Here is a 51219-nt window from a genome sequence, read left to right as displayed (position 1 = left end):
TGACTTAAATGATAGGGCATTGTGCCCTTTTTTTCAAAAAAATTCGGTTGGTAAGATAACTTTCAAATTATCTTATCAACCGAATTTATTATAGAGCCAAAGTTATCTGTATGTTATTATGGCGTTCGTCTACGTTTCATTGGTTCTCTATTTTTAGGACTGATAAATAAAAATTAATTATGTATCAGTTCGGTTTGTGAGAGAACCGTTTAATTGGTGGCAATAGATTTTGTCCCAAGAATCATATCATTACAAATGTTTAAATAATATAAATACAATTGATATAATATGACTATCTACTTTAGAGTGTTAGATAATATGATTGTTAAGTTGATTATATTCCTCAGTTACGATAGTGACTTTATAATCATGTACTTTTAAAAGTAGAATATGATTACTGAAGCCTTAGTATGTTGGAATGTTTAACCTTAAAACGTAGTTTAATAGTATGAAAATGACTTAATTTATAAATTTTGACTATAATATTAATATAATGAAGACAAAAGGAGATAAAATATGTTTCAATTATTAGCCGTATGTCCAATGGGCTTAGAAGCGGTCGTTGCTAAAGAAATACAAGAGTTAGGTTATGAGACTCAAGTAGAAAATGGACGTATCTTTTTCGAAGGTGATGAGTCAGCAATTGTTAAAGCCAATCTATGGTTACGTACAGCTGATCGTATCAAAATCGTCGTAGGACGTTTTAACGCTAAGACCTTTGATGAATTATTTGAACAAACCAAAGCATTGCCATGGGAAACGATTATCGATAAAGAAGGTAACTTTCCCGTACAAGGTAGAAGTGTGAAATCAACTTTACATAGTGTACCTGATTGTCAGGCTATTACAAAAAAAGCCATCGTTGAACGGTTGAAACATGCTTATCAAGAAAAAGGTTGGTTAAATGAAAGTGGGGCGAAATATCCAGTTGAAGTGGCAATTCTAAAAGATAATGTGTTACTGACTATCGATACATCAGGTTCTGGGTTAAATCGACGTGGCTATAGATTAGCACAAGGTGAAGCGCCAATTAAAGAGACACTGGCTGCAAGTTTAATCCGTCTTGCCAATTGGGATGGAAATACACCATTAATTGATCCATTCTGTGGCTCAGGAACAATTGCTATAGAAGCTTGTTTAATAGCTCAAAACATTGCACCTGGCTTTAATCGTGACTTTGTATCTGAACAATGGAATATCATGCCAGCAAATATATATGATGAATTTCGTGATGAAGCTGATAAAATGGCGGATTATGACAAAGAAATACAAGTGTATGCCTCAGATATCGATCCACAAATGATTGACATTGCTAAACGTAATGCTGAAGAAGTTGGTCTAGCAGATATTATTCAATTTACTGTTAAAGATGTTAATACACTAACAATTGATAGCGAAGAGCCTATCGCTTTAATCGGAAACCCACCATACGGTGAACGTATTGGTGATCGTGATGAAGTTGAAGAAATGTATCGTTATATTGGTAAATTAATGAAACAACATCCATATTTATCAACATATATATTAACAAGTAATAAAGAATTTGAATATTTAGTAGATCGTAAAGCAACTAAGCGTCGAAAATTATTTAATGGTTATATTGAGTGTACCTATTATCAATATTGGGGTAAAAAATTAAACAAAACTCAGCAACAAAGTAATTAACATTTTGTGATATTATATTAAATGAAGAAAAATAAAGACGAACATGTCTAATTAAGAGGAGCAAACTTATATGAGTAAAAAAATGGGAATTGGCTTATCAGCAATACTATTAATTATCGGTATTATTATTATTTGCATGATGGTATTTTCAAGTCAGAAGACGACTTATTACGGTTATATGAGTAATTCAACAACTGCTGAAAAAGTAGTGAGTGAAAAAGATGGACTAGTAAAACATAATGTTAAAATTGACACAGATAGTGACTTCAAGCCTAAAAAAGGTGACTTCGTGAAGTTGATTTCTAAAGATGATGGCAAGACATTCTATAAAAAAGATATTGTTAAACATGATGACATACCACATGGTTTAATGATGAAAATCCATGAAATGCACATGAATATGAATATGCAATAATTAATTAAAATGTCTATATTTGTTATTTGATGTGCAAGTTGGGGTGCGAACAAATTAAACTAGTTGTCCAACTTGATATCGAACCTAATTAAATAGTTATAACAAAAACGAGGTTGTTAGCACCGATTAAAGTGCTAATAACCTCGTTTTTACTTTAGCTTTGTTTTCGTTTGCGATCTTTGACATAGAGTAATGCTTCAATAATAAAGATAACAATAAGTGACATTCCAAATAAAGGCATTAAGACACCTAAAATAATTAAGAATACAATAACAGAAATGGACATTGGTTTTTTAACACGTCGAGGCACTTTTACTGAAGAACCTTTGACACGTTTGATCCAAGATGTAAATCCAAAAGCAATGGCACTTAATAATAATAAGCATACGAGTGTATTAATAATTTTATTGGCAATACCAAATAAGTGCCCTTCATGTAATGGAATACCCCAAGTAAACCACTTTGCAATAATGCCATATTGTTGATATTTAATTTCTCCTAAATTTTTACCACTATATTGATCAAAATACAGTGTCTTTTCATCGTAAGGAGAAACATCTAAACCTGTAACGCCAGTATTACTAGAGTTAGAGACTACAAATGCACCCTTAATATCAGATGGATAGACAATTGAAAATGGCTTTTTGATACCTGCATGTTCAGCATTGGTTACCACTTTATCAATGGATATTTGATGGTCCAAATTGGTTAGAGGCAAAGCCATATTGCCGTGATGTGCGTGTGCACGGCCACTTTCGGATGCTGGTTGTTTATTTTTCCTTGTAGCCCAAGGTAATTCATTGATGTCTGATTTAGGTGGATTGATGGCAAGTTGTCCTTGACCTAAATTACCATGATTATCCATTAAACTAGCAATTTTACTACCCATAAATCCTGACCAAGGAAGACCAGTTAATACAAGAATAAAAACTGGAACCGCTATAATAACACCGATGACAGCATGCCATTTTTGAAAGCGTAATGCTTTGCTTTTGTTAGTTAACAGTTTCTTTTTAACTAGTAAATAAGTTCCTGACAAAATCATAAAAATTGTCCAACAGGCTGTGAGTTCAACTAAATAATTAATAATCGTATTTTCAGTAAATAGTGAACTATGTATGTTTCTCATTACATTTGAATACGTGTGTTTCGCATTTTGGTCACTAACTATCTGATTATTGTGATCTAAAAAGACATATCTTTGATTACCCGCCATATCATCTAATGTAATACGCGTATTATAAGGTTGTGCCATGACACTTACTTTACTGACATAAAAACCATCAAATTGATGTTCGACTTGATGTACTGCTTTGTTTAATGATTGATGTTCTGTTATGTTACTATCACCGAAAAATTCAGTTTTGTAGATATTATTTTCCACTTCTGGATAAAATAGGTATCCGATGCCCGAAATGGTAAGAGTGATAAGTAACGGTGAAATAAATAAAGCTGCATAAAAATGTAATCTTTGTAATGGATTAAATGTATTTTTCATATTTCCCTCCGCTCAAATATTATACGGTTTATATTTTTAGTGTGTGTGAACACTTTGTGACAAATACATAAAGACTACTCTATGTTATTTAAAGTTGTAATATTTCAATAAATTCATAGTCTTAATAGTGAATTAATAGCTTTTTACATAGGTTTTAACATGCCCCTATGATAAAATTTAGAAGTATAAAATAAACAATGTAATAGTGAAGTCTTATTTTAAAAATTTGACTGAGCGATAGCTATTACAAGGATGGATATAGCTAGTATTGGATTAAAGGGGTAAGTATGATGACAAATTCAGAACAATTAGACCGTTTATATAAATTAAAAAAAGAAGTTGAAAAGTCTAATAACACAGCGTTAGTAGATACGATTAACCAAGTGATTAAAAAAGTTTACTTACAGCAGTACACTTTATCGTTTGTAGGGCATTTTTCAGCGGGGAAATCAACGTTAATTAATTTGCTCTTAGAACAGCAAATATTACCAAGTTCACCAGTACCAACAACGAGTAATACGGCTATCGTTTCTGTTGCAGATAATAACGAAATTATTGCAAATTTGCCGAATCAACAATACACGACATTGAATTCTTATGATGAAGTGAAAGCGATGAATAGACAAAATGTTGATGTAGAGTCAGTGGAAATTAACTTCCAATCTTCTAAATTTAAGCAAGGCTTTACGTTACAAGATACACCAGGCGTAGATTCTAATGTGTCTTCACACCAAACGATGACGGAACAATTTATGTATACCAGTAACATGGTTTTCTATACTGTTGATTATAATCATGTACAATCAGCCTTAAATTTTAAATTTATGAAACATATGAACGACGTGGGTATACCGGTTGTCTTTGTAATTAACCAAGTTGATAAACATAACGAAGATGAACTCACTTTTGACACTTTTAAATCACGTGTTGAACAATCAATTACTGATTGGGATATTAACTTAGAACGCTTATTTTACGTGTCTAAATACGATGGTCCTAATAATGAATTAGCTGCGTTATCAGACTATATGCTGCATTTAGATGAACATCGAGAGAGCCTTGATAGTTTTACGCATCGTACCATCGATTATATTACTGAGGCACAGTTATCCTATTTGCAAAATGAAATTCAAGATATCCTTGATGATTTAGGTATTGCAGAAGAAGATTTCGAACAAGCATTTATTAATACGCAACAAAATCAGGCCGTTAGTGAAGAGGCTCAATTATTAAATAATCCACAAGAACTTATGTCATTTTTAAAAGAACAACGTAAAAATATTCTTGAAAATGCCTATCTCATGACGCATGATATGCGAGAATTATTGCGTAGTTATTTGGAAAGTATGTCTAAAGATTTTAACGTGGGTGGTCTGTTTAATAAGAAGAAGAAAAAATACGATATGCAACAACAGCGTTTAGAACAAGCAGTTGAAGCATTACAACAACGTGTGAATCAACAAATACGTCAGCCCATGCGTGAGGATATGTCTTTTGTTACTCGATTTGTTACGACCAAAGGTACTGCTGACCGTGTGCTCAATCAACATTATGAAATCACAGCCACATTAATTGAAGATTTATATCAACCTCAAACGTCTATCAGTAATACTTATGTTTTAACGTTTTCAGATGACGTAGTAAAAGCAATTAGAAAATTAGTTGAACAGGAATCGACACCTATCTTTGAAGATGTTGTAGCCAATGTTCAAGCTGATGAATTAGCGACGAATGAAAATAGTGATTTAGAAGACTTCCAACGTTATACAGAATTAAGTGAGTTAAGACACTCTTTAGAAACTAAAAATTATCGCCATTACTATATTCATTTAGATGAATCATTAGATAAGTTAATCGATCGTACAAAAACGACATATCAATATCAACAACATGAAAGTCAAAATACAAATAGTCAGCGTGATACAACACCAGCTCAGGTTACAACTTCTAATCAACAGACGATATCAGCAGCGCTAAATGTCATTCAAGATGTACCATTATTTGAACAAACGAAACAAGATATTGCTGACACACTGCAACGCCTAGATGATAAAGTAGTTAAAATTGGTGTCTTTGGTACATTTAGTGCAGGTAAAAGTAGTTTGATTAATGCTTTATTAGGTGACACCATACTCGTTAGTTCGCCAAATCCAACTACAGCAGCTACGACAGAAATTTCATATGGCAATACGAGTAGCATTACGTTGAAATCAAAGGCACAATTATTAGATGAAATTAATCAAGTTGTCACATATCACCACATGTCTTTTTCAACGTTGGAAGAATTTATTGCCAGTGATATATCAACATTGAAAGCACAGTTAGAAAAAAATCAACTTGCATTTATAAATGCTGTAGAAAAACACTATGCAATGTATGACGATATGATTGCACACGGTGAACAACACACGATTCAGCAAGATGACTTGAAAAAATGGAGTGCTGAAGATGAATATGCAACTTTTGTCAAAAAAGTGCATATTGCCTTATCTCATGAATGGTTAAAAGATAAAATAATCGTTGATTCATTAGGATTACATTCTAATAACCAACGACACTCAAATGAAACTGAACAAATTTTAACATCATCAGATTTAATTCTATATGTTAGTTATTTCAACCATTCATTTACAGATAATGATAAAGCGTTTATTGAGCATATGAAAAATATGAACCAACTACATGATCATCAAGCCTTTAAGATGATTATCAATGCGGTAGATTTAGCTGAATCTGATGAAGACCGTCAAGCCGTTGAAACATATGTTGAAGATGCCTTAAATCAAGTGAATCTACAATCTGATATTTATAGTGTATCAAGTCGTCAAGCACTGCAAGGAAATGATAACGGTATCAACCAGCTACGTGATAGTATTGATCAATTTGCCACTGTTGAGTCGAAAGTTATTTTAGAGCAACAAATGACGTATCAATTACAACAAATTAATGCATCTTATCAACAAATGATTAATGATTATCACACGAATAAAGCTGAATTAGCGTCTAGACAACAACGTTTGCAACAATACCAACATCAACAATTATTAAGTCCAAACTTAATATCAACAACAGAGCAATATACAATTAATGAAATTGAAGATCAAATTTATCATTTAAATGGACGCTTACAACTACAAATTTTAGATGATGCTAAAGCGATATTTAATACACAAATGACACAATACCATGATTTTAATGAAGAAAAGAAAATGGCGACGAAACGTTATTTGGATCAAATTCATCAACGTTTATACCTAGAACAATCTGTATTAGTTGAACGTATTAAACGCTACTATAATGAACAATTAATAGAACAATTAGCACCAACAGTTAAAAAATTAGCTGATGTACATGTGTTTGTTACGCCTAACTTTGATATTGAGCTTGACTCAGTTGACCAATCACTGTTAACGATTCAATTTGAAGAGATGTTAAATCATTTACCGAAACAATTAACAAAAAGGAAAATTTTAAATCCAACATCACAAAGAGAGATTCAGCAACAAATCACTGATCAAACATTAGCTTTATTACAACATGGCTTAAATGAGTTAAGACAACAATTAGATAGTAAAGTGGCGCAAATGTCACAAGTCGCCGATGAACATTTTAATAACTTGGAACAAGATATAATGACACAAATTAATGAATTATTATCATTTAATATTGACGATGCATTGATTAACCAATTACAAAGTAAACATCAGCAATTAAATGATATTTTAAAGTAGGAAAGAGGACTAGCAATGACTAATAGAGTATTACTTGTTGACGGTATGGCATTATTATTTAGACATTTTTATGCGACGAGTCTACATCAACAATTTATGTACAATTCACAAGGTGTGCCAACCAATGGTATTCAAGGCTTTATCAGACATATTTATACAGCGATTCATGATGTTAAGCCAACGCATGTTGCTGTATGTTGGGATATGGGACAATCAACATTTCGTAATGACATGTTTGACGGCTATAAACAAAATAGACAAGCACCACCAGACGAACTTATTCCGCAATTTGATTATGTTAAAGAAATTTCACAACAATTAGGGTTCGTTAATATAGGTGTTAACAATTATGAAGCGGATGACGTTATCGGTAGTTTAGCCAAACAATATAGTGAACATAGTGACGTTTATATTATTACTGGAGATAAAGATATCTTACAATGTATTAATCCTAATGTTGAGGTATGGTTAATTAAGAAAGGTTTTTCTATTTATAATCGTTATACATTAGCACGTTTTAAAGAGGAATATGGACTAGAACCGCTTCAATTAATTGATATCAAAGCATTTATGGGAGACACTGCAGATGGCTATCCAGGTGTTAAAGGAATTGGCGAAAAGACGGCTATAAAATTAATTCAACAATATCAATCCGTTGAAAATGTGATTGAACATATCGATGACTTAACGCCAGGACAGCAAAAGAAGATTAATGACAACATTGATAACTTACATTTGTCGAAACGACTTGCAGAAATTTATACTGATGTGCCGTTAGATAGCGATGCATTATTTAACGATATGACGTATGCCCATTCATTAAATGATATCTTATCAATTTGTAACGAGCATGAATTATATGTTTCAGGAAAATATCTTGCAAGCAATTTTTAACTGAATAACTAAAATTAAACCAACCTGTTGATGTCAAAATCTCTACAGGTTGGTTTTTTACGTGTTGTCATAAGGACTTAATGAGCGTTTCATAATTATCTTATCAAAACAAGTTCATCATCATTTTTTACGACAATTTATTTTAAAAATATTTTTACACATGCAATCAGTTCATCATCATTTTATTTATTTAGCTATGAAAAAATGTGTCAATCTTCTCTTTGCATGAATTTTATTTATAATTATTTTAATTGTTCACAAATTCGATTTACTTATTTATAAAAGTTGTGATAATATTATATAGAACATGATTTAATTTGTTCAAGAATAAATTGTGATGTATGAGAGAGCATGATGTACTTAATAAATTTTGAGTGAACAACATGGACTCTTATTTTTTAGGTGGCTAAGACATCATTAGTTTAATAATGCGAAATATCAACATGATTTTTCGAAGATAGGTTTTATAGAACAATATCAATGATTGACCATTAGGCAACTAACAATATGTCGTTAAATAATGATTCGTTCAATTCATAACTACATGTGTCTTAACCACTATTTCATTTTGCAAGGACGAAACGACGAAGTAATAAGTTAATAGATAGAGACTCATACTTTCACAACAATAACAACAAGACATAACATCAAGAAGAGGAGTGGAACGCTGTGAATCATCGTGATAAATTGCAGAAATTTAGTATCCGCAAATACACTGTGGGTACTTTTTCAACAGTCATTGCGACGTTAGTATTTTTAGGATTTAATACATCACAAGCACATGCTGAAGAACAACAAACAGTGGACAAAGCAATTCATTCAGCGACGAACAAAGATGAAGAAGACAGTAAATTAAAAAATGTGCATAACGACGCACCACAAAATGACACGCAGTCATTGCAAGAACAAGATCATGCCGATATTAGCAATACTAGCAATTCAACAAATCATAAAGATGTCGTGCAATCTTCAACAACAGATACAACGACTGCTGAACACGCAGAAGAACAACAACAACATTCTAAAACTGTCAAAGCAGCAGACAATAGCGCAACTAAAAACGATAAAGATATAGTTACTGATAGCGACAAACATGCAACTGATGGTGATAGTAAACATCAAAACAAACCACAATTTAAGTTAACAGAACAATCACAAAGTAATAACGATACTCACACACAAAGTGTCAATAAAGATAGTGCGCAATCAACACAATATAATAAACAAAAGTTACAAGCATTTTTCGATGCAAGTTACCATGATTATCGCTTTATTGATAAAGACAAAGCTGATAAAAAAGAATTTAATCATGTTAAAGAAGTCTTTGATAAAGTGAACACTATTCTTGGTAATAATGATGAACCAGATAGCAAATCACTAGAACTGTTATATAAAGAATTAGAACAAGCAGTGGCAACGATCCGTACCATGCCACATCTTCAGCCATCAAAGAAAGATAAAAAGCATCAAATTGCAGAGAGAGATGTTGGCAATGTCAATTATAATCGTGCATTTAATGCTTATTATTTTCTAAATGAAGATGATAAAGTAGGATATCCAGCAGGTACATATATTGAAGCTTCTAATAAAGGGGCACCATATTATTTACCAACAACACCATGGAATCAAGTTTTGGTAACGAATGTTAAAGACTTAGTTTATATCACTGCGAAACGTGTATCGGATGGTTACGAATGGACGATTAATTATAATAAAGGGCATCGACCACATGAATCTATGATTTATTGGTTTGGTATTCCACAAGATCAAGTTCCAGTAGGTAGAGTCCAATTTTCAATCCTAACACCTAAAAAGACTGGCAGTTTTACTGGTTCTGGCTATGGTAATAAAGAAGGTAAGCCATTACCAGAAATGTGGACATCATCTGGAGGTATGGATCGTAGAGCTCATGACTTTAAAATGGGCCCGGCAACAACAGGACATCTTTTTTACGATTGGCCACAACAAATTATTCAAAACTTTTCAGACTTTGCACATGCGCCCGACTATTTTAACCAAGATAATGCCAATCCGTTATACAGAAACTATGGAGACAATTTATTCCGACAATTAAATGGTCAAGATAAAAGCGAAATTCCTGGCTTAAAAACAATGTATTCATTTGTAGGGAATGGTAACAGTAACTTTGTTATTAAATTCAAGACAAGAGGACCAATTGATACAAGGTTGTTCTATGCGGCTGGTGCACGTTCAGTTGAATACAATCAAAAATTTAACTATGAACAATTATATGTTGAACCAAGAGGAGAATATTCTAAAAGAATTCAAAGTATCTTAGCTACACAAGACCGTACTTATCATTTAGGCAATACTAAAGAAGTGATTGATTATGATAATTGGACATATGTTACTAAAGACGTATTAGATCCACTTAAAGGTGAAGATGGCGACTATGTTAAGGACCCACTAAGCTATGTCGTTAACCCTAGCAATAGATTGATTGGTTTTGCACCAATTAGTGCCATGAACTACATGTATAACCGTCACGGTACTGTTAAACCAATGACGCAACAAGAGATTGACAATTACTTTTCAGAAGCGAATATGAAACGAGCACTCAATGACCCTGGACATCATATGCATGTCTTACTATTGTTTAATCTACCGGATAATATAGGAAATACCCAAACCATCAAACATGCTTGGTTGAATCTTAAACCACCAGTCACATATAATGTTGAATTCTTTTCTAATGATGAAACAACAAGACGCGGTGATCAACAAGTATCACAAGATGCAGGCCATCCAGTCATCTTTGTCAATACAGGTCCATTAGAGAATAGAGCAGATACTATAGGTAATCATCCAACCGTCTATGTTCAACCTATCCGTATTCATTTACAAAGTAATGAGCCGTTTGATGATAGTGACTATGATATTAGTGGTATTCCAGATAGCATAAGAATAGAACCTGCTGTTGGTAGAACGAATACAGCTACGGAGAAAAACTTAGAATTAGTAGGTAATATGCCACCTGGAGACTACTACGGTAAAATCCGTTTCGGTAATGTGGAACAAATCTTTGAAATTCGTTCTAAACCTAGACCACCAATCATTTTAACAACTGAAAATGAATTACGTGGTAAAGGTGGCTCCATGACAACACCGATTACAGTTGGCAATTTGCCAGTCGGTACACCAGGTACAGTTCAAATTGTGAATACGGGACCATTAGCAACTGATGGTACCAATGATCCAAGTACTATTCCGACAAAATACAATATTTTAGCTGGTGCACAATACGATGGACAAGGTAATACGATGGTCATTGGTGGGCCTAATAAATACGACTTTATTCAACCTTTACCAACGAGTGGTGATATTAAAGCAGTCTTCGTAATTAACCAAGATATTAAATCAAATTATGGTAATAATGTAGCAATGCTTCCGGATGATGTTGCGCCAACAATTAGTGAACCAACAGGCTTACAGAACAAATACTATAATGGTGACCAAGTTAATGTCACAATGAACATTAATGAGGAAGCATATGGTACAGGAATTAAACAAGTAGATGTCCAAGGTTTACCTCAAGGTCTAACTTTCAATGTGACTAAAGCAGCAGATAATATGTCAGTGACATTAACAATTAGCGGTACGTTACCATTAAGTAATGTATTCAATAGACATATTCCAGTGACAATAAATGCTACTGATAATGCTAATAATACTAGAACGAAGACAATTGCCATTGATATCGGCGAATTAGCGAGCGAACATCGTCCTGTTGGCTTACCTGATGCAGAAAAGATAGTAGTCAATAATCCAGTGGGTATTTTACCAGACATGCGAGAGCGAATTGCAAATGCAGTTGCAGCTAAAAATACGGCAATTAGCCAATATCTACAAACAACAAAACCATTTTCAGCATCTGCAAACGGTTCAGTAGAAGTACGTTATAAAGATGGTTCAACTAACCGTTTACAACCAAATGAAGTGATTACCTATGAACCAATTCGAGCAGACCAATATGCAGATGGTAATAATATGAAACAAGCTACGATTATGATAGCTAAAGGCCAACATTTTGATATTGGCGATATTAAACAATATTTCACATTAAATGATGGTTCACATTTACCAAATAATGCTTATATCAACTTTACGGCACGTGATCATATTCCAACACCAGATGAAGTATCTCGATTGAATGCAGGAAGTTATTTTTATCATATTAATGTTGCTAATGCCTACCACAAAGCAACTGAAGAAATGATAATTAAACTTGCAGTTTATGATCTTCAACAGCCAAGTGGTGATCAAAGAGTATTCCGTACATCACCATTTAAATTAACGGATGATGAAGTGAATAGAGTGAAAGAGGCATTTATTAACGCTAATAGAGGCGTGTTAGCATTAACACCTGATCAAATCACGGTTAATAATCCTGAAGATACAAGTCATGTCAGTACAGTAACAGTAACGATTCATAAAAATAGAATAGACAAAGCATTTACATCTGACTTTGATCATATGAATTTCTTACGTTGGGTAGATTTCCCACACGATTATCAAGTGACATGGACAAGTCAACATGTGCCAAATCGAACTACGGATATCGGTTTTGAATGGGGACCAGATCATAAATCATTACTTTATCGTTATGATGCAACAACAGGTCGACAACTTAATCTCAACGATGTATTACGCATTATTACAGCAACAACTTCACAAGCAGGATTACGTAATAATATCTCTGGTAGTGACAAATTAGAAGCTGAAAATGCTAGTCGACGAGGACAAACAAGTAATGGTTTCTCTATGACAAATGATAGGAATATTAGTTTGCGTCAATATACTTTGAACGGCCAAGTTACTCAAGTTTTAGATTTAGTGCAAGGAAGTAATGGTGTAGGTGGTGTCAATGTACCATATTCTAATGTACGTTCAGATTCTCGTAACTCTTCATTAGTTAATACACCAATTGCAGCTCAAAATGGCGTTCCAGGATTTACTTTAGAACATATTATTAAACCAAATAGTGTTCGTAATGTAGCAGATACGATTTTTAAAGCGCAATTATACTTAGTACCGTCATGGGCTAGCACGTATTTAAATCGCTTAAATCAAACCTTTGATAATACAACAGATGTCATTAATGTTTATTTTGTACCTAGTGATACGATTAAACCTACTTTAAGACTTGATGATTATACAAATAGAGTTGTCTATTCAGGTGAATCTTATCGTAACCAAGCAGTAGCTACAGATAACTATCAATTAAAAGGTGTCACTGTAGATCAACGTTCAAATGCTAATGCTACGATTAATGTTGCCAATAATTTGATTACAGTCGTTGCCGAAAATGTCACTGCACCTAAGACACAAACAGTCAATGTCATTGCAACTGATACAAGTAATAATGAAACACAACATTCATTTACAGCAACAATCAAACCATTAAATGATAAATATCGTTTATCAACATCTTCAAGTGAACAAAATCCAGTTAGAATTGCGAATATTCGTAATAATGCAACGGTGTCAGATGCTGATAAACAATTGATTATAAACAGTATTACAGCAACTGAAAAAATACCAAACCGTAGTTATGTCACTGCACCAACTAATGAAATTACAGCTAAAGAAGTAAGTAATGTTAGTCGTAACGGCAATCATGCTCAAGTGACAGTAACATATCGATATGCAGATGGTACAACTTCTCAAATTGATGTACTTGTTAAACATGCATTATATGAAGTGATTGCAGATCCTAAATATACAGTTTATGGACAAAATTTCCCAGCTGGTAAAGGTTCAGATGCTGCTAACTTCTTTAAATTAGCAGATGGTAGAGCAGTTCCCGATGCTACAATCACATGGGTTGCAGGTAATGAACCAAATATTAATAGTACAGATTATGGTCGTGATATTACGGTTAGAGCCAATATCTTATATGATGGGGAAACAACACCGATAGTTAAAGAATCATCTTATATGGTTGCACGAAGTGTACCGAAAGAAATATACATCACTTCTAGAGGTAGAAAATTTAACGGTATTAATAATCGCTACAGTCCAGCAGAATATTTGCAACCAGTGAATAATTCATGGCCTGGTGGTGCAAGTGCGATGAACTTTAGTTTCCCTAATCTAGATGGACCAAACTGGTCAGTTGTAGGTCTACAATCTAAAACTGCACGTGTCACATATCCAAACGGTCAAGTTGAAGAAGTTAAAATCTTAGCTAAAGTTCGACCAGACCCACCACGAGTAGATGGTAATTCTGTGACATATAAAGCAGGATTAACAAATCAACAAATCACTGTAAATAATGTCTTAACGAATTCGCCATTAGAAATATTTAAAGCAGATGGTACAAAACTAACAGTTAGCAATGTAACGTACGGCAGTAATAATTCATCCGTAGCTACGGTATCTGAGGCATTACCTGAAGGTGAAATTTATGCACGTTCTTTCATAACTGACCCAAATATTACTTACGATACTTTAAATAGTGCTGGACAAGCAGTACGATTAACTCAAGCAGAATCTATTGAATCGTTTGATAGTAACCATGTGCGTGTTACAGCACAATTACATGCGACCAATCCAGGTGTAGTCATTTTACAAGGTGGTACTAACCTTAATAATGATGCTGCGCAATATATCGATCATTTACCAACAAGAGCAACAGCACAATGGAATGAAGCGCCAGACACATGGAAAGACACAGTAGGCAACTTTACTAAGACGATTACTGTAACATTACCTAATGGACAAGGCACTAGAGAAGTAAACGTAGCGATAAGAGTCTATGCCAAACCAACTGCAGCACCCGTGTATGATAAGAAAGGTAATCAACCTGGTAAAGGTACAGATCCAATGCGTTATTTAGAATTCCCTAGAAATACTGATATGACAGGTATTACTGCACAATGGGATCATAATACAGCGCCAAACGCACAACAAGCTGGTGTGCACCATTTAGCAATTAATGTGTCATATGATGGTATTTCAGCACCATATAGAGTGCCAGTAGATTACTATGTTTACAATTTTGACTTTGCACAACCTGAATATGTCACTACAGTTGGACAAACACCAGCAACAGGCACAGATGTAAACAGATATGTACATTTAGAAAATGGTAATGGCGTACCAACAAACTTATGGCATTACACATGGAATAATACTGCGACTGGAAGTAGTAATGCTACATGGACAGCAATGGATCGTCCAAACGTAGCTAAAGTCTATAATGCTCAATACAACATTTATGATAGTTCTAACCATTTATGGATGACGTCGCAACCAGCTAAATTTGTTGTTAAACATGTACAACCGAATAAAGCAACAATTTCAGAAGCTGTTAATGGTACGATTACAATCACGCCTGGTGCAGATAAATCAGTTTCAACACGTACAGGCAATGTTACTGAATACTCAGATCACTTAGAAATTAAGAAAAATGGTCAAACACTAACAACATTTGTTAGAGCAAATAACAGAAGTGCATGGTCAAAAGATCCTGCAGCTACATCAGTATCTGGTATCAATGGTAGTACTTCTGGTATCACAATTAATGCAGGTGTACTGCAACCAGGAGATAATATTGTCGTTGTTGCTACACAAGGTACTGGAGAAATAGCCAGCGATAGTATAGCGAGTGATAATTTTGTCGTTGTAGCAGCCGAACCAAACCAAGCACGTTCAAAAGAGTGGCAAAATGGAACGTTAGACATTACACCTAACAATCCAACTCACACGACAAATCCAACTGATGCTCTAGACATTGCTTATACTGAAAAACTAGCTAACGGTAGAGAGCAACAAAAAACGATAACTGTGACAAAAGGAAGCAACGGTCAATGGTCAATGACCAATAAACCGAATTATGTCACAGTGGATAGTGCAACGGGTAAAGTGACATTTGACGCTAATACTATCAAACCAACTTCATCAATAACAGTTACAGCAAAAGCTAGTAGTGGTGCAACAGGTCGTACAAAAGTGAGTACAATTACAGCACCAGCTGCACATATTGTGACAATCCATCAAATCAATAAAGATTATGGTAGTAACGTTACAGCTAATGAAATTAATAACGCAGTTCAAGTAGTGAATAAACGTCATGCTGCTATTAAACAAGGTACTGCAATGCCAACTAACTTAGCTGGCGGAAGTACAACACCAATTCCAGTTACTATCACATATAACGATAATAGTACTGAAGAGGTTACTGAAAATATTTATACACGTGCTGATAAACGCCAATTGATCACTGAAAGACATCAGTTAGACAATGCGATAAATACTAATGGTAAAACACCAGCAAGTATTACAGCATATAACAACAAAATGACAGCTGCACAATCACAAATCCAAGCAGCTAAAACAGAAGCAGATCAAGTTATTGCAAACCAAACAGCAACACCACAACAAGTATCTGCAGCATTGTCAAAAGTCCAAGCAGCACAAACTAAAATCAATGAAGCGAAAGCCTTATTACAAAATCGTGCTGATAACTCTGTATTAGTACGTGCAAAAGATCAATTACAACAAGCATTGACACCAGCCGCTTCAACGGCAGGTATGACTGCACAAACAACACAAGCATATAATGATAAACGTCGCGAAGCAGAGCAAGCGATTCAAGCAGCTGAAGCAGTTATCAACAATGGCGATGCCACAGCGCAACAAATTAGTGCTGAAACAACAAAAGTTAATCAAGCTTTACAAGCATATAACACTGCAAAAGATGGATTAAGAGCAGATAAAACGGCATTACAAACAGCATACGATAAATTAAATGAACATGTAGATACAACTGATAAACGTCCAGCAAGTGTGACAAAATACAATCAAGCCATGCAGGCAATTCAACATGAAGTAGATGCTGCTAAACAAGAAGGTCATCAAATCTTACAAGATGCCAATCCATCTGTTGCCCAAGTAACGGCTGCCTTAAACAAAATCAAAGCAGTTCAAACTAAAGTAGATGCTGCAAAAGCGAAGTTAGTTACAAAAGCAGATAACAGTGCTTTAAAACAATCAAAAACGCAATTAGAACAAGCGATTGCTCAAGTACCATCAACAACAGGTATGACACAAGAGAGTATTAATAATTACAATACTAAGAAACAACAAGCACAAGCAGCAGTTACTGCAGCACAACAAGTTATCGATAATGGTGATGCCACAGAGCAACAAATTGCAGCTGAAAAGACAGCAGTCGATAATGCGTTAACTGCTTTAAATCAAGCTAAACATGATTTGACAGCTGATGTTACAGCTTTACAAACTGCAGTGAATAATTTAAATCGTGTTGGAGATAAAACAGGTAAAAAACCAGCTAGTATAGCTGACTATGATCAAGCATATCAAGCGCTAACACCTGAAATTAATCAAGCACGTCAAGCAGCTGAAGCTATTATTCATAAACCAATTAGAACAGTACAAGAAGTAACACAAGCTCAAAGACAAGTTGATAGTGTTAATACAAAATTAACTAATGTTATCGCTAAACTTCATCCAGTTGAAAATAATAGTGCACTCGTTCAAGCCAAACAAAATCTTGAACATGCTATTGCTACACCTGACAATACTACTGGTATGACAGCAGATACAACTCGAAACTATAATGATAAGTTAGCAGCAGCTCGCCAAGCAATTACCAATGCTACAACTGTAATTAACAATGGTGATGCCACTGCACAACAAATTAGTGATGAAACAACAAAAGTTAATCAAGCATTGCAAGACTATAACACTGCTAAAGATGGATTGCGAGCAGACAAAACGGCATTGCAACAAGCATTACAACAATTAAATAGTCCAGTGATAACTGCTGATAAACGTCCTGCAAGTGTCACAGCATATAATGCAGCAATAGCCAAAATTCAAAATGAAATTAATACTGCCAAAAATGAAGCAACTAATGTAATTGCAAATACTAATCCAACAGTAGCGCAAGTCAATGATGCCTTGGCTAAAATTCATGCTGTACAACCTAAAGTCGACGCAGCGAAAGCACAATTAGTACCAAAAGCTGATAATAGTACATTAAAACAAGCGAAAGCACAATTAGAACAAGCCATTGCGACGCCAGCTAGTACTGATGGTATGACCGCACAAACAACGCAAGTATACAATGAAAAATTAACAGCAGCTCGTCAAGCAATAGCAGCTGCACAACGTGTTATAGATAATGGTGATGCGACAGATCAAGATATTGCGCATGAAAAAGCACAAGTTGATCAAGCATTACAAGCCTATAATGCAGCTAAAGATGGTTTAAGAGCAGATAAAACAGCGTTACAAACTGCATACAACAAGTTGAATCAAGCAGTTGACACAGCCGACAAACGTCCAGCTAGTGTGACAGCTTACCAAAATGCAATGCATCAAATCCAAACAGAAGTAGATGCAGCGAAAGCACAGGCTAAAGGTGTCATTGATGATGCTAATCCTTCTGTGCAATCAGTTAAAGATGCCCTAGCTAAAGTGCAAGCTGTTCAAACTAAAGTCACAGCTGCGATTAATCAATTAGTGCCAAAAGCTGACAATAGTCAATTAGTACATGCCAAAGATCAATTACAAGCATCTATTAATCAAGTACCATCAACGACTGGTATGACAGCTCAAAGTGTCAATGACTATGAAGCTAAACAACGAGAGGCGCAAGCAGCAGTTACAGCAGCTAATAATGTCATCAATAATGGTGATGCCACAGAGCAACAAATTGCTGATGAAAAGACAAAAGTTGAACAAGCTTTAACAGCATTAAATGATGCTAAAGCACACTTAACAGCTGATGTTACTGCTTTACAAACTGCAGTTGCTAAATTAGACCGTGTTGGTACAACAACAGGTATGAAACCAGCGAGTGTCACAGCATATAACAATGCTTATAACGCTATTAGAAATGATATTACTAATGCCAAAAATCAAGCTAACACAGTGATTAACAAACCAATTCGTACAGTTAGTGAAGTGGAGCATGCGTTACAAGAAGTAAATCGCGTCAATAACGAGATTACCAATGCGATTAATCAATTGCATCCAAAAGAAGATAACAGTGCGTTACAAGCTGCCAAAGCTAAATTACAACAAGAACTTGCTAAAACAGTTTCAACTGATGGTATGACACAACAATCAATTGCTGCATACAATACAGCACGTCAACAAGCTGAAGCGGAAATCACACAAGCTGAATCTGTGATTAACAACGGTGATGCGACAGCACAACAAATAGCAACTGAGACGTCTAATGTTGATGCCAAAAATAGTAGTTATAAACAAGCAGTTGCTAACTTAACACCAGACACAGCACCGTTAACTACAGCACAAAATGCTTTAGAAGCTAGCATCAATGCACCAACTGACACAGTCGGTATGACACAAAGTTCATTAACTGCCTATAATGCGAAACTTGCAGCAGCTCGTCAAGCATTAAATGAAGGTAAAGCTTTATTAGCAGGTCATCCAACAGTTGCCGACATTCGTCAAGCTGTGACAAAAGATGACAATGCTAAAAATGAATTAGAACAAGCACGTCAACAATTAACACTTGATCGTCAGCCATACATTTCTGCGATTAATGGCATGACAAGCTTAAATGATGGTCAAAAAGCACAATATTTAACTCAAGTGAATCAAGCACCAAATCATGCACAACTAGAAAGTATTAAGACTAATGCAACAGACTTAAACGGTGCAATGAAAGCATTACGTGACAGTATTGCCAATCAACACGACGTTACTACAGGTGATAATTTCTTAAATGAAGATTCAGCAGAGCAAAATGCATATACATCTGCTGTAACTCAAGCGCAGCATGATATCGATCAAAATAACAATCCAATTATGGATAAGACAACAATCGAACAAGCAACACAACGTGTTAATACTGCTAGAACAGGTTTACATGGTGACCAAAAATTACAAGCAGATAAAACCAAAGATCTAGCAATTATTAAGCAATTATCAGCATTGAACCAAGCGCAACAAACTAAAGAACAACAATTGATTAATGCCGCTCATTTAAGAAGCCAGCTACCAACAATTGTTAGTGATGCACAAAGTCTTAATAATGCCATGCACCAATTGCGCAATAGTGTAGCAGATGATGCAACAGTTAAAGGTGAAAGTAAATACATTAATGCTGACGATAATTTGAAACACAATTATGATCAAGCTGTAACAGACGCTAATACTTTAATTGCGCAAACAGCTAATCCAACAATGTCAGCTACAGATGTACAAGCTAAAACGACTGCAGTAACAAATGCTAAAGCAGCATTAAATGGTGTTCAACGTTTACAAGAAGCAAAGACAGCAGCAATTAATCATATCAATGCGTTAAGTCATTTAAACCAATCACAAAAAGATGAAGAAGTAAAATTAGTTAATGCTAAAACAACTAAAACAGACGTAGCAACGCAACAACAACATGCTGATGATTTGAATACAGCAATGGGGCAATTAGCAAATGCCATTGCCAATCATTCACAAATAGTAGTTGGTACAAACTATGTCAATGCCGAAACATCAAAACAACGTGCTTATGACGATGCAGTGCGTGTAGCAAAAGCAACAATCGCACAAACAACAAATCCAACAATGGATAAAACAGATATCATTAATCAAGCTCAAAATGTTAGTCGTGCACAACAAGCATTAGATGGTGATACACGCTTAGCACAAGCGAAACAAGTTGCTATGCAGGCAATAAATAGCTATCAAGCCTTAAATAAACCACAAAGTGATAAGTTTAAAGCGGACATTACTGGCGCTAACACAATTACGTCAGTTGACCAACTTAAAGCTGACGCTAATACATTAAATAATGCCATGCAATCACTACGCGATAGTATTGCTAATAAAGCGGCTACAAAAGCAGCGATTAAATATGTTAACGCAGATAGTGCCAATCAAACAGCTTATGACAATGCAGTTTCAGCGGCTGAAGCAATTATTGGAGAGCAAAATAATCCAACAATGAATGCTGCAACAGTAACACAAAAAGCTAATGCTGTTACAACTGCAGACCAAGCGTTAAATGGTGAACAACGTTTAAGAGAAGCTAAACAAAACGCAGTCAACGAAATTACAGCATTACATGGTTTAAACAATGCTCAAAAAGACAAAGAAAAAGATTTAGTTAATGCTAAAACTACGATTACAGATGTCAATAGCCAGTTAGCTGATGCTAAATCTATTGATGGTGCTATGACAGCTTTACGTCAAAGTGTGGCAGATAATGCAACTGTCTTAAACAGTAGTAAATACATTAATGCTGATCAAGATAAGCAACGTGCATACAATGATGCAGTAACAGCTGCCAACGCCATCATTAATCAAACAGCAAACCCAACATTAACGAAAGCTGACATTGAACAACATACAACTGCTGTCAATAACGCTAACAATCAATTAAATGGTGTTGAAAGACTTGCACAAAGTAAAACAGCAGCTAAGCAAGCTATAGATGCAATGACATCATTAACACCAGCACAAAAAACTGCTGAAAAAGCATTAGTCGATGGCAAACAAACAATTCCAGAAGTAACTAGTCAACAACAAACAGCAAGTGACTTAGATACTGCGATGCAAGCCTTAAAAGCACAAGTTGCCAAAGAACAACAAGTAACGAATAGTTCTAACTATTTCAATGAAGACGCACAACAACAAAATGCTTACAATACGGCTATCCAAGCAGCGAAAGCAATAATTAATAAAGCTTCAAATCCAGACATAGATAAAGCAACAATTGAACATGCAACGCAAGCTATCGAACAAGCTACAAATCAATTGCATGGTGAAGATAAATTACATCAAGCACAACATGAAGCTAAAGCTGCAATCGCACAAATGCATGACTTAAATAATGCTCAACGACAAGCATTGAATAATCAAGTAGATCAAGCACAACGTCGTCAACAAGTTGCAGATACTAAAACATTGGCAACTGATTTGAATAATGCCATGACAGCATTAAAAGCAAGTATTGCTGATCAAGCAACAATCAAAGGTGATAGTAAATATATCAATGCAGATCAACAGCACAAAGATGCATATGATCAAGCATTACGCAATGCTGAACAAGCTATAGCTCAATCTTCAAATCCAACAATGACAAAAGCAGCGATTGAAGCATTAACGAATGCCGTGACTACTGCTAAAAATGCTTTAAATGGTCTTGGTCAATTAGCGGATGCCAAACGTGACGCCATTGCTAATATAGGTCAAATGCAATATTTAACACCTGCTCAACGTACTGAAGAAGAAACTCGTGTTAATAGAGCTACAACAATTGCAGCTGTTAACAATCAAGTACAACATGCCACTGAGTTAAATAATGCGATGAAAGGCTTACGCGATAGTGTTCACGACGTTGCTATTGTGAAAAAATCTAGCAACTATATTAATGAAGACAGTCAACAACAAACAGCATATGATAATGCCGTGACAACAGCTGAAAACACAATCAATGCGAACACTAATCCACAAATGGATAAGGCAGTCATTGAGCAACAAACAACAGCTGTGACTACAGCTTTTGGTAATTTACATGGTCAACAAAAACTGGAACATGATCAACAAGATGCTAATACAGCAATTGGTGCATTAAATCATCTCAATACACCACAACGTAATGCTGAAATTACAGCAGTCAATGCTGCTCAAACACGTCAGAAAGTAGCTGAAATCAAAGCTCAAGCAGAAGCCTTAAATACAGCTATGGGTCAACTACGAGCTAGCATTCAACATGATGCAACTACACGTATACAAAGTAAATATGTCAATGCTGATCAAGATAAGCAACAAGCATACAATACAGCAGTAACCAATGCACAAACGATTATTAATGAAAATGCAAATCCAACGATGGATAAAGATGCCATTATTGCTAAAGCAACAGCAGTGACACAAGCAGACAATGACTTAAATGGTGTTCAACGTTTACAAGAAGCGAAAGATGCAGCTAATCATGACATAGATCAACAAGATGCTTTAAATCAACCACAAAAAGATAAAGAAAAAGCATTAGTCAATGCCTTAGACACTAAAACAGCTGTTGCACAACAGTTAGCTACGGCTAAAGAATTGAATACAGCGATGGCAGCATTAAAACAAGCAGTTGCCGATAATGCTACAGTAAAACAACAAGGCAACTATACGAATGCTGACACAGCTAAACAACAAGCTTATAACCAAGCAGTAGATCAAGCCAATGCGATTATTAATGAAACAACTACAGCTACAATTTCTAAACAAGATATTGATAATAAAGCACAGGCCGTTAACCAAGCTAAACAAGCATTAAATGGAGATCAACGTTTACATGAAGCACAAGCACATGCCAACAGTTTGATTGATGGTTTGACTTCACTCAACCAAGGTCAAATCAATCATGAGAAAGCATCTGTTGCTGCTGCGACGTCATTACCACAAGTGACAGCTGCTGAAAATCATGCCACAGCATTAAATTCAGCAATGCAAGCACTTAAACAAAGCATTCAAGATGCACAAACAGTTAAAGCAAGTAGTAATTACTTTAATGAAGATACGCAACAACAACAGGCTTATGACAATGCTGTGATAGCTGCTCAAAATATCATTAACGATACTAATAATCCGCAGATGGATAAAGCTGAAATTGCTAAAGCAACTGAAGCGGTTAACAATGCTAAAGCTGCATTACAAGGTGAGCATAAATTGCAACAAGCTAAACAACAAGCTAACCAAGCCATTGGTCAATTACAATATTTAACTGATGCTCAACGTAACGCAGAAATTACAGCTATTAATCAAGCAGGAACTAGAACAGTAGTAGCTCAAAAACAAGCTGAAGCAGAAGCATTAAATACAGCAATGCAAGGATTACGACAAGCAATAGCTGATAAAGATGCTCTAAAACGTAAGAGCGAATACGTCAATGCTGATCCTACTAAACAAGCTGATTACGATACAGCAGTGCAAAGTGCAGAATCAATTATTAATGCACAACAAGGACCAGAATTGAATAAAGACGTTATTACAAGTAAGACAAATGCTGTCACTACTGCTAAAAATGCTTTAGATGGTGTGCAACAATTGCAACAAGCGAAGATTCAAGCTGAACATACAATTGATGGCTTATCATCATTAAGTGATGCTCAAAAAGCTAAAGAAAAAGAATTAGTCAACGCTAAAACATTACGTACAGAAGTTGCAACACAAGTACAACAAGCACAAAACTTAAATACAGCAATGCATGATTTACGTGACAAAGTAGGTCAACAACATGATGTAGAAACTAGCAGTAATTACATTAATGAAGACCAAGCTGAACAACATGCCTATGACAATGCGATTACTGCTGCAAATAATATTATTAATAAAACACAAAATCCTGACATAGACGAAGCAGCAATTAATCAAGCAACACAAACAATCACTAATGCTGTTAATGCTTTACACGGTGCAGATAAATTACAAGCAGATAAGACTAAAGCCAATACAGAAATTACAAATTTACCAAATTTAAATGCACCACAAAAAGCGCAAGAACAACAATTAGTTAATGCACAAGATACACGTGCAAAAGTTGCTGAACAATTAGCACATGCTAAAGCATTAGATACAGCTATGGGACAATTGAAACAAAGTGTTCAAGATAACGCACAAGTAAAAGCTGAGAGCAAATATATAAACGCTGATAATGCTAAACAACATGCTTATAATGATGCCGTGACAGCTGCTAACGATATTATTCATGAAACAACTGCTACTATGGATAAAGATGTCATTACTGCGAAAGCAACTGCCGTTGATCAAGCTAAACAAGCACTAAACGGTGTTGAACGTTTACGTCAAGCAAAAGCAGATGCTGCAAACACTATTAATAGTTTAGATGCCTTAACAACATTACAAAAAGATAAAGCTAAAGAAAATGTTAACAATGCTCAAACATTACCAGCAGTACAAAGTGCATTAAGTGATGCCCAACAATTAAACACAGCGATGCAGGCATTACGTCAAGCTATTAAAGATGTACAAGCAACTAAAGCTGAGAGCAAATACTTTAATGAAGATCCTAATGAACAACATGCCTATGATCAAGCTGTGGCTAATGCCCAAGCAATCATTGATGCAACAGCAAATCCACAAATGGATAAAGCTCAAATTGAACAATTAACTAATGCTGTTACGACAGCTAAAGCTAACTTACATGGTGATCAAAAATTAGCTACTGATAAACAACATGCAGTTAATGCAATCAAACAATTAGGAGATCTAAATAAAGCACAACGTGATGCTGAAATTGCAGCAGTCAATAATGCGACTAGACGTACAGAAGTGACAACAATTGACAATAATGCCACTGCGTTAAATGGTGCCATGACAGCATTAAAAGCATCTATTGCCGATGTCAACGCCACAAAAGCAGATGGTAACTATATCAATGCTGATCAAGCCAAAAAACAAGCTTATGATCAAGCAGTTGCTGAAGCTCAAGCGACTGAAGGTCAGCAAACACAACCAACATTAGATAAAGCAGCAATTGAAGCACAAACTGCGAAAGTATTAGCGACTAAACAATCGTTAAATGGAAATGGTCAATTAACTAACGCGAAACAAGCAGCTATAGCTGATATCGATGGTTTAACATCTTTAACAGATGCTCAAAAAAATGAAGAAAAACGTTTAATTAATGCAGCCGATACAACAACTAAAGTAACAGCTCAAGTAACACAAGCGACTGCGTTAAATGGTGCGATGAAAACATTACGCGATAACATCAAAGATAACCATACTATTGTCGCTAGTGGAAACTTTGTAAACGAAGATCAAGGACCAAAAGATAATTATACAAATGCAGTGAACGCAGCGAATACAATCATTAATGAGCAACATAATCCTGAAATGTCTGAACAAGCAGTTCAAAATGCAGCCAATGCTGTAACTACTGCCAAAGATGCGTTAGACGGTGATGGTAAATTACACCAACAACAATCAACAACAAATCATGATATTGATCAGTTACCTAACTTAACATCAGCTCAAAAAGATGCATTAAAAGCACAAGTCAATGCCGCAACATTGAGAACACAAGTTTCTGCAATAGAGCAACAAGCTAACGAACTCAATGGTGCAATGGGTACACTAAACCAATTAGTCAATAATAAAGATACGGTTAAAGCAAGCAGTAATTATGTCAATGAAGATCATAATGAGCAACAAGCATATGATGCAGCAATACAACATGCCGAAGATATCATTGCTAAGACGCAAAATCCAGAATTGACAAAAGCTAATATTGATAGTGCTGCACAAGCAATCGAACAAGCTATTGCAGGTTTACATGGTGAAACTAAACTACAACAATCGAAAGATACAGCGAAAGCAAATGTTAATAACTTACATGCCTTAAACACACCACAGCGCGATGCTGAAATTGCAGCTATTAACAATGCTACGACAAGAACTAATGTAACAACTGCAGAACAAGCAGCTAATCATTTGAATACAGCAATGCAAGCTTTGCGTGATAGTGTAGCTAATGTTAATACAATTAAAGGTCAAGGTAATTACATTAATGCTGATACTACTAAACAAACTGCCTATACGGATGCAGTGAACGCAGCGAATGCTATCATCAATGAAAATGGTCAACCAACTTTAGACCAAACAGTAATTGAGCAAAAGACACAAGCAGTTACTACTGCTGAGCAAGCTTTAGATGGCGATCGTCGTTTACAACAAGCAAAAGCAGATGCCAGTCAAACAATCGATGGCTTACAAGGTTTAAATACAGCACAACAAACAGCTGAAAAAGCCAATATTGACCAAGCTACGACGTTACCTGATGTAGCTAGTCAATTAGCACAAGCAAAAGAACTAGATACAGCAATGCAAGCATTACGTAATGAACTTAATAATGTTAATGCCACTAAATCAAGTAGCGATTACATTAACGAAGATGCTCAACCAAAAGCAAATTATGACGATGCTGTACAAGCTGGACAAAATATAGTTAATGCTTCTCCACAGGCAACAATGACGAAAGCACAAGTTGAACAAGCGCTTAATGCAATTACTCAAGCTAAAAATGCTTTACAAGGTTCACAAAAATTAGCACAAGCTAAGAGTGATGCTAATGCTGATGTCAATGGTTTAACACACCTAACACAAGCTCAAAAAGATAGCATCAATCATAGTATTAATGGCAAAGCAACAAGAACTGAAGTAGCACAAGTGTTACAACAAGCGAAAGACTTGAATGCGTCAATGGGTACGTTAAAAGATTTAGTTACTGATAGTAATCAAGTAAAACAACAAAGTAACTATATTAACGAAGACCCACAACAAAAAGCGAATTATGATAATGCTATCCAACAAGCAGAACAAATCATTGCTAAAACAACTAATCCAGTTGTAGATAACGCTACAGTTCAACAAGCTATAATAGCTATTAATACTGCTAAAAACGCATTAGATGGTGTAGCTAAATTACAACAAGATAAAACAACAACGAAAGCGACAATTGGTAATTTACAATACTTAACACCTGCTCAAATAACTAAAGCTCAACAATTAGTAGATGCTCAGGATACTAGAACAAATGTTGCAAACGAGTTACAACACGCACAAGACTTAAATAATGCGATGAAAGCTTTACGTGATAGTATCGCTAATGACAATACTGTTAAACAAAGCAGTGACTTTATTAACGAGGATCAACCTGAACAAACAGCTTATACAAACGCAGTACAAGCAGCTAACGATATTATTAGTGCGACATCAAATCCAGAGATGAATGCACAAACAGTTACGCAACGTGCGAATGAAGTAACAACAGCACAAGGTAATTTACATGGTCAAACTAAATTACAACAAGCGCAACAACAAGCCAATGCTGCGATTGATCAAATGACTAATTTAAATGGTCCACAACGAGATGCTGAAAAAGCACGAGTGAACCAAGCGCAAACACGTACTAAGGTTCAAGATATTAAAACTGAAGCTAGTGACTTGAATACATCAATGGGTAATTTACGTCAAAGCATTGCTGATTATAATCATGTATTAACTGAATCGAAATATATCAATGCGGATGCTGATAAACAACGTGCTTATACTGATGCAGTAAATGCTGCCAATAGTACCATTAATCAAGCAGCACCAGCAACATTAAATAAAACAGCAATTGATAATCAAGTATCAGCTGTAACTACAGCGAATAATGATTTAAATGGTGTTGCTAAACTAGCTGAAGCCAAAGCCAATGCTAATCAAACAATTGATGGTTTAACAGCGTTAAATGATCCACAAAAAGTAGCTGAAAAACAAGCAGTGACAAATGCAACAACATTAGGTCAAGTTCAACAACAAGTGACGCATGCTGAAGAATTGAATACAGCAATGCAAGCTTTACGAGATGGCGTTAAAGATGTGGCTAAAGTCAAAGCTAGCAGCAATTACTTCAATGAAAATACACCTAAACAACAAGCGTATGATCATGCTGTAGATGCTGCCAATGCAATTATTAACGCAACTACTAACCCAGAACTTAATAAAGATGCTGTAACACAAGCTTTAACTGCAGTGACGCAAGCTAAAGCTGATTTACACGGTGAAGATATCCTTCATCAAGAACAACAAGCAGCCAATCAAACAATTGATGGTTTAACACATTTAACAAATGCTCAACGTCAAGCTGAAAAAGATTTAATTAATGCTGCCACACATCGTCCTGAAGTCGCTCAACAATTACAACAAGCACAAAACTTAGATACAGCAATGGGTGCATTACAAGCCTTAGTTGATGCTGAACATGATGTTTTAACAAGTAGCAATTATATTAATGAGGATCCAGATAAGCAACACGCTTATACAACTGTGATTCAAGCAGCTAAAGATGCAATAGCTAAGACAAATCAACCAGTATTACAAGCTGCTGATATTAATCAATTAGCTCAAGCGATTACACAAGCTAAAGATGCATTACAAGGTGAACAAAAATTACAACAAGCCAAACAAGATGCCTTAGCACAAATTGCCAAACTTGCAGACTTGAATCCAGCACAACGTCATGACATTGAAGCACAAATCAATGGTGCAACAACTCGTAATGATGTAACACAACATGTCAATGATGCAACAGCAATTAATAATGCTATGACAGCATTGAAGCAATCCATAGCTGATGAGCAACAAACTAAACAAAGCAGTGATTACATTAATGAAAATCCAGACGCCAAAACTGCTTACGATAACGCTGTTCAAGCAGCTAAAGATCTGTTGAATCAACAAGGTAATGCTACAATGCAACCAAGTCAAATTGAACAAGTGATGCATAATGTTGAACAAGCGAAACACAACTTGCATGGTGCTGACAAATTAGCTAATGATAAAGCAGCAGCGAAAGCACACGTTAATGTTTTAGCAGATTTAAATGCACCACAACGTCAAGCATTAATCGATGCAATTGATAAGGCGCCAACAAGACAAGTCGTTGCTGATAAACAAACACTTGCTGATGATTTGAATACAGCAATGGGTGCATTAAAAGGAAGTATTGCAGATGCGGCACAAACAAAACAATCTGGTGCCTTTGTCAATGCAGATCCTGCCAAACAACAAGCCTATGAACAAGCAGTGCAAGCAGCACAAGAGTTGATTAACCAATCAACGGGTACACCTGTACTTGTTAAAGCAGCAATCGAAGGCAAAACATCGACTGTAACAGATACAAAAACTGCCTTGAATGGTAATCAAAATTTAATTGATGCTAAAAACAATGCAAATCGTACGATTGATGGCTTAACATATTTAACACCAACACAAATAGCAAAAGAAAAAGAATTAGTTAATCAAGCCACTACCAATACGGCTGTCACACAACAAGTTCAAAGTGCCACAGCTTTAAATGACGCAATGAAAGCACTACGTGAAAAAGTAAATGCGCAAAATCAAGTTCACGCGACAAGTAATTATGTCAATGAAGATCAAGGACCTAAACAAACATATGATCAAGCAATAACAGCTGGTCAACAAATCATTGATAATACAACCAACCCAACATTAAATAGTCATGACGTTGATCAGGCAGTTAATACGATTGATAACGCTATTCAAGCATTACACGGTGAACAAAAACTGCATGATGCTCAACAACAAGCGAAACAAACCGTTGGACAATTATCTAACTTAAATAGTGGACAACAACAAAGTGCCGATCATGATATCGATGCAGCGACAACACGTAGTGATGTTCAAAGTCGATTACAACAAGCACAAGCACTGAATAACGCTATGGGTGATCTAAGAAACTTAGTTAACGCGAAAGACCAAGTTCATGCAACAAGTGATTATATTAATGAAGATAGTGCTGAACAAGCTGCATATGACAATGCGATTGCCAAAGCACAAGCAATCATTGATAATACGCAACAACCAGTTAATAACAAAGCGGAAATTGATCAAGCTATTCAACAAATTAATGACGCTAAAAATAATTTACATGGCTCAACTAAATTAGCAAATGATAAAACGACTGCAACAGCTGAATTAGCTAAACTTTCAGCATTAAATCCAGCACAACGTCAAACAATTGAACAACAAATTACTAGTGCTGATACAAGAACAGCTGTAACACAGCATTTAGATGCAGCCAAAGTATTAAATACAGCTATGCAATCTTTAAGAGATAAAATTGCTAACAAGGATCAGGTGAAACAAAGTAGCGATTACATTAATGAAAATCAACCTGAACAACAAGCGTATGATACAGCTGTAACTAATGCTCAAAACACAATTGATCAAACAACAGCACCTACGATGGATCCAGCTCAAGTAAATCAATTAGCAACCAATGTGACAACAGCCTTTAACAATTTGCATGGTTCACAAAAATTAGCGGCTGACCAAGCGGCAGCAGTTCAAGCAATTAATGCTTTAACAGATTTAAATGCACCACAACGACAAGCATTGATTTCAGCTGTCAACAATGCAGACACTAGAACAAAAGTAGCTGACGAAAAAGATAAAGCACAACAATTGAATACAGCTATGCATGATTTACGTCAAAGTATCGCTAATAAAGATCAAGTGAAACAACAAAGTAAATATGTCAATGCTGATACACCAGAACAACAAGCTTACGATACAGCTGTCACAGATGCTGAAGCCATCATTAATCAAACATCTTCACCTACATTAGACAAAGCAGAAGTAGAAGCGAAGACGGCAGCAGTAACATCTGCAGAACAACATTTAGATGGTGATGCTAAGTTAGCACAAGCTAAGGCTGATGCAAATAATACGATTGATCAGTTAACTTCATTAACAGATGAACAAAAAGCTAAAGAAAAAGAATTAGTGAATGCAGCAACAACGCGTACTGACGTAACTGCGCAAACAACTAAAGCAACTACTTTAAATGGTGCAATGGAGGCACTACGTCATAGCATTCAAGATAATCAAGCGATAAAAGCAAGTAGCAATTACATTAACGAAGATCCATCAGTACAACAAGCATATGATCAAGCAGTACAACATGCGAAAGATATTATAGCTAATAGTCCTAATGTCATCATTGATCAACAACAAGTTGAACAAGCAACTCAAAGTGTTGATACAACAAAAGCAAACTTGCACGGTGAACAAAAATTAGCTCATGATAAACAACAAGCAGACAATACGATTGATACGTTAAATCATTTAACTGCAGCACAACAAGCAGCTGAAAAAGCTAAAGTTGATGCTAAACAAACAAGGGATGAAGTTAAAGCACAATTACAACAAGCACAAGCACTTAACACTGCAATGGAAACATTACACAACCTAGTTAATGCTAAAGACCAAGTTCACAATGATAGTAACTATATAAACGAAGATCAAGGTCCGAAAGATGCGTATGATAATGCAATTAAAGCTGCTGAAGCTATTATTGCTAAAACAACTAACCCTGATACAGATGTTGATGTCATTAATCAAGCGGCACAAAACATCACAACAGCTAGAGATGCTTTACAAGGTGCTAATAAATTACAACAAGACCAAACACAAGCAACGACTACTGTTGATGGATTGACAGCTTTAAGTGATGCACAACGTCATGCTATAAAAGGTCAAGTTGCAGCGGCAACAACAAGAGACAAAGTTACAGAAGTAGTGACGAATGCGCAACATCTAAATGCAGCTATGCAAGCACTACGTGATGAAGTAGCGAAAGTAGATCCAATAAAAGCAACAGGTAATTACATCAATGCATCACAAAATAACCAAGATGCTGTTAATCAAGCACAACAAGCAGCAAATCAACTTATCAATGAAGCGAACAATCCAGTGTTAACACCTAGTCAAGTGACATCCGTGAAAGACCAAGTTGCTAACGCCATTAAAGCACTTGATGGTAATAGTAATTTAGCAAATGATAAGTTAGCTGCTGAACAAGCTATAGACGCTATGTCTGGTTTAACAACAGCTCAAAAAGCGAAAGAAAAAGAATTAGTGAATGCAGCAACAACACGTGGCGAAGTGAATCAAGTAAAAGCCCAATCTGCTGAATTGGATAACACAATGCAAGCATTGAAACAAGCTGTTGCAGAACAACAACATGTTAGAGATGGCAGCAATTATTTCAATGAAGATCAAGGACCAAAAGATGTGTATGATCAAGCAATCCATGATGCTGAAGCATTAATTAATAAACAAACAGACCCAGTCATTGATAAAAATGCTGTAATTAACGCTTTAAGTCAAATTAATAATGCTAAAGATGCATTACATGGCGACGATAAATTAGCACACGATAAACAAGATGCATTAACTCAACTAGCTGGTTTACAAGATTTAAATCAAGCGCAACGTCAACAACTTGAACATGATATTAATCAAGCACCAACTAGAACAGAAGTAGCAACTAAATTAGCTCAAGCACAAGCATTGAATAGTGCCATGACAAATTTACGTAACGGTATCAAAGATCATACTCAAGTTGAAGCGGATTCTAAATTCATTAATGAAGATCCAACGCAACAACAAGCATATACTGATGCAGTTGCACATGCTCAAGGTTTAATGGGTGAAACATCAAACCCAACAATGTCTGTTGATACAATTAACAATGCATTACAAGCTGTCAACCAAGCGAAAGATAATTTACATGGTGATACTAAATTGCAAAATGCTAAAGATAGTGCGAACCATGACATTGATCAATTATCATCGTTAACGACAGCTCAACAACAAGCTGAAAAACAACTTGTGACAAATGCTACGACACGCGATCAAGTAGCGGCACAACTTACGAAAGCACAAGATTTAAATAATGCGATGACGGCATTACGTAATAGTATCCAAGATCAAAATGCTATTAAACAAAGTAGTAATTATGTCAATGCAAATCAACCACAGCAACAAGCTTATACTGATGCTGTAGCTCATGCAGAAGGAATTATAAATGCTACTACTAACCCAACATTAGATAAAGATGCAGTTGAGCAAGCAACAAACGCTGTAGCACAAGCTAAACAAAATCTTGATGGTCAAGCGCAACTAGCACATGATAAAACAACGGCTAATGCAACATTAGGTCAATTATCAAGCTTAACTGATTTACAACGTCAACATTTAGCAGATGAAATCACAAATGCATCGACAAGAACAGATGTCGCTAATATAGTTAATAAAGCACAAGACTTAAATAATGCGATGACAGCGATGAGACATAGTATCCAAGATGCCGATCAAGTGAAACAAAGTAGTAATTTCATTAATGAAGATCAACCTCAGCAAGATGCTTATACTAATGCAATAAAAGCTGCCAATGATCTGATTAATGCGACTACAAATCCAGCTATGGATAAAGCAATAGTTGACCAAGTGACACAACGTGTTACACAAGCGCAAGCTGCATTAAATGGTGCACATAAATTACAAGTTGATCAATCAACTGCGACACAAACGATTAATGGTTTACCTGACTTGAACCAAGGTCAAAAGGATGCCTTGAACCATGATATTGATCAAGCATCAACACGAGAACAAGTGAAACAACTTGTTGCCAAAGCACAAGATTTGGATAATGCCATGAATACGTTACGCAGTGAAGTTGCTAAGAAAGATCAAGTAAAACAAAGTAGTGATTACATCAACGAAGACCCTGCACAACAACAAGCATATGATGATGCTGTTAAGAAGGCAGAAGACATCATTAATGGTACAAATGTTACTGTTGATAAAACTGCGATAGATCAAGCTTTAGCAGATGTTGAAGCGGCTAAACAAGCACTTCATGGCCAAGATAAATTAAATAAAGATAAACAAGATGACAAACAAACAGTCAATAATTTACCAGATTTAAGCCAACAACAAAAAGACGCGATTAACAATGCTATCACATCAGAACCAACAAGAACTGGTGTCGCTGAACAGATTAACAAAGCACAAGCATTAAATAATGCGATGCATGACTTGAAAGATTCAATCGCACATAAAGATGATGTATTGAACAGCAGTAACTTTACTAATGAAGACCCAGCACAACAACAAGCATATAAAGATGCAATGAAAAAAGCTGAAGATATCATTAATGGCATTAATCCTACAACAGATAAAAATGAAGTAGAACAAGCTCTGAATGATGTCAAACAAGCAGAAGCAGCACTCCATGGCCAAGATAAACTTGATAAAGATAAAAATGATGCGAAAGATGTAGTAGCAAAACTTGATGCGTTAACAGATGCTCAAAAAGCAGCTATCAATCAAGCGATTGATCAAGCACCTGCAAGAACAACTGTCAATAATATCATTGCCAATGCGACACAATTAAATCACAGTATGCAAGATTTAAATGATTTGGTTAATCAAGCACAACAAACTAAGACAACGCCTAATTATATTGATGCGACTGCAACTAATAAACAAGCTGTTGATCAAAGCTTGAATGAAGCTGAGCGATTAATTAATAAAGTTACAGGTCCAGATACAAGTCAAACAGATGTACAAACAGCGATTGACAAGTTAAAACAAGCTCTAAATCATTTAGATGGTGATGCACAAGTTGCTAAATTCAAAGATCAAGCTAAAGCACATATTAATCAATTGCCAGCATTAAATGACAAACAAAAACAAGCCTTTAATAAAGCTGTTGATGCTGTACCAACAATCAATAAAGTAAATAATATTGTTAAATTAGCTGATAAAGTCAATGATGTTATGGCTAAGTTAAAAGATTTAATAAATAAATATCCTGACATTACAGCAAGTAATAATTATACGCAAGCTGATAATGACAAACAGCAAGCTTATAATCAAGCGATCAATGATGGTCGACAATTAGCTAATGGTAATAGTCAATTAACTGCTAAGATTAAACAAACTATTGATAAAATTAAACAAGCCATAGATGCATTAAATGGTAATGAAAAACTTGCTAATACTAAAGCTAATGCACTACAAACGATTGATCATTTGAATGCTTTGAATGATGCTCAAAAAGCGCAAGCCAAAGCGAACATAAATCAAGCTAATGATATACCAACAGTAAATAAAGTAGTGAGTGATGCAACGTCATTAAATGATGCTATGAAGGCTTTACAACAAAGTGTTGATACAAATGAAAATAAAGTTAAAAATAGTATTTCATATCAAAATGCAGATAAAGATTTACAACAAGCCTTTGATCAAGCATTAGACATTGCTAAAAATGCGTTGAATCCTACGACTGGAAGTGCATTAGATAGTAATCAAGTAAATCAATTAGTACAAGCAATTGATAACGCTAAACAAGCATTAAATGGTGAGCAACGTTTGGCAGATAGTAAAGCTAACGCCCTTGCACAACTTCAACATTTAGCTGAAGCACAAAAAGATGCAATCAATCATGCTAATGCTACTGAACAATCTAAACAACAAGCAATTACACAAGTTGATCAAGCATTAGCGCAAGCAATAAATAATCTAAACAATGCTCAATCCAATAATGATGTTGATCAAGTAATAGCTAATGCTAATACAATAATTCCATCAATCCATGCTGATGAATTACCAAAAGCTAAACTTGATGCTAAAGATGAAATAACACAATTAAGTAATTCACTGATTAATGATATTAACAACAATAATCATCTAACTACGAGTGAAAAAGAAAAACTTAAAGATTTAGTTAATCAGGCTTTAGCACAAGCAAATAGTGCAATTAATGATGCAGCAACTAAAGATGCCATTAATCAAGCTAAAGAGCAGTTTAAAGATGCATTACAAACGATTAAGGATTTAATTAATGATAAAGAAGCTGCAAAACAAGCTGTTGAAGATTTAGTTAATAAGAAACGTCAAGAAATAGAACAAAATCCAGATTTAACGGATGCTCAACGTCAAAATGCCTTAAAAGCACTGGAAGATGCTCGTCAACAAGCATTATCAAACATTGAAAATGCTTTAACTAGTGATCAATTAACACATGACTTAAGCAATGATTTGAATAACATAGCTAATGTAACGATTTGGGATACTGACCATAAAGCATTAGTACATGATCTTCCTGCATTATCAATTCAAGACGCTTTAGTTAAAGGTAAGATAACTGTTTATCGAGATGATAAAATTACTAAGAAACAGGTATTAGAACATTTAGATTTAAACGATGATATTAAAGCAGATGTTATTTTAATACCACCAACTAACAAATTATCTGATTCGTTAAATGCGGTAGTCGTTGTCACTTTAGCTGATGGTACAAATACCATCATAAAAGTACCGGTTGTAGTTGTTGAATCACCATTAAATATTGCGAAAGCTGACGCTAAGCAACAAATAACAACACAAGGTACTGTTAAGAAACAACAAATTCAACAACTGCCTAAGTTAACATCAGCACAAAAAGATGCTATTAATAAAGTGATTAACCAAATTATTGCGAATGCACTATCAGACATTAATAAAGCTACATCTGTGAAACAAGTCGAACAAATTACACAACATGCACTTGATCAATTAACAAACTTAAATCCTAATGAAGTGATTAAAGCTTTAAATAAATCTCAGGCACAAAATATAGCACAACAACAAATTAGAAAAGCTGCTGCTAATAAGATAAATGAGATTATAGGTAATCCTTTTGTAACTGATTTAGATAAAGGACAAATGATTAGTCATGTTCAACAAATAGAGCAAAATACTATTAAGGCCATTCATAATGCAAGTACTATAGCAGATGTCTATAAAGCATTGAATATAGGCTTACAACAATTGGCAAATATCGTATTACCTAATGGACCTCATTTCATTACAAGTGATGTCGATGCAGTTCATAAGATTGCCAACTTGTCAAATCGTTTTGGTGATTTACACGATTCATATTTAAATGATCATTTAGTGTTAAATGGTGCTAACGGTGCAGATAAAGATAACAAAGATAAAGCACACAACGCTAAAGAGCGTCCAGTAGCAAATACAAATCACTTAATAGACAATATTATTAGTACACTTGAAAAATCAATTGGTGCAGCTGCAATAGGTGGCATTTTCACAAGCTTATGGTTAATTTTAGCTAAGAGAAGACGTAAAGAAGATGAAGAAGAAACGGAAGATAGTAACGTCAATAAAGATAATGATTTAAAAGCTACTTTAAACCCAAGTGATCTATTAGTAGGAACTAAACGTAAAAAAGAAGAACAATCATCTTTAGATGTAGATGATTTAAATCCAGATCATTTATTAGTTGCTACTAAACAAAAGAAAGATTCACAAGATAAACAACAAACTAAAGTAAAACAATCTTCTTCTGAGACAAAAACAAAGAACACTGATAAACGTCAAACCAAACAACCAAAAAAAGCAGCAAATACCACAAAACAAAGTAGTAACAAACAATCTAAACAAACTACAACAAAGAGAAAAAATAACAAAGTAGTAGCTAAAAGAAAGAAAAAGAAAAGTAACAACAAGAAAAAATAACTTTTCAAAATAAAAAGAGACGGTAGGAATAACTTGAATTCCTGCCGTCTCTTTTATAATTAAACTTATTTCAATTTATAAAAAAGTATATCTTTTTCACTAGCTGCTATTTTCAATACTACCACCATATTATCGTTGATTATCATTTTTTAGTCATTTTGTACAATGCTTGTTTAGCATGATGATTCGCTTCTTTATTTTGATCACGTGGGATCCACTTGATAAACATCAAATCAAAACTTTGTTCTAATATAGACATTTGATCGAAATAAGGTTTGAATTTTGAATTTTTCGTAAAGCCTTTATCAACACTATCAGCAATAACCTTGGAATCTGTATACAATAAGGCAGTCGTTACATTTAATGATCTAGCATGTTCTAAAGCACGAATAAATGTTGCCCATTCAGCACTGTGATTATCCATAACGCCTAAATCATGAGTATAGACATACTTTTCTCCATTTTCATTAATGATAATGCCACATGCACTATTGCCAGGATTACCACTTGTTGCAGCATCAAAATAAATTTGCGCCATTGATTGTCATCCTCTTTGTTAAATATTTGTAGTTATTGTATCAAACTGATGTCATCATTGTTAATGAAATGATCTCAAACAAAATAACACCAACTAAGAACTTCTAATTCCTAGTTGGTGCTGTCATTTATATAATTAATAGCCTTCATCTAATTTTTGTATTTTACCTTTACGATAAAATGATTTAGCAATATAGCCGAATGGCACGTTGAAGATTGTGGATACTAATTTAAGTATATATGTCGTAATAAAGATTTCGAAGACAGCTGCGTTTGGCAAACTACCTAAGAATGCAATCGTTACAAACAATGCGGTATCAATAATTGAACTGATAATCGTACTACCATATGCTCTAATAATAAATGTTTTATCTGAACTAAAGATCTTTTTAATAATACTAAAAATAAAGACATCTATATGTTGACCAATAATATAAGCGATAATTGAGCCTAGGGCAATTCTTGGTACGATATTGAAAATCGTTTCAAGTCCTTGTTGAGCAACATCATCAGCTGATGGTATAAATTGTAAAGATACTTGCATGACGATAATCATTACTAATGTTGATGAGAATCCTAGCCATACAGCACGTTTAGCTACTTTTCTACCGTAAATATCATTTAAAATATCTGTAGCTAAATAAATAGAGGCAAACATGACATTACCTAATGTTGCTGAAATACCAAATATTTCGACTGTTTTAATAACTTGAATATTAGCAATGATCGTACCTATGGCTACCCAAGCGATTAAACCTTGTTTACCAAAAGCGCGATACATTAAAACCATTAAAATAAAGGTGATAATAAAGGAACATAGTCCTAATAATTCATTATACATTGTTTAATTTCCTCCTAAATTTTGATAATGCGGGTGTTTAGAAACCGCTCAATAAACAACCTAATTATTTTACAGAAAATCATAGACATTAGCAATAGACAATTCATAAAATTAAAACAAAATATATACAATCGTATTATTCAAATCAATGAGCTAAAGATGTTATAATATCGTTATGCTAATTTAAATTAACAAACACTCGTTAACAAGATTGCAATAACTTGTTATGTGTATAAAGGAAGTGTTAGTCATTTTAACTTATTCTGAACAAAATGCACTCGCAAAAATAGATGACTTAATGAATACTTATTGCAATCAATGCCCAATTAAAACGACTATACGTAAAAATGAAGGCAAGACAAAAGCGCATCATTTTTGTATCAATGAGTGTTCAATAGGAAAACAAATTAAACAATTAGGAAATGAACTTCAATAGGAGGAAGTCTAATGCAAATATTATCAATTTCAGAAACACCGAATCATAATACTATGAAGATCACTTTAAATGAGGCGAGAGAAGGTATGACTTCTGACACTTATACTAAAGTGAGTGATGAACAACCACAATTTATTAATGATATTTTAAACATTGACGGAGTTAAATCAATTTTTCATGTTATGGATTTCATTTCTGTAGATAAAGACAATGATGCAGATTGGGAGTCTCTTTTACCTAAAATTGAAGCTGTATTCAATTAAGGTTTAATGTATTTAACGGGGGAATAAAGAATGGAAATCATTCGTGTTGAACCAACGCCAAGTCCAAACACTATGAAAGTAGTTTTGAATTTTAAACGACAAGATAATAAATCAGCTACGTATACAACAATTAATGATGAACAACCACAATATATTAATGATTTATTGGCTATTGAGAATGTTAAGTCAATTTTTCATGTTATGGATTTTCTTGCGATTGATAAAGTACCAAGAGCAAATTGGGAAGACGTCTTACCGAAAATTACTGCAACGATAAATACGGAACAAGATATTGCATCATCAGAACCTACACCAGACTCTCATTATGGTGAAGTTAAGGCTGAAGTCCTCACCTTTAAAGGAATTCCATATCAAATTAAATTAACTACTAATAACGAAGAAAAACGGAAACAATTACCAGAAGTATACGTTGATAGTATGCTTGCAGCACAACAAGACCATGATAACGTTGTTTTTATGAGAAAGTGGCTAGATCTAGGTGTCAGATATGGTGATATGGAAGACGTTATGTCTGACATCATGGAAGAAGTTACAGCTATTTATCCAACTGAACAATTAGATAACATGGTTAAAGAAGCACTTGCTACATCTGTAACTGTCCCTGAACCAGTCTATAATAGAGTGACATTAACTGAATATCAACAAGCTGGCGACTGGAAAGAGAGACTTAGAATGTTAAATCAGTTCCCAACACCAACATTCAACGATCTTCCTGTATTAGAGACTGCACTACAAGAAGACAAAGTTCCTCTCAGACGACAAGCTATTGTCTTATTAGGTATGATTAATGATGAAGCTGTATTACCTTATATTTATCAAGGTTTACATGATAAGAGTCCGGCAGTCAGAAGAACTGCTGGTGATTGTATTAGTGATTTAGGATATCAACAAGCTTTACCTGAGATGGAACAGCTGTTAGATGACCCTCAAAAAATTGTTAGATGGCGTGCAGCTATGTTTATCTTTGATGAAGGTAACGAACAACAATTAGCATCATTAAAAGCACATGTCGATGACCCAGCATATGAAGTTAAATTGCAAATAGAAATGGCTATTTCTCGTATTGAGAATGGGGACGAAGCTTTAGGATCAGTTTGGAAACAAATTGCCAATAGAAATAAATAATATGGAGTGATAATAATGAATGCCTATGATGCATATATGAAAGAAATTGCACAACAAATGCGCGATGAACTTACTCAAAATGGCTTTACTAGTCTAGAAAATGAAAACGATGTTAAAGATTATATGGCTCAAGTGAGCGACGACGATACAACATTTGTAGTTATTAATTCTACTTGTGGTTGTGCGGCTGGTTTAGCAAGACCTGCGGCAGTAGCTGTAGCAACGCAAAATGAATATAGACCAACGCATACTGTTACTGTATTTGCTGGTCAAGATAAAGAAGCAACATCAGCAATGAGAGAATATATTGGTCAAGCACCATCAAGCCCTTCATTTGCTTTATTTAAAGGTCGTGATTTAGTACATTTTATGCCACGTGAACATATCGAAGGCAGAGATATCAATGATATTGCAATGGATTTAAAAGATGCCTTTGACGAAAATTGTCAATAATCATTATAAAGGATAAGCATTCATTAAAGGTAATGGAATAAGTCATTAGTAGTAAATGTAACATATTTGTTTATTGGTATATCAACTCAGGAAGCTGAAAATATTAAATACCATATTTAATCATTTATTATGGCATTATTCTACTCAAACATTAATGAACTGTTTTATCCTTTTTTTAATATATTTAAATAACAATGCCATTAAATATCCATAATTGAGTAAAGTTATCCAATTTATTAAAAATATGATATAGGTTAAACTTTCATTAACTATGATATTTCACTTAAAATGTATATAATAAGACGTTTAACTAAAGTAACTATATCGACTAATAATCGAATGAAAGATAAACTGATAAATTGAGGTGTTTAATATATGCTAAATTCATTTGATAAGGCATATCATGATTTGTGTGAAGAAATTTTAGAAATAGGAAATAAACGAGATGACCGTACCCATACAGGTACAATTTCAAAATTTGGACATCAATTACGTTTTGATTTGTCTCAAGGGTTTCCACTATTAACTACCAAAAAGGTATCGTTCAAATTAGTTGCTACTGAATTACTATGGTTCATTAAGGGCGATACTAATATTCAATACTTATTAAAATATAACAATAACATTTGGAATGAATGGGCTTTTGAAAATTACATTCAGTCAGATGATTATCATGGTCCAGACATGACTAATTTTGGTCACAGAGCACTTGAAGATCAAGACTTTAATGAACAATATAAAGAACAAATGAAGATGTTTAAAACACGTATCCTTGAGGATGATGATTTTGCTCGCAAATATGGTGATTTAGGTAATGTGTACGGAAAGCAATGGCGAGATTGGGAAGATAAAGACGGAAATCATTTTGATCAATTAGCAACTGTTATTGAGCAAATCAAACATAATCCAAATTCAAGACGACATATTGTGTCAGCATGGAATCCAACTGAAATTGATACCATGGCGCTCCCTCCATGTCATACAATGTTCCAATTTTATGTGCAAGATGGAAAATTAAGTTGTCAATTATATCAAAGAAGTGCAGACATCTTTTTAGGTGTACCATTTAATATAGCAAGTTATGCGCTATTAACACATTTAATTGCTAAAGAATGTGGTTTAGAAGTGGGTGAATTTGTCCATACATTTGGAGATGCCCATATTTATTCAAATCATATCGATGCGATTGAAACACAACTTGCAAGAGATAGCTTTAATCCTCCTACATTAAAGATTAATTCAGATAAATCTATATTCGACATTAACTATGAAGATTTAGAAATTGTTAATTATAAATCTCATCCAGCAATTAAAGCACCAATTGCTGTTTAAAAGTATTATAAATGGTCAATTATATATAAATACAACTAGAAATAATGTAGTCATTGTCACTATTTTGTTAAACGGTTTCAATTTTTAATAAAAATTAATCGTTGAAACATACTTCAATAACTAAATTATGTTAAATTAAAGATAACTTATATTAAAAGACAAGCAACTGAGAATAGGAGGAGACATATGACGTTATCCATATTGGTTGCACATGATATGCAACGCGTTATTGGCTTTGAAAATCAATTACCTTGGCATTTACCTAATGATTTAAAACATGTCAAACAGCTTTCAACAGGTCATACTCTAGTTATGGGAAGAAAAACATTTGATTCAATTGGCAAACCTTTGCCAAATCGACGCAATGTTGTATTAACTTCTAATCCTAACTTTAACGTTGAAGGTGTTGATGTGATACATTCATTGGATGAAATTAAGGATTTACCAGGGCATGTTTTTGTCTTCGGAGGTCAAACATTATTTGAAGAAATGATTGATGAAGTGGATGATATGTATATTACAGTTATTGAGGGCAAATTCCGAGGCGATACATTCTTTCCACCATATACATTCGAAGATTGGGAAGTGGAATCATCAATTGAAGGTCAACTTGATGACAAAAACACCATTCCACATACCTTTTTACATCTAGTTCGTAAAAAATAAAGGGGAGAAATTTTATGACTAAACAAATTATTGTTACAGATTCAACATCGGATTTGTCTAAATCATTTTTAGACCAACATAATATTCATGTCATTCCATTAAGTTTAACGATAGATGGACAATCATTTATTGACCAAGTGGATGTTACATCTGCTGAGGTAATAGACCGTATCGAAGCCGATGAGGATGTTAAAACAAGTCAACCGCCGATTGGTGAGTTTATTTCAACTTATGAAGAATTAGGCAAAGATGGCGCTGAAATTATTAGTATCCATATGTCTTCAGGTTTAAGTGGTACTTACAACACTGCATATCAAGCCAGCCAAATGGTTGATGCCAATGTTACAGTTATAGATTCAAAATCTATTTCCTACGGTTTAGGCTATCAAATTGAACATTTAATTGAATTGGTTGAACAAGGTAATACAACTGAAGATATCGTTGCTGACTTAGAAATGTTTCGACAAAATATTAAACTTTTTGTAGTTATTGGGCAATTAAATCAATTGATTAAAGGCGGCAGAATTAGTAAAACAAAAGGTTTAATAGGGAATATTATGAAAATTAAACCTATAGGTACGTTAGATGACGGTCGTCTAGAACTTGTGCATAATGCGAGAACACAAAATAGTAGTATTCAGTATTTGAAAAAAGAAATAACTGAATTTTTAGGCAATCATCAAATTAAATCAATTGGTGTTGCTCATGCCAATGTCATTGAATTCGTAGATAAATTAAAGAAAGTATTTAATGATGCTTTTCAAATTAATGAATACGATGTCAATGTGACTACACCGGTTATTTCTACACACACAGGTCAAGGTGCTATCGGTCTTGTAGTACTTAAGAACTAATTTAAGTTTTATCGATGTGAATTACTTTCAATAATAAAAGTTATAGACTACATTAATAATTAGATAGATAGGAGGTAATTCAAATGGCAACGGAATATGCAACACTTGCAGGTGGATGTTTTTGGTGTATGGTTAAACCATTCACTACATATCCAGGTATTAAAAGTGTAGTTTCTGGATATAGTGGTGGTCATGTTGAAAATCCAACATATGAACAAGTTTGTACAAATCAAACAGGACATGTTGAAGCTGTTCAAATCACTTTCGATCCAGATATTACATCATTTGAAGATGTTTTAGCTATTTATTTTAAAACGTTTGACCCAACAGATGACAAGGGGCAGTTTTTTGATAGAGGTGAAAGTTATGAGCCAGTTATTTTTTATCATGACGAACACCAAAAACAAGCAGCAGAATTTAAAAAGCAACAGTTAAATGAACAAGGTATTTTCAATAAGCCGGTGATTACACCTATTAGACCATATAAAAATTTCTATCCAGCTGAAGACTATCATCAAGATTACTACCGAAAGAACCCTATGCATTATAATCAATATCAACGTGGTTCAGGACGTAAAGCATTTATAGAATCACATTGGGGGAATCAACATGATTAAAAAAGATAAAAATGAATTAACAGATATGGAATACTTAGTTACACAAGAAAACGGTACAGAACCACCATTTCAAAATGAATATTGGAACCATTTTGATAAAGGGATTTATGTAGACAAAATTTCTGGCAAACCATTATTTACTTCTGAAGAAAAGTTTCATTCAGATTGTGGTTGGCCAAGTTTTTCCAAAGCCTTAAATGATGAAGACATTGTTGAACTAGTTGATAAATCATTTGGTATGGTGAGAACAGAAGTGAGAGCTGATGACTCCAATAGTCATTTAGGTCATGTTTTTAATGATGGTCCAAGAGAAAGTGGTGGCTTACGTTATTGTATTAATTCAGCTGCCGTTCAATTTATACCATATGATAAGTTAGAAGAACTAGGTTATGGAGATTTAATTTCACATTTTGAGAAATAGGAGTGGATTGTTATGTTTAAAAAATTATTTGGTAAAGGTAAAGAAGTAAGTAAAGAAATAGAAATTTATGCACCATTAACTGGTGAATACGTTAAAATCGAAGATATTCCAGATCCTGTATTTGCGCAAAAAATGATGGGTGAAGGATTTGGTATTAATCCAACAGAAGGCGAAGTTGTTTCACCAATCTCTGGTAAAGTAGATAACGTTTTCCCAACTAAACATGCGATTGGGTTAAAAGCTGATAACGGGCTTGAATTACTTGTACACATTGGTTTAGATACGGTTCAATTAGATGGCGAAGGTTTTGAAGTGTTAGTTAATAGTGGTGATGAAGTCAATGTTGGAGACCCACTTATTCGCTTTAATTTAGAATTTATCAACAATAATGCTAAATCTATTATTTCACCAATTATTATTACAAATTCAGATCAAGCAACTTCAATTAATATCGAAACTACAAATGCTTTAATTAAAGGTGAAACAAAAGTTGTAGATGTGACAATGAACTAATGAAGAATTATTCATTCTATCAATTTGCTATGACTGTACGTGGACGTCATGATGATAAAGGAAAATTAGCTGAAGAAATCTTTAATGATTTAGCCTTTCCAAAATATGACACAGAATTCCATACGTTATCAGATTATATTGAGACACATGGTGACTTTTCGGTATCCATGTCGGTATTTGATGACTTATATGAAGAATATACAGAATGGCTTAAAATTTAAACATAAGTTATATGATTTTTTAACTGTCGACAAATTAGAATTTTGTTGACAGTTTATTTGTTTTGTCATAATCAATTCAAATGGTTTTCTATTATTTAAGTACTCTCCAAATTTGATGGATATATAATTAATACCAATACTAACAAATTGACTCCAACATTAAAATTTATGTTTTTATAGAATTATAATACAATTATTATTAAAAATAGTGCGATATATCTGAGATATTGATATGATAAACTACATAAATGTAAATTGTACATCTAAGGAAGTGAAACAATGGATAAAGACCAAACATCCAAAAATAAAGATCAGTCTCACGATGAGACTTCGCATAAGACGAAAAATGGCAAGACAAAAACGTCAAAAATCATTCATTTGAAATTATGGCATTTTATAGTGTTACTCATTGCCGTAGTAATTATAACTATTGCACTGACAATTGTGTCATACATATTTATCAATAATAAGATGAGTGGTTTGAATAAAACAGATCGTGCTAACTTACACAAAATTGAATATGTTTATAAAACGTTAAACAAAGATTATTATAAGAAACAAAACTCTGAAAAATTATCACAAGCAGCTATTGATGGAATGATTAAAGAGCTAAAAGATCCATACTCTGAATATATGACTAAGGATCAAACAAAGTCATTTAATGAGGATGTCTCAGGTGATTTTGTGGGTATCGGTGCAGAAATGCAGAAGAAAAATGATACCATCATGGTTACTAGTCCTATGAAAGGTTCACCAGCTGAAAAAGCAGGTATTCAACCAAAGGATATTTTAACGAAAGTTAATGGTAAGTCAGTTAAAGGACAATCATTAGATGAAGTAGTTAAAAAAGTACGTGGTAAAGAAAATACAAAAGTTACATTAACGATTAAACGTGGTAGTGAAGAGAAAGATATTGCGATTAAACGTGAAAAAATCCATGTGAAAAGTGTGGAATATACTAAAAAAGGTAATGTAGGTGTTATAACGATTAATAAATTCCAAAGTGATACTTCTGGTGAATTAAAAGCAGCAGTATTAAAAGCGCATAAGCAAGGTTTAAATAATATTGTGTTAGATTTACGTAATAATCCAGGTGGGTTACTGGATGAAGCAGTTAAAATGACCAATATATTTATAGATAAAAATAAAACAGTCGTACAACTTGAAAAAGGCGATCATAAAGAAGCTGTTAAGACAGACAATGATGCTTTAAAAGAGGCTAAAGATATGCATGTATCAATCTTAGTTAATGAAGGTTCAGCAAGTGCATCTGAAGTCTTTACTGGAGCAATGAAAGATTATCATAAAGCTAAAGTTTATGGTTCGAAAACATTTGGTAAAGGTATAGTTCAAACAACTAGAGAATTTAAAGATGGTTCTTTATTAAAATATACTGAAATGAAATGGTTAACACCAGATGGTCATTATATTCATGGTAAAGGTATTCAACCGGATGTTAACATTGCTGCACCTAAGTACCAATCTTTAAGTGTCATTCCTAATGACAAAACGTTTAAAATAGGTGACAATAATAAAAACATTAAAACTATAAAAATAGGATTAGCTGCATTAGGCTATAAAGTAAATAATGAATCGACAACATTTGATAGTGAATTAGAAGATGCTATCAAAAAATTCCAACAAGATGAACATTTAACTGTCAATGGCGTCTTTGATAAAAAAACGAATAACAGTTTTACAATGCTATTAGTTGAAAAAGCTAACAAAGATGATGATGTTCTTAAAAAATTATTACAACAATTAAAATAATAAAATGAAACCTAGCAACTATGGACATAAGTCTATAATATTGCTAGGTTTTATTTTGGTTCTATAACAAATTGGACTGATAAATAAAAAGTGAATATGTAACAGTTTAATTTCGGAGAGACCTATTTTTATATTAGCTATGTAAGTAAGATCAGATATTAATTTTTAAAATGATCTTAACATAGCAAATTACTTTGCTAACAAGCTCCCATTTGTTACGATAAATAGCATCTTATTATAAGATGAACGAGTAAATTATCAGAAGAAAAGTACTAAAAAAATAATAACAACAATAAATGAACAAATTAACTGTTTCGAATAGTTTTAACAGTGAATGATTATTTTATAGTTAAGCGATGAAATGGAGTGATGTGCATGATTAGATTAGGCAAGAAATCAGATTTAGATAATATCTTAAAGCTTGTTGAAGAAGCAAAAGGAATCATGAAAGAACAGGATAATCATCAGTGGGATGATCAATACCCACTTGTAGAACATTTTGAAGAAGATATTGCTAAAGATTATTTATATGTCTTAGAAGAAAATGATCACATTTATGGTTTTATAGTTATCGACCAAAACCAAGCAGAATGGTATGATGACATTAACTGGCCTATAAATAGAGATAACGCTTATGTAATACATAGATTAACAGGATCTAAAGATTACAAAGGTGGTGCAACTGAACTATTTCAATATGTCATTGATTTAGTTAAAAATAGAGGCGTTAATATTATTTTGACTGATACTTTTGCATTAAATAAACCAGCTCAAGGATTATTTGCAAAGTTTGGTTTTCATAAAGTAGGCGAGCAACAAATGGATTATGCACCATATGACAAAGGTGAACCATTTTATGCATATTATAAAAATTTAGATGAATAGAGGTAATTTAAATGACAAAGATAGCATTTACAGGTGGCGGTACTGTTGGACACGTATCTGTCAATCTAAGTTTAATTCCTACAGCACTATCTGAAGGACATGACACGTTTTATATTGGTTCAAAAGATGGTATTGAAAAAGAAATGATAGAATCGCAATTACCAGATATTAAATATTATGCTATTTCAAGTGGTAAATTACGACGCTATATTTCGTTAGAAAATGCTAAAGATGTCTTTAAAGTGTTAAAAGGCATTTTAGATGCGCGTAAAGTATTAAAAAAAGAGAAACCAGATTTACTATTTTCAAAAGGTGGTTTCGTGTCAGTACCAGTTGTTATTGCTGCTAAATCTTTAAACATACCTACAATCATTCATGAATCTGATTTAACACCAGGATTGGCTAATAAAATTGCATTAAAATTTGCTAAAAAAATATATACAACGTTTGAAGAAACATTAAATTATTTACCTAGAGACAAAGCTGATTTTATCGGTGCCACTGTAAGAGAAGACTTGAAAAATGGTAGTAAAGAAAGAGGCTATAAATTAACTGGCTTTGCAACCCATAAAAAAGTTTTACTTGTCATGGGAGGTAGTTTAGGAAGTAAAAAATTAAACGACACCATTCGCGAAAACTTAGATGCTTTATTACACAATTATCAGATTATTCATTTGACTGGTAAAGGTTTGAAAGATGAATCAATTCAGAAAAAAGGATATGTTCAGTATGAATTTGTTAAAGAAGATTTAACAGATTTACTTGCTATCACAGATACTGTAATAAGTAGAGCAGGTTCAAATGCGATATATGAATTTTTAACATTACGTATTCCAATGTTATTAATCCCATTAGGTTTAGATCAATCTAGAGGAGATCAAATTGATAATGCGAAACATTTTGAAGAAAAAGGTTATGGTAAGACAATTCAAGAAGATCAATTAACATCACAACGATTGCTGCAAGAATTAAATCAAATTGAAGATCACCGTCAACAAATAATTGATCAAATGTCTAGTTACCAACAAAGTTATACTAAAGAAGACTTATTTAACAAAATGATTAAAGATGCATTAGACCAGTAGGAGGTTATGATAAATGAGTAGATGGAAACGCATCTCGTTACTCATTGTATTTACACTAATATTTGGTATTATCGCCTTTTTTCATGAATCACGATTAGGAAAATGGATTGATAACGAAGTATATGACTTTATTTATGCATCTGAAAGCTTTATTACTACTGCTATTATGCTTGGTTCAACCAAAGTAGGAGAAGTATGGGCCATGCTGAGTCTATCATTAACCTTAGTGGCTTACTTAATGTTAAAGAAATACAAAATTGAAGCACTGTTCTTTATGTTAACAATGGCTTTATCAGGTATATTAAACCCAGTTTTAAAGAATATCTTTGATCGTGAACGTCCAACATTATTAAGATTGATTGATATTAGTGGTTTCAGCTTTCCAAGTGGTCATGCCATGGGTTCCACAGCATACTTTGGTAGTGTGGCCTACATTATTAATCGTGTAGATCATGGTTATTCACAAGGCTTACTAATTGGATTATGTGCACTAATGATTTTATTAGTTTCAGTATCACGTGTGTATTTAGGTGTCCATTATCCTACTGATATTATCGCAGGTATCATAGGTGGCGCATTTTGTATTGTACTTTCAACATTGCTATTGAAAAATAAATTATCTGTTAATGTATCGTAGTCATTATGGACATTAGTATCTATTGAATGTAGTTACAATTTTCAACATAATTGAAAGTGAAAATGAATTTTAGTATAAAACTTTGTGTTATAAAAGATGAAATAATTAGTCAAATAGAATAAAGTAACTGACTAAAAGATGTTAACCCCCCCATCATAGTGATCAAGATGAGGGGGTTGGTGCATTAAAAATGCTAATACTCGATGTATATGATATGAATAATTTTAATATAACAATGATAAAACTTACTTGTACTTTTCATTAAAATAACTAGCAGAAATATATACTGTAACTTGTGTTAAATTATTTTAAAATTTCTTTTTAAGATAAATAGAACAATTATTAATATAAACACGATAGTGATAAAAATAAGTGGATATATATAAGTATTTATTTCAAAAAGTATGCCACCTAATATATATC

The 51219-nt window shown here is 34.0% G+C and carries 23 protein-coding genes; 20 read left to right on the top strand and 3 right to left on the bottom strand.

Features of this window, described 5'->3' with window-relative positions:
• Window positions 1-516: 516 nt before the first annotated feature.
• Window positions 517-1665 (top strand): THUMP domain-containing class I SAM-dependent RNA methyltransferase, encoded by a 1149-nt coding sequence (locus tag CD113_RS00570; RefSeq protein WP_002465231.1) that lies wholly within the window; start codon window positions 517-519, stop codon window positions 1663-1665.
• A 70-nt stretch (window positions 1666-1735) separates the two neighbouring features.
• Window positions 1736-2080, top strand: a complete 345-nt coding sequence (locus CD113_RS00565; protein ID WP_002465230.1) for a DUF4889 domain-containing protein — start codon at window positions 1736-1738, stop codon at window positions 2078-2080.
• 154 nt (window positions 2081-2234) lie between these two features.
• Here the strand turns inward: CD113_RS00565 and CD113_RS00560 are convergent, their stop codons facing one another.
• A complete protein-coding gene (locus CD113_RS00560; protein WP_002465229.1) occupies window positions 2235-3578 on the bottom strand; it encodes a PepSY-associated TM helix domain-containing protein in 1344 nt (447 codons plus the stop codon).
• A 290-nt stretch (window positions 3579-3868) separates the two neighbouring features.
• On the opposite strand from CD113_RS00560, the gene CD113_RS00555 reads away from it, so the two are divergent.
• The 3 genes from CD113_RS00555 to ebh all read left to right on the top strand — a co-directional run bounded on the left by CD113_RS00555 (window position 3869) and on the right by ebh (window position 38119).
• Window positions 3869-7309, top strand: coding sequence for a dynamin family protein (locus tag CD113_RS00555; RefSeq protein WP_002465228.1), 3441 nt, complete (start codon window positions 3869-3871; stop codon window positions 7307-7309).
• Window positions 7310-7324: 15 nt separating this feature from the next.
• A complete protein-coding gene (locus CD113_RS00550) occupies window positions 7325-8203 on the top strand; it encodes a 5'-3' exonuclease (RefSeq protein ID WP_002465227.1) in 879 nt (292 codons plus the stop codon).
• Window positions 8204-8872: 669 nt separating this feature from the next.
• Window positions 8873-38119, top strand: a complete 29247-nt coding sequence (ebh, locus tag CD113_RS00545; protein ID WP_002465226.1) for a hyperosmolarity resistance protein Ebh — start codon at window positions 8873-8875, stop codon at window positions 38117-38119.
• 142 nt (window positions 38120-38261) lie between these two features.
• On the opposite strand, the gene CD113_RS00540 is transcribed toward ebh, so the two are convergent.
• Window positions 38262-38657 carry a ribonuclease HI family protein gene (locus CD113_RS00540; protein WP_002465225.1) on the bottom strand — a complete coding sequence of 132 codons (396 nt, stop codon included), beginning with the start codon at window positions 38655-38657 and terminating at the stop codon, window positions 38262-38264.
• Window positions 38658-38792: 135 nt separating this feature from the next.
• Window positions 38793-39497, bottom strand: coding sequence for a queuosine precursor transporter (locus CD113_RS00535; RefSeq protein WP_002465224.1), 705 nt, complete (start codon window positions 39495-39497; stop codon window positions 38793-38795).
• 241 nt (window positions 39498-39738) lie between these two features.
• On the opposite strand from CD113_RS00535, the gene CD113_RS00530 reads away from it, so the two are divergent.
• The 15 genes from CD113_RS00530 to CD113_RS00460 all read left to right on the top strand — a co-directional run bounded on the left by CD113_RS00530 (window position 39739) and on the right by CD113_RS00460 (window position 50796).
• Window positions 39739-39933, top strand: a complete 195-nt coding sequence (locus tag CD113_RS00530) for a zinc-finger domain-containing protein (RefSeq protein WP_002465223.1) — start codon at window positions 39739-39741, stop codon at window positions 39931-39933.
• Window positions 39934-39944: 11 nt separating this feature from the next.
• On the top strand, window positions 39945-40196 hold the full coding sequence (locus CD113_RS00525; protein WP_002465222.1) for a NifU N-terminal domain-containing protein: 252 nt from the start codon (window positions 39945-39947) through the stop codon (window positions 40194-40196).
• A gap of 30 nt (window positions 40197-40226) precedes the next feature.
• Window positions 40227-41342 carry a conserved virulence factor C family protein gene (locus CD113_RS00520; RefSeq protein ID WP_002465221.1) on the top strand — a complete coding sequence of 372 codons (1116 nt, stop codon included), beginning with the start codon at window positions 40227-40229 and terminating at the stop codon, window positions 41340-41342.
• Between the two features lie 15 nt (window positions 41343-41357).
• Window positions 41358-41795 (top strand): bacilliredoxin BrxA, encoded by a 438-nt coding sequence (brxA, locus tag CD113_RS00515; RefSeq protein WP_002465220.1) that lies wholly within the window; start codon window positions 41358-41360, stop codon window positions 41793-41795.
• 375 nt (window positions 41796-42170) lie between these two features.
• The gene (locus tag CD113_RS00510; protein WP_002465219.1) at window positions 42171-43127 is read left to right on the top strand and encodes a thymidylate synthase; all 957 of its coding nucleotides are present in this window, start codon (window positions 42171-42173) and stop codon (window positions 43125-43127) included.
• Window positions 43128-43313: 186 nt separating this feature from the next.
• Window positions 43314-43793 carry a dihydrofolate reductase gene (locus CD113_RS00505; protein WP_002465218.1) on the top strand — a complete coding sequence of 160 codons (480 nt, stop codon included), beginning with the start codon at window positions 43314-43316 and terminating at the stop codon, window positions 43791-43793.
• A 14-nt stretch (window positions 43794-43807) separates the two neighbouring features.
• On the top strand, window positions 43808-44647 hold the full coding sequence (gene fakB2 / locus CD113_RS00500; protein WP_002465217.1) for a fatty acid kinase binding subunit FakB2: 840 nt from the start codon (window positions 43808-43810) through the stop codon (window positions 44645-44647).
• Between the two features lie 83 nt (window positions 44648-44730).
• Window positions 44731-45264, top strand: a complete 534-nt coding sequence (gene msrA, locus CD113_RS00495) for a peptide-methionine (S)-S-oxide reductase MsrA (protein WP_002465216.1) — start codon at window positions 44731-44733, stop codon at window positions 45262-45264.
• Window positions 45257-45685, top strand: coding sequence for a peptide-methionine (R)-S-oxide reductase MsrB (msrB, locus tag CD113_RS00490; protein ID WP_002465215.1), 429 nt, complete (start codon window positions 45257-45259; stop codon window positions 45683-45685). The genes msrA and msrB overlap by 8 nt, the downstream gene beginning before the upstream one ends.
• Window positions 45686-45697: 12 nt before the next feature.
• The gene (locus CD113_RS00485) at window positions 45698-46198 is read left to right on the top strand and encodes a PTS sugar transporter subunit IIA (protein WP_002465214.1); all 501 of its coding nucleotides are present in this window, start codon (window positions 45698-45700) and stop codon (window positions 46196-46198) included.
• On the top strand, window positions 46198-46419 hold the full coding sequence (locus tag CD113_RS00480) for a YozE family protein (protein ID WP_002465213.1): 222 nt from the start codon (window positions 46198-46200) through the stop codon (window positions 46417-46419). The genes CD113_RS00485 and CD113_RS00480 overlap by 1 nt, the downstream gene beginning before the upstream one ends.
• Before the next feature lie 279 nt (window positions 46420-46698).
• Window positions 46699-48189: a S41 family peptidase gene (locus CD113_RS00475; protein ID WP_095092706.1), complete on the top strand. Its 1491-nt coding sequence runs from the start codon at window positions 46699-46701 to the stop codon at window positions 48187-48189.
• Window positions 48190-48564: 375 nt separating this feature from the next.
• Window positions 48565-49074, top strand: coding sequence for a GNAT family N-acetyltransferase (locus tag CD113_RS00470; protein WP_095092704.1), 510 nt, complete (start codon window positions 48565-48567; stop codon window positions 49072-49074).
• Window positions 49075-49085: 11 nt separating this feature from the next.
• Entirely contained in the window at window positions 49086-50159 is a 1074-nt protein-coding gene (locus tag CD113_RS00465; protein WP_002465046.1) for an undecaprenyldiphospho-muramoylpentapeptide beta-N-acetylglucosaminyltransferase, read from the top strand.
• A gap of 13 nt (window positions 50160-50172) precedes the next feature.
• Window positions 50173-50796, top strand: coding sequence for a phosphatase PAP2 family protein (locus tag CD113_RS00460; RefSeq protein ID WP_095092702.1), 624 nt, complete (start codon window positions 50173-50175; stop codon window positions 50794-50796).
• Window positions 50797-51219: the final 423 nt, after the last annotated feature.

Source organism: Staphylococcus simiae (assembly GCF_002902085.1).
Lineage (GTDB): Bacteria > Bacillota > Bacilli > Staphylococcales > Staphylococcaceae > Staphylococcus > Staphylococcus simiae.
Note: the sequence above shows the minus strand (reverse complement) of the source record. Positions and strands in the feature narration are given on the sequence as shown.

Excerpts from the sequence above, each read along its gene's own strand:
- brxA (WP_002465220.1), top strand. The coding sequence starts at position 41,358 with ATGAATGCCTATGATGCATATATGAAAGAAATTGCACAACAAATGCGC.
- CD113_RS00485 (WP_002465214.1), top strand. The coding sequence starts at position 45,698 with ATGTTTAAAAAATTATTTGGTAAAGGTAAAGAAGTAAGTAAAGAAATA.
- CD113_RS00480 (WP_002465213.1), top strand. The coding sequence starts at position 46,198 with ATGAAGAATTATTCATTCTATCAATTTGCTATGACTGTACGTGGACGT.
- CD113_RS00535 (WP_002465224.1), bottom strand. The coding sequence starts at position 39,497 with ATGTATAATGAATTATTAGGACTATGTTCCTTTATTATCACCTTTATT.
- CD113_RS00565 (WP_002465230.1), top strand. The coding sequence starts at position 1,736 with ATGAGTAAAAAAATGGGAATTGGCTTATCAGCAATACTATTAATTATC.
- msrB (WP_002465215.1), top strand. The coding sequence starts at position 45,257 with ATGATTAAAAAAGATAAAAATGAATTAACAGATATGGAATACTTAGTT.
- CD113_RS00550 (WP_002465227.1), top strand. The coding sequence starts at position 7,325 with ATGACTAATAGAGTATTACTTGTTGACGGTATGGCATTATTATTTAGA.
- msrA (WP_002465216.1), top strand. The coding sequence starts at position 44,731 with ATGGCAACGGAATATGCAACACTTGCAGGTGGATGTTTTTGGTGTATG.
- CD113_RS00570 (WP_002465231.1), top strand. The coding sequence starts at position 517 with ATGTTTCAATTATTAGCCGTATGTCCAATGGGCTTAGAAGCGGTCGTT.
- CD113_RS00520 (WP_002465221.1), top strand. The coding sequence starts at position 40,227 with ATGGAAATCATTCGTGTTGAACCAACGCCAAGTCCAAACACTATGAAA.
- CD113_RS00505 (WP_002465218.1), top strand. The coding sequence starts at position 43,314 with ATGACGTTATCCATATTGGTTGCACATGATATGCAACGCGTTATTGGC.
- fakB2 (WP_002465217.1), top strand. The coding sequence starts at position 43,808 with ATGACTAAACAAATTATTGTTACAGATTCAACATCGGATTTGTCTAAA.
- CD113_RS00460 (WP_095092702.1), top strand. The coding sequence starts at position 50,173 with ATGAGTAGATGGAAACGCATCTCGTTACTCATTGTATTTACACTAATA.
- CD113_RS00540 (WP_002465225.1), bottom strand. The coding sequence starts at position 38,657 with ATGGCGCAAATTTATTTTGATGCTGCAACAAGTGGTAATCCTGGCAAT.
- CD113_RS00555 (WP_002465228.1), top strand. The coding sequence starts at position 3,869 with ATGACAAATTCAGAACAATTAGACCGTTTATATAAATTAAAAAAAGAA.
- CD113_RS00465 (WP_002465046.1), top strand. The coding sequence starts at position 49,086 with ATGACAAAGATAGCATTTACAGGTGGCGGTACTGTTGGACACGTATCT.
- CD113_RS00470 (WP_095092704.1), top strand. The coding sequence starts at position 48,565 with ATGATTAGATTAGGCAAGAAATCAGATTTAGATAATATCTTAAAGCTT.
- CD113_RS00525 (WP_002465222.1), top strand. The coding sequence starts at position 39,945 with ATGCAAATATTATCAATTTCAGAAACACCGAATCATAATACTATGAAG.
- CD113_RS00510 (WP_002465219.1), top strand. The coding sequence starts at position 42,171 with ATGCTAAATTCATTTGATAAGGCATATCATGATTTGTGTGAAGAAATT.
- CD113_RS00475 (WP_095092706.1), top strand. The coding sequence starts at position 46,699 with ATGGATAAAGACCAAACATCCAAAAATAAAGATCAGTCTCACGATGAG.
- CD113_RS00560 (WP_002465229.1), bottom strand. The coding sequence starts at position 3,578 with ATGAAAAATACATTTAATCCATTACAAAGATTACATTTTTATGCAGCT.